The sequence below is a fragment of the Bifidobacterium hapali genome (assembly GCF_002259755.1).
GTDB classification, from domain to species: Bacteria; Actinomycetota; Actinomycetes; order Actinomycetales; family Bifidobacteriaceae; genus Bifidobacterium; species Bifidobacterium hapali.
Genome location: NZ_MWWY01000015.1, coordinates 1 through 57,671, shown reverse-complemented (window position 1 = coordinate 57,671; position 57,671 = coordinate 1). Strand labels below are relative to the sequence as shown.

Genomic DNA, 57,671 nt, shown 5'->3' with positions numbered 1-57,671 from the left:
GTAGCCGTATCGCGTGAATCGTTGACAAACCGTGATGCAGCGATTAACGCAGCCGGACCAATGAACGCGTCACCACCTGCAAACACCGGGCAGCTGCCTTCGCACACGCCGCACGCAATGCAATTTGACAGCGTCTCATATCGAGCAAGCTGTTGCGGATGTTGAAGATATTCAAACACATCCACCTTGCCATCATGCGTGGTTGCCAATACCCCGTCAGCTTGCAGATATGGCTTGAGTTTACGAATCTGATCAAGCATCGGATCAATATCAGCGATAAGATCACGCTGAACAGGAAAACCGGGTAGGGGAGCGAGTTCGATCACGCCAAGCGTATCGCCAGCGTCATCAGCAGTGTCGCTTGTCTCGCTATCGATATCCGTGCTGCTATCTCGTTCGCCAGTGTGACGGAATCCTTCTTCGTCCGTTGCTGCTAATGCGTTCGGCTGTTTTGCCCACTGAGCAACTGTTGCGGTACACAACAGTGTCGGTGTACCGTTAATCGCAACCGCGTCCGAACCGCACATGCCATGACCGCAAGAATAGCGAAACGCTAGCGTCGGATCGATAGTACGTTTGATGGTGAGCAAACAATCAAGTACGGTATCTGAGCGGCGTACTTGCAACGTATAATCCTGTGTCCACTGCTTGCCGCGAGGACGACGGTTACGCGATTCAGTACTGCTGCCAAATGGAGAACTGCTCTTTTTTGCGAACGGGCTACCGCCGCGTGCACCACGATCACGTTCAGGACGTGGAGTGAACCGGTTCACGCGTAGCGTCACTGTAACAGGAGCATCGTCCATGCCGCTCATACTTCCAGCCTCCTCAAACACCAAGAAACGACATTATATTGTGCCATAAGCCGTGGCCGTCAGTAGGCGCGTGCCTTCGGCGGGAAATCGTCAATATGCACCGGTTGCCAAGAAATCTCATACTCAGCATGAGTTGACATCATGGTTTCGCCACTGTCTACTGTATCGATCATCGAATGAGTGAGGAAATGCTCATCATCGCGTTGCGGGAAATCGAGACGGCGTAATGAACCGCGCGATTCGTGGCGTGCATCAGATGCTGTGAGTACTGCTTGAGCAAGCATACTCAGATGCTGAGCCTCCCAGATTGCAGTGATTTCCTGATTAAATGTTGGCGTATTGCTGTGTGCGTGTAATGCTGCTGCACGAGGCATCAGTTCGTGGCGAAGTGTATTGAGGGCTTCCCTGATAGTGTCAGCACTGCATCGAACCGCTACCGCCTGCTCCATAATCCGGCCGAGATCGGCAAGTAGCTGATATGGATTGTCGTCGGTAGCAGCATCTTCAGATGCTGAGAGCACATCAGCAAGGTTACTCTTACGCGCTGTGGCGGCAGCATCAACTAAAGCTGACATATCGTCATCGGTAGTGTCTGTTTCGTCTGCCATTGGGTTGTCTACTGGACGTTCAGCAATACGCGTAGCCATTGTTTCGCCTGCGCGATTGCCAAACAGACATGCATCAAGTAAGGAGTTGCCTCCCAAACGATTGGCACCGTGTACTGAAACGCATGAGCATTCGCCAGCAGCGAACAGTCCAGAAACAACACGACGGGTAGATTCATGGGAAGATTCACTTATCCAACGATACACTTCACCATCTGTCGTAATTGGGATACCACCCATCGTGTAGTGCGCCGTCGGTTTGACTGGAACATAATCAACGGATGGATCAATATTGGCATACATGCGAATAGTTTCAACCACTTGAGGCAGTACGGCCTGCATATGATCTGGATCAATACCCGTCATATCCAACCACACACAATCCTTCGGACCATTCGGATCTTTCGGATCGGCTACGCCACGACCGGCATCAATCTCCGCCATAATCGAACGGCTAACCACATCACGCGCTGCTAAATCACGATGTTGCGGCGCGTAACGTTCCATGAACGCTTCACCATTCGCATTGCGCAACACACCACCTTCAGCGCGTGCGGCCTCCGACAACAGAATACCTGTATGCGCAAGTCCAGTTGGATGGAACTGTACAAACTCAATATCTTCCAATTGCAGACCCGCGGCTAAGGCGAGCGCCATGCCGTCACCGGTCAAATCCCACGAATTCGACGTGGTATGAAACAGTCGTCCGGCTCCACCAGTCGCTAACAGCACATTGTGCGCATGAATAGCATGCACAGCACCAGTGTGCGTATCGTAAGCGACTACACCAGCTACTCGCGTGTGATCATCATTGACAACGAGATCCGTCACATACCATTCTTCAGCAAATACGACACCTGCTGCCACGCACTGCTGCCACAACGTGTGCAAAATCTGATGTCCTACGCGATCAGCTGCATAAGCAGCACGACGCACCGGTTCCTTACCAAAATCTTTCGTATGACCGCCGAAACGACGCTGCGCAATATGCCCATCATCGGTACGCGAAAACGCCACACCGTCACGTTCCAGATTAATCACGGTTTGCGGCGCATATTGGGCGAGCAGTTTCGCCGCATCCTGATCGACAAGCCAGTCACCACCTTTGACTGTATCGTAGTAATGCCAATGCCAATCGTCATCTTCCACATTGCCAAGACTCGCGGCAATACCGCCTTCAGCTGAGCCAGTGTGCGAGCGCAACGGCTGTAGTTTCGATATCACCAAAATTTTCGGGTCAATACCTGATTCGCGCAACTCGCGGATCGCATTGGAGCGCAAAACACCGAGTGCTGCTGATAGGCCGGCAGCTCCCGCGCCTACAATAACCGCATCATACATGTCTTCAATCTGCTTCGGACTCATACCCATGATTGTCGGGAGACGTCGGGACGAACGCGTGATAATAGAGTCATGACGGGAACGTTCAATCAGCGAGTATATGACGTGGTGCGCGCAATTCCTGCCGGTAAAGTGGCAACATACGGGCAGATTGCTGCGCTAGCTGGACGGCCGCGTAATGCACGGTTTGTAGGATTTGCGTTGCATGCGAATCCTGAACCGGGTGTCATCCCATGCCATCGCGTGGTGTTTCGCGATGGCTCGTTAGCACCCGGTTTCGCGTTCGGCGGGCCAGATGCGCAACGCGCGTTGCTTGAAGCGGAAGGCGTACGATTTATTCCTCCGCGGCCGGGCGCTGACAATGCAGGCGATAATGGGTGGCGTGTCGATTTATCACAGTGTCAGTGGGATGCTTGAGTAACACTTAGACTCTGTTAAACCCACTTTGGTATATGCTTGCGGACTACCCCTCAGTCAGCTTCGCTGACAGCTCCCCTGACAAGGGGAGCCAAGAAAAGGATTAATGTCAATTTTGGTTTAGCAGAACCAAAGCTTATTGTGACTTTTCTGGTAGGGGAAGCCGGGAATCTGAAACAGATGACGAAGTCACATGCTGTGGATTAGTGAGACTAATCACGCCGCCGTTGATCGCAATCAATCCTTCAAGCTCTAGCCGACCGAGCAATGCGAATACGTCTGACATGGACGGAGCTCCATCCATGCATGATGTGACTGTTTCGATGTCAGCTCGCAACCGCTGTGCACGACATCGTCGTATTGCTGTAGCGAGCGTACGATAACCGTCATCTTCGGTTGTCACCAGTGCTTGCTGTGGCGATGAGATTGCAGATATGTCCTCTTGCGACTGTGCATTTTGCGATTGCTGACAGTTTTCAGTATCGTTGCCTGTTGCGGTTACCGGATGATGTGCTTGATGACAAATTTCACGCGTATCGTCGGCAGACATTAACAAAATCGCTTGATGATCGCGAATAAGTTTGTTACATCCAGCATTATGTGGCGTTCCAGCATCACCTGGAGCAGCGTACACTTCACGACCGAGTTCTGCAGCCCAACCGGCAGTATTGAGCGCGCCTGATCGCAACCGTGCTTGTGTAACGATCACCTGAGCACCCAATGCTGCGATGATTCTATTGCGTAAAAGAAACCGTCGAGCTTCTGGAATTGTATTGGGGCACAGTTCACTGATTAGCGCACCACGTAAAGCGACAATACGGTCAAATAATAACTGGTTACATTGCGGCCCGACGTGATTGAGCCCGCCAGCAAATACGGCTACAGTGCGTCCAACAACGTTAGGATCAGCAGCTGATTCCATAGCAGCCAATGCGCCCCAATGCGCTGCTGCGTCAGCGCCCATTGCTCCTCCTGACACCACGAGATGACCGTCAGCAGCAGCGCGCTCGCCAATATGTCGAGCTAATACGCGGCCGTATTCGTTAACACCTCGCGAGCCGACTACCGCTATGGGTGCAGGGCAGCTTACGAGTGCTCCCGGGTCGCCAATGCCCCATAAACACAGTGGAGCTGCCCAATCTCGACGAATAGATAAATCATCAAGCTGATGAGGCCAGTATGGACTATTTGGGCCGATAATCCATTGTGTGCCTTCGACAGTTAGCCATTCGGTTAATGATTCGATGTGTAATGAGGGCAGTTGTTCAAGTCGGCGATGCCATCCGGCCAGCGTAGTGCGGAATGCGTCCATCGAACGAGCGTTGGGCTGACGTCCCCATCGAATTAATCCATCAATAAAACCGCGCTCTAATGTTTTGCTCGCGGCTGTAGCGGCTGCCTCGCTTGCTTGCGGTCTTGATGCAATAATCCGTTGCAGTACGTCACTTGCACTGCCGATGCCTTTAATAGTTGCGTACATGATGGCGTCGGCTCCGTCAATACAACAGGTGAGTGCCGCACGTGCCAACGTATCGCTATCGATAGTGACATTCATCGGATTAGTATTGTTCGTAGCAGTCATGAGACCCTCGTTCGCAATGTAATACCTTGACTCATCTCATCACATCCAGGCGAAACATGTCCTGCTAAATCAGCGAGCGTCCAAGCGAGTCGCAATGCTCGGTCTGCGCCGCGCAAACTGAGCCGATGTGATTCCAATGCACGATTGACTAACGTGAGTGCTTTGTCAGACGTATGCTTATGCAGCCACTCGCCAGACGCTTGCGCATTACATGACCAGCCAAATCGTGCGAATCGTTCACGTGCTGTGGTTCGTGCGAGAATCACAGCACGACGCATATCACGACTTGATTCAACCGGTTCATTACACTGTGTAGCGATACGATCAACCGGTGGTACTTCAACTTGAATGTCAATACGGTCAAGGATTGGTCCAGATAAATGTGAAAAATACTTGATACGATCTCTCTCCCTGCACGTACACCGTTCCCCAGTACCGTATGCAAACCCACATGGGCACGGGTTAGCAGCCATAACAAGCTGAAAACGCGCCGGGTAAAAAGCAGTGCCCTTTGATCGAGAAATGGCAACATAACCGGATTCCAATGGTTCACGTAGCGTTTGCAATGTGCGAGTTGCAAACTCGGGGGCTTCATCCATAAACAGAATGCCATGATGCGCGCGTGTGATTGCGCCCGGTCGAGCAGTTCCACTACCGCCACCTACAAGAGCTGCAGTGGACGAAGTGTGATGTGGTGCTTCAAAAGGAGGCACGTCAGTAATGCCATAGTTAGGCAACGTGCCACACAGAGAACGAATCGAAGCGACTTCCAGCTGCTCTGATGGTGTTAGCGGACACATAATGCCGGGCATACGCGATGCAAGCATGGTCTTACCAGAGCCAGGAGGACCAGTCATCAGTAGATGATGGCCGCCTGCTGCAGCCACTTGCAACGCCCATTTCGTAGTTCGCTGGCCAACAACTTCAGACATATCGCCCAATGCGGGCGGCGTAAACCCTGCAGTATCGTCCGTGGTATGGATCATCTCAGGACCATCTGTCGGTGCGGTATATCGAGCATTACCTCCCAGAAGCTCGATTAATTCACCGACGTGGCGAACACATAAGACTTCTAGTCCGTCAATGAGTTTGGCTTCATCCTGATTAGCTGCCGGCACAACTATACGTTGCATACCATGATCACGTGCATGCAACATGATCGGTAGCAAACCGTGGATTGGCAATACTGTGCCGTCAAGGTTTACTTCGCCGAGCACAATCGATGAGATGAGCTGATCAGGTGGAATCATGCCGGCAGCACTTAACACGCTTGCTGCGATTGCTAAATCGTGTGACGAGCCTCGTTTCGGCATTGAAGCGGGGGAGAGGTTGACGGTAACTCGCGTGTCTGGCCATCGAAAACCGCTCGCTTGACAAGCTGATTTCACGCGCTCGCGAGCTTCGCTCAATGAAGCGTCTGGCAACCCGATAATCGAAAAATGGGGTAGACCGGGTGAAATAAACGCTTGAATTTGAACAAGAAATGCTTTTAACCCGAGTAAGCCTACTGATAATGCACTGCCGATAGTCATTAGAACGCTCCTTCGATATGGTTAACAGTTGGTTCCATGCCGATTGGGGCAAGAATGGCGATTACGTCGAAGCGTGTACCGATGTGAGGTATGCGATGTTCGGGTTCCATGAACCAATATGCGACAGTGCGTTTGAGATTGGCTTGTTTTCTTGCGGTAACTGATTCTTGTGGGATGCCGAATCGTGTGGAACGTCGCGTTTTGACTTCAACGAATATGAGTCGTCGATCAGCATTCATCACAACGAGATCAAGCTCACCGAAACGAGAATGCCAGTTACGTGAGATAACAGTGTAGCCGTGTTCTTCAAGCCATCGAGCTGCAATGTGCTCGCCGAGCACGCCTAGCATGGCAGGCGGGAGCGTATAGTCTGCGATTGCGTCGTACAGTTCCTGCAACGTCAGCTGATCTGGCGGTACGTCGTTCATCGTCGATGATGTGGTTACAGTATTCATACCACCAGTGCAACAGATGATGTTCGATGCGCGCAAGCTCAACCGGGGTATGTGGACGCAGACTCAACTTGTCGGCGTGTTGTGGATAAGTCACTGTGGACAAATTCGCTGGAAGTTTCCTGAATGTGGATAAGTTGGTTTGTTAGATAGCGTGCAATTGCCGCGAATACGGTCACAGACCAGCTTCAGCGAGCGTAATATATCCCGGGTCGATAAGTGCGGCCTTGAGATTGTACGCACTTACTGCCAGTAGATCTTCACTAATCGTAGACGTATCTTTACCGTTGACTTTACTCGAAGACAGGGCGCTAAGCGTAGACGAAGTTAACGCGGTGCCTGCATTGAGCAGACGGCATGCTTGTGCAGTATCTTTCGCTAGTGAGGCGCGATCTTCTGTTGCAGTCATCCACTGTTGTCCAGCAACAATCTGCGGCATCACATCAACATACGCACCATACCCAGTAACGATCGGCCAACGTGCATTAGTCTGCTCGACAGTACTATCCGCATCACTATTGTCTGTCGAGCTATCCTTGGATGTTTCAGTATCTGTTTCAGGTGCTTTGATCGGATCAGGAACTTTACTACGCTGGAGATCTTTCTTACCAGTAATGTTCTCAACAATGCCAGAAATCGTAATAGACGGGTTAATATCAGCCGCCGAACCGGTATAACCAAGATCAGCGAGCTCCTTAACTACGCCGGCAGCGGTATAGTCATTCATCGCGATAATGCCGTCAATACGTGTATGTGTATCATCACGAGAAGTCATAGCAAGCCGTTTACGTAACGCGACACCAGCATCCTCTTGCTTAGTGCACGCGAACGCAACACTATGCCAATCGTCAGCTGTCGTATCAGCAGTCAGCAAACCGGATGAACTGACCGCCTTACCTGACTTGAAATATGGCTGAAGTACTGACCATGCGCCAGCGAATACTTCTTGCGCAAACTGGGCACCTTCCTCAGTTGGCTCGGCTGACTCATCGTCGTCATCAGCAGATGGCAAACCAAGCACTGCACCCACACCGCTGTTTGCGCTGGATTGTGGCGTATACGGCACAAGTACTTCAATGTTCTTAGGATTATCCTTGCTCACTGTATCAAGAGCAAGCTTGTTGACAAGTTTCAATGCTTGAATAGTGCCGATCATTTCTGCGGTAGACATACGCACATAAGCATTAGGCTGGAAACCTGTTATAGTGCTCGCCAACATGATGACGTGCATGCCATTTTCTTGAGCGAGTGTCAGCGCTGAAGTGAGCCGTTCTAACGCTTGATGCTCATCAGAGGTTGCATCATCGCTGGAAGTACTATTGTTGGCTGTGTCCGATGTTGCTGTAGTAATCGTGGCACTCACGTAATCGCCGTATTGGCGCGTAGTATCGTCAGCGGAAGTGACAGGTGCGACAATAAGCGTGACATCGTCTGCACTATTTGCTGCAGTACCGTCCGTACTAGAAGAGTTTGCTGCAGACACATGATTGACCACGTAATCTTGGATATCACGACTTTGCTTGTCTAAGCTGTCAGCGCTCGACGTTGTAATGTGTTTTTTGGCGAAACCTTCCTCGCGCAGTGCATCGGTTAGTGCTGGAACAAACTTCGTCCACTTGTTTAACGGAGTATTACCAGAGATTGTCACACCATCTGACGGTGTGAACACGGCGACAGAGCCAACGGTCTGATTCGAGGATGATTCCGTGCCACTCGACTGCTTATCTGTTCCCTCGTCTGATGTGCAAGCCGATAACGACAATGTCATGGCGGTGCAAGCTATCAGCGTGATTAGTCTCAAGACGACCATCCGCAACGTGGTCGCTCGTGATGCGTCCGTGATGCTTCGCAGGGTCATCATCCATCCTTTATAGGTCGCGTCTGGTTTCATCTGGGCATGATTCTAGTCACACAACCATGAAAAAGCTCTCAGCCGCACGGATGATGCACGCTGAGAGCTTTTTCTCTTAACTACCTAGAAAGGGCTCCCCTGACAGGACAGCACCTACAAACAGCAGAGCTGTTTGTAGGTGCTGTGCGAGCCGACAGGCGAGCCAGTAAGTTGCGCGCATCGCGTGTCCATAATTGCAGGACGAGCCATGAGCGGCTCGTCGTGATTCAGTTCTCTGAATGCAACGCTTTGGCAAGGTTGTCATCCAGCGCGTTCATGAATCCTTCCGTGTCGAGCCACGGCTGATCAGGACCAATCAACATGGCAAGATCTTTCGTCATCTGGCCACCCTCAACCGTGTCAACGATCACCTTTTCCAGTGTCTCAGCGAAATGCCGCACCTCAGGCGTTTCATCAAGATCAGCACGATGCTTCAGACCACCAGTCCACGCAAAGATCGACGCAATCGGGTTAGTAGATGTCTTCTCACCCTTTTGCCAGCGGCGATAGTGACGTGTAACCGTACCATGTGCAGCCTCTGCTTCAACAGTTTGACCGTCAGGGGTCATCAGCACCGAAGTCATCAAACCGAGCGAACCAAATCCTTGGGCGACCGAATCAGACTGCACGTCACCGTCATAGTTCTTGCACGCCCAAATATAGCCACCATGCCATTTCAGTGAGCTAGCAACCATATCATCAATTAGTCGATGCTCATACGTCAGTCCTGCGGCTTCAAAACGATCCTTGTATTCGGTCTCAAATACTTGCGCAAAAATATCCTTAAACTGACCATCGTACGCTTTGAGAATCGTATTCTTCGTGGACAAGTACACCGGATAATGGCGCATCAGACCATAGTTAAAGCAAGCGCGAGCAAAGCCACGAATTGAATCGTTCACGTTGTACTGCACCTGAGCTACGCCACCGTCTTCACCATAATTGTAGACGACATGCTCAATCGGTGCGGAACCATCAGCTGGAGTGAACGTAACCGTCAAACGACCCGCTCCCGGCACCTTGAAATCAGTTGCCTTATACTGATCGCCAAACGCATGACGAGCGACAACAATCGGCTTCGTCCAACCCGGCACCAGACGAGGCACGTTACTCATCACAATTGGCTCGCGGAAAATAGTGCCACCGAGAATGTTACGGATAGTACCGTTCGGCGACTTCCACATTTTCTTCAAACCGAACTCTTGAACACGAGCCTCATCCGGCGTGATCGTCGCACACTTGACACCGACATGCTCACGTTGAATAGCGTGCGCTGCATCAATAGTCACCTGATCGTCAGTAGCGTCGCGGTTTTCAATACCCAAATCGTAGTAATCAAGATTCACATCAAGATAAGGCAGGATCAGACGGTCCTTGATATCTTTCCATATGACGCGCGTCATTTCATCGCCATCAAGCTCGACGACGGTACCTTTGACCTTGATCTTGGCCATATTCCCTCCTTGGCGGGGATTCGTGCGAATGCGAATACGAACTAAAGTCATAACGCATGTTTGTAACGTCCAACGCACAACTTCCACAACGTGGGACCGCACTGTGGTTACGTGCGTGCAATGTCGCGAATACTGTCACGAGTCGGCATTAGCCTTGAAGCCATGTCTCAGGAAATTGAAATCGGATTGGGTAAAAAGGGCCGTTTGGCCTACTCACTCGACGACGTTGCCATCGTCCCTTCACGTCGCACTCGCGACCCCGAAGACGTGTCTACCAGCTGGCAAGTAGACGCTTACGAATTTGATGTGCCGGTTATCGGTGCCCCTATGGATTCGGTTACCAGCCCGGCTACTGCTATTGCGATGGGTCGTCTCGGTGCGCTCGGCGTGCTGGACCTTGAGGGACTGTGGACTCGGTATGAAGACCCGGAACCTCTGCTAGCGGAGATTGCGGATCTGCCAGCAGATCAGGCTACTGAACGTATCCAGCAGATTTATGCTGAGCCAGTCAAACCCGAACTGATTACTGAACGTTTGCATGAGATTCGCGACGCAGGCGTGACTGTAGCTGGAGCACTGTCGCCGCAGCGCACGCAACAGTTTTATTCGACCGTACTTGAAGCAGGCGTTGATCTGTTTGTTATTCGTGGCACTGTGGTATCTGCTGAACATGTCAGCCAAGATCATGAACCGCTGAACCTCAAGAAGTTCATTTACGATCTTGACGTGCCGGTAATCGTCGGCGGCGCAGCGAATTACACGGCTGCTCTTCACCTGATGCGCACAGGAGCTGCAGGTGTGCTCGTCGGATTTGGCGGTGGTGCTGTTGCTGCTACTCGCAAGACGATTGGTGTGCATGCTCCGATGGCTACTGCTATCGCTGATGTAGCTGAAGCACGTCGCGATTACATGGACGAGTCCGGTGGTCGCTATGTGCAGGTGATCGCTGATGGTGGCATGGGCGATTCTGGTAGCTTCGTCAAGGCGCTCGCAATGGGTGCGGATGCAGTGATGTTGGGTGCGCCTCTTGCGCGCGCTACTGAAGCGCCTGGGCATGGCAAGCATTGGGGTGCTGAAGCTCGTCATCAGACGTTGCCGCGTGGCTATCGCACGGATGTGGGTACTGTGGGCGCATTGAAGCAGATTCTGTTCGGACCGAGCCATCAGGCCGACGGGCAGGTAAATTATATTGGAGCGTTGCGTCGTGCTATGGCGTCTACTGGTTATGTGGATGTGAAGAACTTCCAGCGTTGCAACGTGGTGGTCACTCCATACGGGCGCTGATTGATGTAGCTCATTGAATCTGTCTGACTTGCTGATTTGCTGTTTTGATCGTGCCAGACAGGCAGCACAGAGCTAAAAAGTTATCCACATATCCACAATCGGGGCTCCTGCCATTTGACAGGAGCCCCCTTCATATGCTGTTGTAGATGACTATGCCCCCGATGGCGGAGGCTAGCTCGGCGATGAAGCCGGGGACACCCTTACGAAGAGAAAGAGTCACTACGATGAGCGACGAGTATGTATTCCATTCGTGGCGATGGAATCGCATTCCTTCCAATGATGGATACCTGTACCTTGAAATGTCTCAAAATCCAGTGCCATATCATATTGCACGATGTTTTGAGGGAGAGATTGACGATCACACGTGCCAAGCGTTGGCACTGTCATCATGTCGTATTTCCTGCATGGCAACTGATGTGGTCCGTGGCAGAATGCCTTCGAGTAAATTACAGCGCACGGCTACCGGTCAATGTCTGAAACGACTAGACACAATGTGCATTATTCTTGAGAGAGAAAGCCGCAAAAATCCTGAACGAGGACATCCGATGGGAATATTGCCGGTGGTTCCACAATCGATAAACGGTATGCTGGTCAGTCCAACACGTCTTGAAACCACTGCACACTTAACGATTGGATTCGTTCATCACTGGGTGAACATAGTGCTCCAATGCAATGGCAGCCGTTGGATGTGCGTATTAGCCGATGTGGGCTAGTGTCCTGCGTTATTAATTCGTTTACTAGACCCGCGGCAAGCCGTGTTCGGTCGCGGGCAAGTGAAGTTATATAGTATTCGTATGTTGCGTGAATATTCCGTGGATACGATTCGGCCCACAACCGAGAAAGACACTATCTACTCGCTGCTTGCTCACCGTGTTGAGCGCGATCCGGATGATCTGATCGCGCAGTGGCAGGATGATGAAACCCGCCAGTGGCATGATGTGACAGCTGGACAGATGGGTGAACGTGTTCGTCAAGTCGCCAAGGGCCTTATGGGCCTTGGCGTCAAGGCGGGCAGTATGGTGCTCATTTATTCGGCTACTTGCTATGAGTGGGGAGTGGTCGACTTCGCTTGTGCGGCAATCGGTGCGGTTAGCGTACCGGTATATGAGACTGATTCAGCCAAGCAGGCTACGAACATTGTTGAAGATGTTAACCCAGTTATTGCATTTGCTGGTGATTATGCTCACGCGCAGGTGCTCGATCAGATTCGCGCTGGTCGTGAGAGCCTTCGTTATGTGTTCAACTTCAAAGCAGCTGGCTTAGACGCCGTTGCTGATTTTGGCGAATCAGTTTCGGACGAAGAATTGAACCGGGCTATTGACCGGGTCAAGGCAGACGACATGGCTACCATCGTGTACACGTCGGGTTCCACGGGCAAGCCCAAGGGCGCAATGCTGTCTCATCGTAACTTTACGCACACTGTGCTTAACGGTTATGAAGTACTCAACGACATGCTGTATCAGCCAAGTCGGCTGCTGCTGTTCTTGCCGCTGGCACACTGCTTCGCACGGTATATTCAGTATGTAGCAATTGGATCGCATGGTGTAGTGGGTTACATTCCTGGTGCGAAACATTTGCTTGCTGATTTGCGCGGGTTTAAGCCGACATATCTGCTGGGCGTGCCGCGTGTATTCGAAAAAGTGTATAACGCAGCTTCGCAGAAAGCTGGCAATGGTATTCAAGGCCGTATTTTTGCTAAGGCTGTAACTCATTTCGTGCAGTGGTCGAAGGATGAACAGGAAACTGGACGTCACTCGCTGAAAGCGCGCGTTGAGCACGCGTTCTTTATGAAAACTGTTGGTGCGTCTATTCGTTCAGCACTCGGACCAAACCTCAAGTACCTTGCTTGCGGTGGCGCGCCACTCAATGTTGATCTTGCTCATTTCTTTAACGGACTTGACGGCATCACGTTCATTCAGGGCTATGGTATGACCGAAACCGCGGCTCCTTGCATGGTGAACTTCCAAGATTCTAACCGTGTTGGTTCGGTCGGTCATCCTGGCTGTGCTGAAGTCAAGCTCGCGGATGATGACGAACTGCTTATTCGCGGCGAAAGCGTATTCCTCGGCTACTATCGTCAGCCTGAGCTGACTCGTGAAGTACTCCAGCCTGACGGATGGTTGCACACTGGAGATCTTGCGACTATTGATGACGACGGATTTATCTACATCACTGGCCGTAAGAAAGATATCATCATCACTGCGGGCGGTAAGAATATCAGCCCCGCACCGATGGAGGATATTATCGGTACCTGTCCGATTGTTTCGCATGCGGTTGTCGTCGGTGACGGCAAGCCGTTTGTTGCTGCTCTTATCGAGCTTGATCCGGAGATGACTCATTCGTGGCTTGAATCTCAAGGTCTTGACCCTGACATGCCCATGAGTGAAGTCGCTGACAGTGACGCAGTACGCGCGTTTATCCAGCAGTATGTTGATCAGGCGAACAGCAATGTGTCCCGTGCAGAATCCGTTCGTAAGTTTGCGATTCTTGAAGATACGTTTAGTCAAGATAAAGGTACGTTGACTGCCAGTATGAAAGTGGTACGTCCCAAGGTATTGCAGCGGTATGCTGATGTCATTGACAATGTGATTTACACGCCGAAGACTACAGCTAAGCCACTGCCTAAGACTGTGCAAATTCTCGACCGTACTACTGAGACAGTTAAGCAGGCTTCAGAAAGTGTGAAGCAGGCATCGGAAAATGTAACACCGATGGTTCGTCAAGCATTTGATACGATGCAGGATCGTATCAAGCGACAGTCTGAATCTGCTCAAGAACATGAGCCGGAATCGCAAGAACATGAGGCTTCCTCAGATTCCAACTCAGACGAGCATGATGCACCTTCAACCCACGACGATAATCAGGAGAAGTAGTAAGTGGCCATCAGAACAATACGAGTCGTTCCTGACCCTGTCCTTCGCACCCCTTGCGATGAAATCACAACCATCACGCCGGCAGTACGTCGACTAGTCGACGATCTTCTTGACACGGTTAACGATCCCGGTCGTGCAGGACTATCTGCCAACCAGATTGGTGTGAGCCTACGTGCGTTCTCCTACAATATTGAAGGACGCATCGGTTATATTCTCAATCCGGTTATGGAAGACAAGCGCGGCGAACAGTACGGTGATGAAGGCTGTTTGTCGGTGCCCGGGCTGTGGTATAAGACACGTCGTGCTGACTATGCTCGTGTACGCGGCATTGACCTCGATGGTAAAGAGATTGTGCTAGAAGGCAGTGGTCTTATGGGTCGTATGTTGCAGCACGAATGTGATCATCTCGATGGTCACGTGTATCTCGATCGACTAGAGAAAGAAGAACGTCGCGAGGCAATGCGCTATATGCGCAATCATGGTAAGTGATCCATGATGAATCTTTTCTAGTATTCTTTGGTAACAATGTTTGTGGCTCCCCTCGTCAGGGGGAGCCACAAACATTGTTAATGAATTAATGAAGCAGGAAACGTATTCATACGAACGTGTCTGGTCTCAATGTGCAGGAATGGACACATTTTTGTATGTATCCGGTGCTATCGTTGCAATTTGTGTGCCATCTGGCAAAGAATGCAGTCGTAGGTGTTCTTAAGTCAACCCAATATCGTCAACCGGCACACGCGATATCGCGCCATGTCCGCGACGGCCTGGGTCGGTCGGCTGAATGCCTCATGTGAGGCAAGATGCTGCACGCAGGTTCGCATGGCCAGGCAATAACCGACAGAAAGGTACGTGCATTATGGCACAGATCACGATGAGCGATATGCTCAAGGCTGGCCTCCACTTTGGCCATCAGACTCGCCGCTGGAACCCGAAGATGAAGCAGTTCATCCTCACCCAGCGTAACGGCATCCACATCATCAACCTGTTCAAGTCGCTCGAAATGATCGACAAGGCCTACGATTTCATCAAGACCACGGTTGCTCACAATGGTACCGTGCTGTTCGTCGGCACCAAGAAGCAGGCTCAGGAAGCCGTGTCTGCTCAAGCAACTCGCGTGAACATGCCCTATGTCTCCGAGCGTTGGCTCGGCGGCATGCTGACTAACTTCCAGACCGTTTCCAAGCGTGTGAACCGTCTCAAGGAACTCGAGGAGATGGATTTCTCCGACGTGCACGGTTCCGGTCTGACCAAGAAGGAACTGCTGCTGCTCGAGCGCGAAAAGGACAAGCTCTCCAAGCAGCTGGGCGGTATCCGCAACATGACCCGTACGCCTTCCGCGATGTTCGTGGTTGACATCAACAAGGAAGCGCTGGCCGTTGAAGAAGCTCACAAGCTGGGTATCCCGGTCGTAGCTCTCGTCGACACCAACGCTGATCCGGAAGCTGTTGAATACCCGATTCCGGCTAACGACGACGCTATCCGCGGCATTGAACTGCTCACCAGCCTCATGGCTGATGCAGTTGCCGAGGGTCTGCTGGAGCGTTCCGGCAAGGCTGCTAAGGCCGAAGGCGACGACGCACAGCCGATGGCTGCGTGGGAAAAGGAGCTGTTGACCGAGGGTGGCGCTGCACAGGCAGCACCGGCTGAGGCTGCTCCGGCCGCTGCACAAGCTGAAGGCGAAACGCAGGAGTGAGTATCCGTTATGATGGGAGATGGAAACATCTCCCATTCATATATGGGAACACATCGATTAGAGGAGACAAAACCAATGGCAGCAATCACTGCAGCTTTGATTAAGCAGGTGCGCGAAGATACTGGCGCTGGCATGCTCGACGTTAAGAAGGCCTTGACTGAGGCTGACGGCGACGTCGCTCGCGCTAAGGAAATCATTCGTGCTAAGGGCATTCAGGCCGCTGGCAAGCGTGAAGGTCGTAAGGCTCAGGAAGGTACCATCGCATCCAAGGTTGTTGAGACCGCAAACGGCGAAACCGGTTACGCCGTCGAGCTGAACTCTGAGACTGATTTCGTGGCTAAGACCCCGAAGTTTGTTGAGTTCGCTGATACCGTGCTTGGCTACGCTGTGGCCGCTGACGCCAACAGTGCTGATGAATTGCTCGAGGCTAAGGCTGAGGGCGAGGAAACCGTCAAGGTCGCCGTCGAAGAGGCTGCGGCTCTGTTCGGTGAGCACGTCAAGGTCGGTCAGTTCGCTAAGATCTCCGGCGAGCACGTCGAAATTTACGCGCACAAGAAGTCCGCTGAGATGCCGCCGAGCATCGTTGCTATGATCGCCACCGATAAGGCTGGCGCTGCTGTGGCACACGAAGCTGCGCTGCAGATCTCCGCAATGGGCGCCAAGTGGCTCACCCGTGAAGATGTGCCGGCTGATGTAGTCGAATCTGAGCGTCGCGTGGCTACTGAGAAGTCTCTTGCTGAAGGCAAGCCGGAAAAGATCGTTCCGAAGATCGTCGAAGGTCGTCTCAACGCTTTCTTCAAGGAAGTTGTTCTGCTCGAGCAGCCGTTCGTTAAGGACCCGTCCAAGACTGTCGGCAAGCTGTTCGACGAAGTCGGCGGTAAGGCATTGTCCTTTGCACGTGTCGAAGTCGGCAAGGGTGAAGAATCTGCCGAGTGAGCAGCCTAATGTATGCATGTTCTTCCTGCAATAAGCAGGAACTACGAGCATAGTGATACAGCGGGTCGCGTGTCATGTACACGCGACCCGCTGTTGTATATTTCAGCGTATGTGTGTCCGTGTGTGCCTATAGTAGTGAGCAGTTTCTTTGTAGTAGCGCATATTCGACATATCTTGTCAAGAGGGGAAGCAATACGATGATTGAAACAACAATGGGACAAGGCGGCGTCACACCTACCTGCGTGAGGCGTCCGTGGCGTAAAAATCGTGTGTCAGTTGCTACAGCAGACAAACGCGTACTGCTCATGCCCGGTACTGGTTATAATTGCGATCGTCCGCTACTGTATTATGCAGCAATGGCGTTAATCGAAGACGGTTGGTATGTTGATCGGCTTGATGTCAACGCTGATTTATCACTGACTGCTGCTTCTCGTATTTTTGCCATGCTGTCTGATGCGGTTGATCAATGGCTTGATGATGTGCGTGCAGATGCTGCAGACGGTATCCAGCCGCATACGCTGATCATTGGTAAATCGTTGTCAACATTTATTTATCCGCATGTTGCGCAACTCGGCTTGCCAATGGCGTTATTGACACCTGTATTTTCACCTGCTGATTTTGATCCCGCGCATTCTGTTATCCCTGTTCCGGGTGATGATGATTGGCATCCGAGTAACGCTCCCGAGCCGTTAATGTGTGCCGGTACTGCCGATCCGTTGTACAACAGTGAACGTGCACATCGCTTAGGAGGATTGATTCACGAATATCCTGGTGCGAATCATTCCATTGAGGTTCCCGGTGACTGGCGTACATCGATACGGTATCTCGATGATGTGACTGGTAACGTTGTTGCATACGCACAGCAAATCGTACACTGACTGATATATCTGACTTTATGTAATTATTTGCGCGCAACTTATCGAAATGATTTCCGCTCTGTCGTTGTTTACGGATAGTCTGAGAAACGGTAATTTTTGCGGTTCGCGGGATTGTTTCATGAACGCGACACCGAGGCAGAAAGGCTGTGTATGACTGGAGAGAACAAACCTCGACGAGTGCTACTCAAGCTATCTGGCGAGGCATTTGGAGGCGGCAAAGTCGGTATCGACACGCACGTGGTACGTCGCATTGCAGAAGAGATTGTTCCGGCAGTGCGTCAAGGCGTTCAGGTTGCTATCGTGACTGGTGGTGGTAATTTCTTCCGTGGTGCCGAATTACAGCAGGCTGGTATTGATCGTTCTCGTGGCGATTATATGGGCATGCTCGGCACCGTGATGAACTGCCTTGCATTGCAGGACTTCCTTGAACAAGAAGGTCAAGCGACGCGTGTGCAGACAGCTATCACTATGGGTCAGGTTGCTGAACCGTACATTCCTCTCAAGGCTATTCGTCACCTTGAGAAGGGCCGTGTCGTGATCTTCGGCGCAGGTGCTGGCATGCCGTACTTCTCCACGGATACGGTTTCGATTCAGCGTTCGCTTGAAATCCATTGCGATGAAGTTCTGATGGGTAAGAACGGTGTGGACGGTGTGTATACTGCCGATCCGCGCAAGCATGCTGATGCGAAGCGTTTCGCAACGCTTGACTATAATCGCGCGTTGGTTGATAACCTTGCCGTCATGGATGCTTCGGCATTGTCGATGGCTCGCGACAATTCGCAGTGCATCCGCGTGTTCGGCCTTGAAGGTATTGGCAATGTGACTCGTGCATTGCTCGGCGAAAACATCGGTACGCTCGTCTCTGACGCCGAATCGACACTCGCTGACTGAGACTGCACTGCCAATCGTCCACATTCAACGAAGAATCTACAATCATCATCAACCAATTATCAAAGGAGTAATTATTATGGCTAATCTTGTTGACCAAGCCAAGGAGCAGATGAAGAAGACCGTCGAAAACACGAAGGAAAACTTCTCTGGAATCCGTACTGGCCGTGCGAATCCGGCCCTGCTCAACGGTATCACTGTTGAGTCGTATGGCATGACCATGCCGTTGAAGTCCGTAGCAACTATTGGCGTTCCTGAGCCGCGTACCTTGTCTGTTTCTCCGTTCGATCCTTCACAAGCGAACGCAATCGAGAAGGCTCTGCGTGATTCTGATCTGGGTGCTTCTCCGCGTCGTGATGGCAATGTAATTCGTCTGACCATGCCGGAACTTACCGAAGAGCGTCGCAAAGAATACGTTAAGCTCGCCAAGACCAAGTCTGAAGAAGGCAAGGTCGCTGTGCGCAATATTCGCCGTAAGACCAAGGAAACCATTGACAAGTCTGTCAAGGACGGCGAAATGGGCGAGGATGAAGGCGATCGTCTGCTTAAAGATCTCGATAAAGTGACCAAGCAGGTTACTGACGAGCTTGATGCACTGCTTGAGACCAAGCAGAAGGAGATCATGGAAGTCTGAGTGACTTTCATACGTCTGTGTGATCTGTGATTGACAAAGACCGGGCTGGGCCGCATAGGCGTACGCCCGGTCTTGTTGAGTGTAAACTTAGGTGCGATGGCCATAAACATCGCGTTCTTGCTGGCCTTGTGGCCATGCCGTCGGTAGGAGGACATGATGCAGACACATGCGCAACGTGAGCGGGAAGCTGAAGAAGCGATTGATGCGATCAACAAGAAAACTGGTCATAACATGCCTCAGGCGATTGGCACTGCGGTACTACTTATTGCAATCATTGTGGCGTGTCTGCTGATCAACATCAACTTGTTCGTCGCGTTGATTGTTGTATTTATGGTGCTCGCATTGTGGGAGCTTCGTGTTGACTTCGCAACTGCTGGCCTGCATATTCCTGTGGCGATGCTGTGGATTTGTTCGACAGTGACGCTAGTGTCGGCTTACTATTCGCCGTATCACATTGTTGCGATGGCTATGTGCGCAATAGTATCTGCCGTACTCGTATCGCTGGCTGCGAGTGCCAAACTCAGTATAAGTACGCGACTGTCGACTGCTGTCGCTGCCAAGCTGGCTCATACTGATGCTGGTGCGCGTCTTGAATCATCGTTCAACCATGAGGGTGGTGAGCAGCATCATAGTCGACTCAGCCATGTGGCTGTTTCTCTGTTCACACTGCTGTATATTCCAGTATTGGGTTCATGTCTTGTTATCCCGCTTACGTTTAACGGTCATCCGATTGCCCACGCCATTATGCTGGTATTTTTGCCTGCGTTAAGTGATACTGGTGGTTTGTTTGCTGGCGCATGGTTCGGCAGGCATAAGTTGTCCCCTCGAATTTCTCCAAAGAAGTCTGTTGAGGGCCTGATCGGCTCTATGTTGTTTGCTATGGCTGGCGCGTTTGCTGTGTTTGCTTTCACGTATGATGCGTCACTGTGGGCGACGCGTTGGTGGGTGCCTGTAATTGATGGCATCATGATCGGTATTGTTGGTACCTTCGGTGATTTGTGCGCATCTATGCTTAAGCGTGATATCGGTATTAAGGATATGGGCCATTTGCTGAAAGGTCATGGCGGTGTGATGGATCGCATCGATTCTATTCTGATGTCCGCTCCGTTTACATGCATATTACTGTGGATAACTGGTCTGTGATCGGATGCTCGATCATATGAGTTGAGTATGAATCGAGCGCGAGATAAGACTGCGGAGAAGCAAGTCATGGCGGATGAGGGGAGAGGTAACGTAACAATGACTGTCACGAATGAGCATCATGACGCACCGGAAACCGGTATTACGCCGGGCGGCACTACCGGCGCATTTCGCGATGTGTTGTCTAAAGATCATGCACGTCGTGGTAAACCGCCACTGCATTTCGTTGATATGACACCTGAGCAGCGAATTGAACATGCCACCGCCCTCGGTTTGCCGAAATTCCGTGTCAAGCAGCTCGCAAACCATTATTATGGTCATTTCGATGTGAATGCTAGCGAATTCACTGATTTTCCTGCCGCGAGGCGTTCTGAAGCTGCTGAAACGTTTTTCCCTGAACTCATTCATGAAGTGACTCGACAAGTTGCTGACAACGGCACCACCATTAAAACACTGTGGCGTCTGTTTGACGGTTCACATATTGAATCAGTGTTGATGCGTTATCCGACACGTACGACACTATGTATTTCCAGCCAGGTTGGTTGCGGTATGGGATGCCCATTTTGCGCTACTGGTCAGCTTGGTCTTACGCGCAACATGTCAGCCGGTGAGATTCTTGAGCAAGTGCGTATTGCTGCTCGCATGATGCGCGACGGTGAAGTTGCTGGTGGTGAAGGCCGACTGAGCAATATTGTGTTTATGGGCATGGGCGAGCCGATGGGTAATTACAACTCGGTTTTGTCAGCGGTTCGACAGATCAGTGCGATGCCTCCCGAAGGCTTCGGTATCTCCGCCCGTAATATTACGGTGTCTACTGTCGGTGTTGTTCCGGGTATTAAAAAACTTACAGCTGAAGGCATTCCCGTTCGTCTCGCTGTTTCCCTTCATGCACCCAGCGATGAGTTGCGCGATGAGCTTGTGCCGATGAATCGTCGATTTAATACGACGCAAGTACTCGATGCAGCACATGATTATTATCTCGCCACCAAACGTCGAGTGAGTATCGAATATGCGCTCATGCGCGGTATTAATGATCAAGCCGAGCACGCGCGTTTACTGGCTAAACGACTCAACCATTACGGTGATGATTGGGTGCATGTGAACCCGATTCCGCTCAATCCGATTGAAGGCTCACGTTGGACTGCTTCTAAACCGGAGGATGAGCAACAATTCCTTGACATTCTCCACGCCGCAGGTATTACCGCCACATTGCGCGATACACGTGGACAGGATATTGACGGCGCTTGCGGACAGCTTGCAGCTAAAACTCGAGAGTCATTCGCTGGTCAGCAGGCAGCGCAATGAGTTCAGGGAGCAGCATCGCACGTTTCGTGCGTCTGTCTAACTGTTGATCACAACTATTGATCACAGATGTATTACGAATATAAATAACGGGTTCTGATCATAAGAACCAGAACCCGTTATTTATATTTCGTATTAAGCAATGGAGTATTCACATTGCTTAATACTCCATTGTCTCAGGCGTTCACGCGGTCAATGCCAGACTGCACGTCAGCGAGGACGGAATCCCAAGACTTGATGAAGGCAGCGACACCGTCGGCCTCCAGCTTGTCGGTGACATCCTTGAGGTTGATGCCCAGCTCAGCCAGCTTGTTGATGATGGCGTGGGACTCTTCGTAGGTGCCTTCGATGGACGGAGCGCCGTTGCCGTGATCGGCCAGAGCGTTCAGGGTCTTCTCCGGCATGGTGTTGACGATGTGCGGAGCCACGAGCTCGTCAACGTACTTGCAATCGGAGTAAGCCGGGTTCTTGGTGCCGGTGGAAGCCCACAGCGGACGCTGAACCTTAGCACCCTTAGCAGCAAGCTCAGCCCAACGCGGATCCTCAGCGAACTTCTTCTCGAACAGCTCGTAAGCGAGGCGAGCGTTAGCAACAGCAGCCTTGCCTTCGAGAGCCTTGGCTTCGTCGGAGCCGTTAGCTTCCAGCAGCTTGTCAACTGCGGTATCCACACGGGAGACGAAGAAGGAAGCGACAGAGCCGATGTGCTTGAGGTCGTGGCCGTTAGCAGCAGCCTGAGCGATGCCCTCGATGTAAGCGTCGATGACCTGCTCGTAGCGCTCGAGCGAGAAGATCAGGGTGACGTTGACGGAGATGCCCTTGGCCAGCGTAGCGGTGATGGCCGGCAGACCTTCGAGGGTTGCCGGGATCTTGATCATCGCGTTCGGACGGTTGACCTTCTCCCACAACTCAACAGCCTGCTTCTCAGTGGCTTCAGTCTCGTGAGCCAGACGCGGGTCCACCTCGATGGAGACGCGACCGTCAACGAAGTCGGTCTTCTCAGCGATCTCACGGAAGATATCGGTGGCGTTACGCACATCGGTGGTGGTGAGCTCGCGCACAGCGGTCTCGACGTCAACCTTGCCGAGCTCCTTGAGCTGTGCATCGTACGGGCCGACCTGGCTCAGAGCCTTCTGGAAGATGGACGGGTTGGTGGTCACACCGACAACGTTCTTATTGGCGATGAGGTCCTGCAGGGAGCCGGACTCGATGCGGGAGCGGGACAGATCGTCCAGCCAGATGGACACGCCGTTATCGGACGTACGCTGAGTTGCTTCAGTCATATTATTTTCTCCTTGATACCTTATTGGATCAAAATTTTGAGCTTGGGGGAGGAGCAATCCTTTGTCGGGATAATGCTCCTCCCCACGTGCACTGATAAATCAGGCGTTGGCTTCGGCGATGGATGCCTCAGCAGCTTCAACCACGTGTTCGGCAGTGATGCCGAGGTCGATCATGTTCTGCGCACCGTTGCCCTGCAGACCGAACTGCTCGATGGACACCGGCTTGCCGTAGGAGCCGAGGTACTTGTACCAAGGCATTGCCACGCCAGCTTCGACGGAGACACGAGCCTTGACGGAAGCCGGAAGCACGGCCTCCTTGTATTCGGCGTCCTGCTCCTCAAACCATTCCATCGACGGGAAGGAAACCACGCGAGCCTTGACACCCTTATCTGCGAGGGTCTTGGCAGCAGCCACAGCCCACTGAACTTCAGAACCAGAAGCCATGATGATGACGTCCGGAGTGCCTTCGGTGTCAACGAGCACGTAAGCACCCTTCTTGACGCCTTCCTTAGCCTTGGCAGCAGTTTCAGCCAGCGTCGGCACGCCCTGACGAGTCAGGACCATAGCGCCCGGCAGGGTGTTCTTCTTCTCGAAGAAGTAACGGTATGCTTCAGCGGTTTCGAAGGCATCGGCCGGGCGAATAACCTCGAGCTGCGGGATCGCACGGAAGGAAGCGAGGTGCTCAATCGGCTGGTGGGTTGGGCCATCTTCGCCAACAGCGACGGAGTCGTGGGACCAGATGTACAGGTTCGGGATCTCCATAAGAGCAGCCAGACGCACAGCGGAGCGCTCGTAGTCGGAGAACATGAAGAAGGTGCCGCCGAACGGACGAGTGTGGGAGCCCAGCAGGATGCCGTTGGTGATGCAGCCCATCGTGAACTCACGCACGCCGAAGTGCAGCTGACGACCGAACTCGTTGCAGTTCGGCCACTGGACGGTTGCGCACTCAGCCGGAGCGAAGGTCGCAGCGCCCTTGAGATCGGTCTTGTTGGAACCACCGAGGTCGGCGGAGCCGCCCCACAGTTCCGGCATAACAGCAGCGATAGCGTTGAGGACAGAGCCAGAAGCGCCACGGGTAGCAACACCCTTGCCAACCTCGAAGGTAGCTTCGAGATCGTCGATGGCCTTGTCGAAGCCCTCAGGCAGCTTGCCTTCCTTCAGACGGTCGTACAGGGCAGCCTTGTCCGGGTTGGCCTTACGCCATGCTTCGTACTTCTCATCCCAAGCCTTGTGAGCTTCGAGACCGCGCTCAGCAACCTTGCGAGCGTGAGCAAGAGCCTCTTCATCAACGTGGAAGGACTCTTCAGGATCGTAACCGACCAGCTTCTTGAGGCCGGCAACGGCTTCTGCACCCAGCTTGGAACCGTGCGAAGACGGATCGTTGGTCTTGCCCGGGGTCGGCCATGCGATCAGGGAGTGAACCTTGATGAGCTTCGGCTGGTCCGGAGCGGCAGCCTCGGCCTTGGCGATGACCTCAGCCAAGCCTTCGATATCCTCCTTGTAGGAGCCATCAGGCTGAATGAAGCTGAACTCGTCGGTGTACCAGCCGTAAGCCTGGAAGCGCTTGAGCACATCCTCAGCCAGCACCAAGTTGGTGTCGCCTTCGATCTGGATGCGGTTAGCGTCGAAGATCACGGTCAGGTTGCCGAGCTTCTGGTTAGCAGCCAGAGAAGCAGCTTCGCCAGAGATACCCTCTTCGATATCGCCTTCGCCGCAGATCGCCCAGATCTTGTGGTAGAACGGGGATTCTTCCTTCGGGGTGTCCGGGTCGAGCAGACCGCGCTGGAAACGCTCACCATAAGCGAAGCCGATTGCAGAGGCAAAGCCCTGACCCAGCGGGCCAGTGGTCATTTCGATGCCCGGGGTCAGACCATACTCCGGGTGACCCGGGGTACGAGTGTCTGCGCCGCCACGGAAGTGCTTAAGATCGTCAAGAGTGACGCCGTAGCCGGAGAAGTACAGCTGAACGTACTGGGTGAGGGAGGCGTGGCCACCAGAAAGGATGAAACGATCGCGGCCTTCCCAGTTGGGGTCGTTCGGATCGTGCTTGATGAAATGCTGGTACAGCGTGTAGGCGACAGGCGCCAGGGAGATGGGGGAGCCGGGGTGGCCAGAGCCCGCCTTCTCAACCGCGTCAGCCGAAAGGACCTTGGCCATAGTGATGGCGCGCTTGTCCAGTTCGGTTTCCTTGAATTCGGTCATGTCTGTAATTTTCCTTCCAATACTTCGGGCACCACGCGTTCGGCTTGTGTCGAGCCATGCATACCCTCACATTGCTCTTACATACTAACTGCGTGAACAGACTTCATGGTGCGATTTTGGCGTGTTTTTGTGAAGTTGTGTTCTGTTAACGTTCACAGTTACGACAAAAAGTACGTTACGTAAACGCACGGTAACGCGGAAACATCTTGCTGATGTGATTGCTCGCTTGTTGGCTCAGCTATTCTCAAGATACTCTCAGAACGAACGGATTAGCACTCGACACATTAGAGTGCTAATACAATATGCATACGCACATGATCGTCGCTTGGTGTAAGTCAGGCGGATGATACATGAAGATTGAAGCTGTGTATAAGGAGGCGCGTATGACACAATCCCGGCGCATGCTGGTGCTGCGCGCCGTTGTGGAAGACTATATTCGTTCTCAAGAGCCAGTTGGATCATCATCGCTGACGAAAGCGCATGATTTAGGCGTGAGCTCAGCCACGATTCGCAACGACATGGCGGCACTTGAAGACGAAGGCTATCTCATTCAGCCGCACACATCAGCAGGACGTATACCAACCGAAAAAGGATATCGGTATTTTGTAGATCGTCTCGCGACGGTGATGCCGTTGTCACAAGCACAGCGTAACGGTATTGCCACGTTTTTATCTGGATCAGTGAGTTTGCAAGATACACTGCAGCGTGCGGCACGGCTACTGTCACAAATCACTGGACAGATCGCTGTTGTCACGTCGCCTTCGCTATCGAAAGCCACATTGCGGCATGTTGAAATCGTACCGGTTGGTGTAGCAACGTTACTTGCGGTCATCATCACTGATACTGGTCGTGTTGCACAACATACGATACCTGTACTGCATATGCCATCCGCAGCTGAACTTGCGCGTTGGTGTGAACTGGTGAACCGTCAGTGTGAATCACTGTCGTTTGCGAAAGCAGCAGAACAAGTGCGCTCGCTGTCGATTGTGGGTATCTCTGAACAGATCACTGCACTTGCGGAATCGTTAGCTGGAGTGTTTGAGAGTATGGCTGACGACGAGCGTGCGAATGAGCTGTATATGGCTGGGGCTTCCAATATGGCGCATCGTCATGCGGCTGCAGATCTGGCACCATTGTTCGACGCACTTGAAGAACAAGTGGTGATTATGCGGCTCATGAGTACCGTCGGTGAAGAGTCTGATCGTGACGGTGTCGGTGTAGCAATTGGTTCTGAAACACATACACCCGGTTTAATGAACGTATCAGTGGTAACGAGTGGATATGGTCGTTCACATAACGATGACACCACAGATCAGCAAGATCACCGTGATCATACTGGTTCATTCACAGATACATCTGGTAGCGCAGACAGTACGCCAGTTGCGTTCGTTGGTTCGATTGGTCCTACTCATATGGACTACGAGACGACGATCGCTGCAGTGCGTGCTGTAGCCCGCTATTTGACGGCTTCGCTCGCTCATACTGGCGTGCGAGATACCGACTGACCCTGCCTTATGGCACAATAACTCGCGATAAAACACGGATAAAGGATAGACATTGGCAGATTACTACGAGGTGCTTGGCATCGAACGCACGGCCAGCGAGGATGAGATTAAAAAAGCGTATCGCAAGATGAGCCGTAAATATCATCCTGATATTGCTGGTCCTGAATTTGAAGATAAGTTCAAGGAAGTTAATAGCGCGTATGAAGTGCTGAGCGACCCTGACAAACGTCGCATGTATGATGCTGGCGTCGATCCCAACGCACCGGGTGGTGGTGCTGGCGCAGGATTCGACGGATTCACCAACATGGGTGACATGGGTGACATTTTTGGCCAGTTCTTCGGTGGATTCTCTGGCGGTTCTGGCCCGACTCCGCGCACTCAGCCCGGTCGTGATGCACTGGCATCAGTCACCATTGACTTGAAGACTGCAGTATTCGGCGGCACTGTGCAGACAAAGATCAGTACGTTTGGTCTGTGCCAGCAGTGTGGTGGTTCAGGTGCAGAAGGCGACTCGAAACCGGTTACCTGCCCACAATGTAAAGGCCAAGGTTTTATACAACGCCGCGTGCAGACGTTGCTTGGGCAAATGGTTACTTCAGCGCCGTGTGATCGTTGCGAAGGTCACGGCACGATTATTGAACATCCGTGCCCGTCCTGCCTCGGTCACGGCCGTGTGCGCACTCAGCGTACAGTCGGCGTGAATGTGGCCGCAGGTATCACCGATAATTCGCGTCTCCGCTTGGCGAATCAAGGTGAAGTTGGTGAGGGCGGCGGTGTTGCCGGCGACCTTTATATTGATGTGCATGTGCGCGCTGATAAGCAGTTCACCCGCGACGGCGATGATCTACACTGCTGGATTCAAGTGCCAATGAGTTGGGCTGTGCTCGGCCACGATCTTGAGATTGATACGTTTGATGGTCCACGTACGGTAAGTGTTCCAGCTGGATGCCAGCAGGAAGACACGATTACCCTCAAGGGTTTGGGTGTAACTCATTTACGCCAACCTAGTGAGCGTGGCGATCTTATCGCTCATGTTGCAGTACGTATTCCGACCAAGCTCAACGAACGTGAACGTGCACTGATCGAAGAGTTCGCTGACTTGCATGATGGCGATGCTTCGCATGTGTCGCAAGGTTCGCGGCCGACTACAAATAGCAGCCGTAAAGGCGGATTCTTCTCCAAATTGAAGGATGCGTTGAGCTGACGTTTTGATTGATCTTGACGCAAACATCTTCGATTTGTTAAAGCCGAGGACTGGGATGGGCTCCTCTTGTCAGGGGAGCTGTCCGCGTAGCTGACTGAGGGGTAGCAACACTTTCGGAATGTTCCAAGGGTGCGACTACCCCTCAGTCGACTTTGTTGACAGCTCCCCTGACAAGAAGAGCCATACGATAGCTATGGGTGATTGTTATCGAACTGCACTGGATTCGCGCGTTATGAGGTGGAATGGCACTGTCTCATGAGCAACCGGAGAAGCTGGTTCGTTATGGTTTCGACTCTCAATCATAGCGACCATGCGCTTGATCACGCTGTGCGCCATCGCTGGCACATCCATCTCTACCGTGGTCAGTGGTGGATTCGAGAATCCTGTAGTGAGCAGGCCATCACAACCGGTGATTTTCACGGTATCCGGCACTGTTACACCACGCTCAGATAGCATGCGTAATGCACCGAGCGCGATCGTATCCGACAGACAAATCACGCCGGGTGTAGAGCCTGCATCGAGATCATCCTGCCATGCTGGCTCATCTAGCATACGACCGGCGGCCTCATAACCGCCTTCTAATGTCCATTCACCGCCGATATACTGTGCACTCGTCATCGTGATACCGTGACCGGCTAGCGCTTGTTCAATCGCAGCTACGCGTCGAGGACCGAATCCTTTACCCGTATCGTGATGTTCCGATTGGCCTGACGGTCGCGGTGCGCCAAGCACACGGAATGTACGACATCCTTGTTGCCATAAATGCTCTACCATCGCAGCAACTCCATCAGTGCATGCGGTATCCATTGAGTCAACTCGCTTAAACGATGCACAATCGCCAATAACCAAAACTGGTCTGCCTTGCACATGGCCAATCACTTGATCTTCAGTAATATTTGGCGCGTCAAGGATAATACCGTCACACACCAGACCGGGATTCGGTTTAATCGCGCGAATTTCTTCGCGTTCAGAACTTGACGACTGTCGTACAAGCGTTTGATAACCGAATTTCGTGGCTTCTTGTGTCAGATACTTTGCAATACGTGCGTGGAATGGTACTTCAAAATCGTCGACAACCACCTGAATAATGCCACTGCGCTTGTTGCGAAGCATCATAGCTGCCACGTTTGCCTGATATCCCATCGCTTGCGCAGCTGCGCGGATTTTCTCACGATTAGCAGTACTGACATTTGGCTTGCCGCGTAACGCATTCGACACGGTCATCGTGGAAAAACCAGTCGCTTGAGCAATATCGGCCAACGTGACTGGCTCAGATGACTGTTTTTCCATGTCGTGCATGGGTTCGGTGACTGCAGCGCGTTGTTCATTCATACGGTTCATCATACGTTTATTTTGGATGATGAACCGTATGAATGATGGATTATCGAGGAAACTGTTTAGAGACGAGTGAATGTCAGCAAAGAAACTGCGTGCGTCGGCATGGCAAACTGTAGTGTTATGCCAGATTGAGCAGACGTATCGGTGCTGGCAGTGTTTGATGATGGTACAACAATGGCTTGCGCTGGTACAAAATCATGTAGCGTGCTAGCTTGCTTAATTGCCTCATACTGGTCGCCGGTCGGATATTTCGGGCTACCCTCGATCAACCAACGAGTATGCGCATTTGAATAATCATGATCGATACGCTGATGCGTGAGTTGATAGCGTCCCGGTTGCAAACCATTTATCTGCACATCAATATCATGTGTTTCATGCAGATCAATGTCATCGCAGTGTGAGTACAGCAATATATGCACTGCGTCGTTAGTTTCCGTATCTCGCGTCGCAAGACCAGCAATCACTGTTTGCGCGCCCTCGCCAGTGTATCGAGTTGGCGCAGCCTCATCGAAATCAGCGATTAATGCGCGGTCAATCGACGGATCTGCTTCAGCGTCACCGTTCAGCGTAACTGCTGTATCATCCAGCTGAGCGAACATGCGGAACAGATTCATCACCGGTTTATCAATGCCTTGCGTTGAGAACGTGCGCGTACCTGAGAAACATTCTTCTTGAGGGAACATGAATGCCCATGCAAGCGGGCGCACGGTCACGCCGCGGCTCACACACAACTCGTGCAACCGTGTGTATGTCGCTGCCACGTACGATGCATAATATTCCGTGTTACGGAACCGCATGTTCGGATTATCCGCAATACCACCTGCTGCCCACCCGTCTGGGTCTGCTTCAGAAATAACGACTTCGCGGTCTGCGAATCCTTCTTCCTTGATGACATCCAATGCAAGTTCCGTTTGATGAACAAGACTGCCTACACTCGGCACAGATTTCGCTGCTGTATCGTTACCGGGAAGCCACGATCCTTTTGCATGGAACGTAATAAAGTCGAGTCGCGTTCCCGTATTATTCGTGCAGAAATTATGACCGTCTCGGCAGTGAGCGAGGAATGTTTTCATCAGCGTGCGTGAACCGTTGTGCAGGAAGATGCCAGTGCACGCCGGGCCTGACAATCGAGCACTAGGTAGCGCTTCATGCAGTGCGTGCTCAGTGTAATCGAACAGCATGCAGTACTCGTCATCGGTGCCATGCCAGTAGAAAATATCCGGCTCATTCCACAATTCGAAATACCATGTTGCGATCTCAGCGCTACCGTAACGATCAGCTAGGTGACGAGCGACAGTACCAATAAAATCGTGCCACTTTGCGTAATCTGCCGGCGGATATGTCCAACCGACCTCACGGTAACGGTTTACTCCGCCGAGTTCAGGCTGCTCTTTGTATTTCGGATCGACGAGCGGTTCAGGCATGAACCCAAGTTCAACAAATGGCTTGTTGCCCGTTGCAAGAATCGTATCGAGAATAAGATCGTAATATGTGAAATCGTAGATCGCGTTCCCATCGGCATTTTCGCGATAGATGTTCGATGACCCGAATTTTTGTGTGCCGTGGCAGCTGCCGTTGCAAAACATGAAATGTGTGCGCACATAATATGGTGCATCAGGCAAAGCGCCGAACTTAGCGAGCAGTTCCTTGCCCTCAGGCGTATATGTGTAATTGCATTCGTCATAGCCGATATAACGCCATGCATGGTCGAGCGCACCGGTTGTGTGCGCGGCGTCAACGGTGATGTGACATGTGGCAGTCATGGGATCTCCTTCCGACCATAAGCATCGAACAGAATGGATTCGCATTTGCCAGAGGTGTCAGTACTTGTGCGAGTATTGCAGGAATCGGCAAATTGAACAAAACAACGAGCGTCATGATCATATACATGTCGAACGGTCCTGATTTCAAGAATCCGAGTGCAATCGCTTTGAGCCGTGCTCTGCGAGCAAGACGACGTCCTTCGATGGTAGCGGGCTTCGTATAGGGGAGTGTTGGTGCGTTTCCGGCACGCTGTTCGGTGATTGGTCGGCTGGGGTCAACGTGCAAAAGCGATGTGGTCATAACGTTGCTACCTGCGGTAGTCATCACCGCATTGCCGATGTCGAACATTGCTCCTGTCACAATTGCTGATGAACCGTAAAATGCTTGTAATAGCGGGAAACAAAAGTTGCCAATGTTATATCCAGACGTGTTCAGCATAAGAAACGCGCGTTCAGCGACTGGTCGTCGTCGCGTGGCAAGAAAGACGAATGGTACTGGAATAAACGCGGCCAAAAAGCCAAACAGGGTAACCCACAGTAGGGAAGCGCTGTGCGGATTTGTGGCGAACGATACGAGAATAGACGCCGGCAGTGTCACATCGAACACTACCACCTGCATAATGCAGTAATCACGTTGGCCAAATAAACCGCATCGTTTGAGTATGTAGCCAATCAAGATGATCAGTAGGAATGTCAGTGGTTTCATCAACTGGCTCACAGCTGTCTCCTTTGCGTGCTGCTACCGCGATGTTGTACGTTTTACTAGCGATGGTTTTACGTTAAACTAACGGTGGTGAAATGTCAAGCCGACGTGTGGTAGCGATATGTAATCGCTTACCTTAATGAGTGTCAACTGTGATGAATATGCGGTGTGAGCAGTTCTGTAATCGGCGTTTCTGTGATTTGCATTACATCTCGATGCTGTGTATAGTGATAGCTAATGGAAAGCGCTTACCGAAAGTTTGTGATATAGCACAGTATTTCAGACTGCTGGTCCAGCGTGGAATAACCAACCGTGACTGCAAAGCCGCAATCAGTGAAAGGACTGAACATCATGGCAGACAAGACCATCGGAGTAATCCTCAACGGTGCTACTGGACGTATGGGATACCGTCAACACTTGTGCCGGTCCATCTTGCCTATCATTGAGCAAGGAGGTGTAGAACTTTCGGACGGCTCACATGTCCAGCTCGACCCGATTCTTGCCGGCCGTCACGAATCCAAACTCAAGGAAGCATCCGAAAAGCATGGTGGGCTCAAGTACACTACCGACCTTGACTCGGTTCTCGCGGACCCAGCCTACCCACTGTATGCTGATTTTCTCGTCACCTCTGCTCGCCCTGATGCTATCAAGAAAGCTATCGCGGCTGGCAAAGATATCTATACAGAAAAGCCGATCGCAGAAACATACGAAGATGCGCGCGAACTCGTACAATTGGCTGAAGCTCAAGGCGTGAAAACTGGCGTGGTACATGACAAACTCTTCCTGCCGGGCCTACTCAAATTGCGTCGACTGATCAACTCTGGTTTCTTCGGTCGTATTCTGTCCGTGCATGGTGAATTCGGTTATTGGGTGTTTGAAGGCGACTGGCGTCAATCGCAGCGTCCGAGCTGGAACTATAAGAAAGAGCTTGGCGGTGGCATTATCTCCGACATGTTCCCGCACTGGAACTACGTGATTGAAGGACTGTTCGGTCATATCAAGTCCGTGTACGCGCAAGCAAAAACAGAAATTCCCGAACGCTGGGATGAACAGGGCAATAAGTACGAGGCTACTGCTGAGGACGCAGCCTATGCGATTTTCGAGCTTGACAATGGCATCACTGTGCAGATGAATTCCTCGTGGAATACGCGCGTATACCGCAACGAATTGCTTGAATTCCAGATTGACGGTACGCATGGCTCAGCGGTAGTTGGATTGTTTGGCGCTGAGATTCAAGTACGCGACGTGACTCCGAAAGCATTCTGGAATCCAGATGTACCGGACCCACATGATTACATGGCCGGATGGCAGGAAATCAACACTGACGAAACCTTTGAGAACGGTTTCAAGGTTCAGTGGGAAGAGTTTATCCGTTCACTGGCTGAAGGTACGGATTACCCGTACGACTTTGCTTCTGGAGCTCGCGGTGTGCGTCTGGCTGAACTCGGCTATGAGTCTGCATCTCAAGGTGCGAAAGTACTGGTGCCAGACGGTCGTTACTGAAATCAGCAAGCCTGCAGCTGGGATGCTTGATACGTGATGGTTGAAAGGAAATAACTATGACTCAATTCACGGTGATTGACGACAATGGCGCAACAAGAACAATCGAAGCGAGACCAGCGCCGGCATTTGTAAAGCCTACGCATCCATTGACGTCGCGTGTCGCGTATGCGGCCGCGCATGTTGTACCGTTGGCATGGGCGAACAATACGCCCGGCCAGCCCGCACAAGTTGATTGGGATGCGACCATCGGTTTTCGCCGTATGATCTGGTCGTGGGGATTGGGTGTAGCAGACTGCATGGATACTGCACAGCGCAATCTTGGTATGGATTGGGCTGCTACTGCTGAACTTATGCAGCGTTCAGGAGCGGCAGCACGAGAATACGCGGAGCATGAAGGCTGGGGACGGTCGGTAGCTGATCTCGTGTCGGTTGGCGTGAACACTGATCAACTTGAGCCAGACGGTGACTATACACTTGCGCAGATTGTTGATGCGTATCTTGAACAGCTTGACGTATGCGAGCAGGCTGGTGATGGTCCCGTTATCATGTGTTCGCGTCACCTCTGCCGTACCGCCCGTAGCGCTGCAGATTACGTCAAAGTATATGACGAGGTGATCGGTGCAGCCAAGCAGCCGGCTATCTTGCACTGGCTCGGCGAAGTCTTCGACGCACAACTGCACGGCTATTTTGGTTCTCCTGACTGGCATGAAGCATCCAAGACAGTGCTTGACATCATCGAACATAATCCAGGCAAAGTACGCGGCGTGAAAATGTCACTGCTCGATGCTGATTCCGAACGCTACATGCGTGCCATGCTGCCGGAAGGCACAATGATGCTCACCGGCGACGACTTCCACTATGTTGACCTCATCAAAGACAGTGAACAAGATGATCCCAAACATGGTGGTCAAGCTGTTATGCACTCCAATGCGTTACTTGGTGCATTCTCAGTACTTGCACCGCACGCATCTGCGGCAATTCAAGCACTTGACCGAGGTGACGAAGCGGAATACTTGCGTATTCTCGAACCCACGCAAGCACTCGCTCAGCAGGTGTTCGTGCATCCCACCGAGTTCTACAAGACCTCTGTAGCTTTTATGAGCTGGCTTAACGGTCACCAACCAGCCTTCCAAATGGTTGGTGGACTGCAATCAGCGCGTAGTCTGCCGAATCTGAGCCGTGTCGTAGAGCTCGCAAATGATTGCGGTGCATTTGAACAACCTGAACTCGCTGCGCAACGTTGGAATGCGCTACTCGCTATTAACGGCATTAAGTAGACCAGATTCCTCATCCGCACGTTGAGTAGTTCATAAACGCACATTTTTAGTGCACGTTTTTCAATACAAGGAAGCGATACGTTATGACCAATCCGATTCTGTCTATGAATCAGGCGACGATCAAATATGCCGATCTTCGCCAAACACTTGATACTCTCACGAAAGCCGGTTATCAGAGCGTCGGTTTGTGGCGTGAGCCTGTTGAAGCAGTCGGACTCGATACGGCGGTAAAGATGGTTGCTGACTCCGGTCTGCGTGTATCGACCATGTGCCGTGGCGGTTTCTTCACTATGCCAGAAGGTCCTGCTCGCCGCGCATCCATTGACGATAATCGCAAACTTATCGAAGAAACTGCCGCGTTTGGCTGCAAGGTATTAGTACTCGTTGTCGGCGGACTGCCAGAAGGTTCCAAGGATCTTATTGGCGCGCGTGCTCGCGTAGCAGATGCGCTCGCTGAACTCGAATCAGATGCGCTCGCGGCTGATGTTACACTCGCTATCGAACCGTTGCATCCAATGTACTGCACTGACCGTGCTTGCGTTTCGACGCTCGGGCAGGCGCTCGATCTTGCCGCACCGTTCAATCCGAAAGCGGTGGGTGTAACTGTCGATACGTTCCACATTTTCTGGGACCCACAAGTGCTTGACTCAATCGCTCGCGCTGGTCGGGAAGGACGTATCGCAACCTATCAGGTGTGCGATTATCGTACTCCGTTTGAAAAGGATGTACTACTGTCACGTCACTACATGGGCGAAGGAGTAATCGACTTTATGTCACTGACGCAAGCGGTTGCGGCTACTGGCTGGCGTGGTGATATCGAATGTGAAATTTTCAACCAAGCTGTCTGGGATACGCCGTTCGATCAAGTAGCTACAAAAGTTGCCGACTCGTTCGATAAGGAAGTGGCACCATACTGGCCATTGTAAATCGCTACAAACGGTCAACGGCCTGTATTGAATAACTCTGTATTGGATAACATGGCGGTACATGAGAGCATACGGATGAGATCCTTCAATATGTCATGTGTACCGCCGAGCCGTTGCCAATGCTGACGAATACTCTATGCCGTTTGGATATCAACTTCATAGCGGGCATAGGGTATGGTGGCAGACATGCCGATTTCCGCTGAAGTACTGGCCAATGTGAAGGCCGAACGCATCCGCCGCGTATCTGATCTTGCCAACCGTAGAACTCGTGAACGCGTTGGTCGTTTTCTTATTGAAGGACCGCAGTCTGTACGCGAAGTTGTTGCATGGCGTCCCGAAGTAGTGCGTGATCTGTATGTTGAGGCGTCCGGTAGTGAACCGGATGCGCCGATCGCAGGGCCTGTTATCGCAACCATTGCCAGCCGCGCGTTGGCAGCAGGTATTTACGTGCATAAAGTTACTCGCGATGTTATGGCAAAAATCAGCGCAGATGCGCAAGGTATTGTCGCAGTCGGTGATATAGATGCGATGGTACAGACTATGCGGTTCGACAACGCGCAGACGAATGATACCAGTAGCAAACCGAACGCTGATGATCACGATGCGAATGATGTTGCCGGTCGCATTGCGGGTGATACTGGTGATACAACCGTCACTGATTGTGCAAACGTTGCCGCATTCTGGCAAGTGCGCGATCCCGGCAATGCTGGTACTGTGATTCGTGCAGCTGATGCGGCAGGCTGCGCAGCTGTCATATTTGTTGACGATTGCGTGGACGTGTTCAATCCCAAGGTGATTCGTTCTACTGCCGGCTCACTATTCCACTTACCGGTTATCGCAATGCGTACCGACGAATTCTTTGACTGGGCATCCGAACATCACATGCGAATCATCGCTGCTGACGTATATGGTACTGAAACGCATACGCCAGACAGTCTTCCAGACGTGCTCGCTGAACGAGTCGGACGTGCCTATGCGTCTAATGGAGAAGCGATTTTGTTCGGTAACGAGGCACGTGGTTTACCAGAAGCGATTCTTGACAACAGTGACCGTATCGTATCCATTCCAATCTATGGCAAAGCTGAATCACTGAATCTTGCCACCAGTGCGGCGGTCATGCTGATGAGCCTCGCAATGACACGACAGTGACACAGTGACTTGCCAAAAACCAATGTTATCAATGTTATCAATGACCAATAATGAAGCCTCATGACTGTCCTATGTCGAGTCATATAAGGACAATGGGAAGTTGGTTTAACGCTTGAACATGCATGTTGTTGCGACATGCACAGCACAGTCAAGGAAAGGGTGCTCGTGGCAGAAGCGCAATTCGATGCCCAGGCCGTGACCGACGCGGTCACCAACGGCATAGCGAAAATCGAGAATGCCTCCAGCTCGGAGGAACTCAAAGCTATTAAAAGCGAAGTCATCGGCGTATTGACGTTGGCGAGTAAAGCCATCGGCTCACTGCCCGTTGATCAGAAGAAAGACGCCGGTAAGCTCATGGGCAAGCTGCGTGCCGATTTCGGTCGTGCTTTCGGCGCCAAGGAAGCGCAGGTTAAGGCCGATGAAGAAGCCAAAGCACTTGCCGCAGAAACCGTCGACATGACTCTGCCGGTGAACCGTAAGCCGCTCGGTGCACGTCATCCAATTTCGCGTATTATGGAAGATTTCGAGGACTTCTTCACCTCAATGGGCTGGCAGATTTCCGCTGGTCCTGAGGTGGAAAGCGAATGGTACAACTTCGATGCGCTCAACTTCGGACCTGACCATCCGGCCCGTCAGATGCAGGACACATTCTACGTCAAGGGTAATCAGGCGAAGGATGCTGCTGGTTTTGTCGGCTCTAACATGGTCGTGCGCACGCAGACCTCAGCTGATCAGGTACGCGCACTCATTACTCGCGGTGTTCCGCTGTACATTGCAAGCCCGGGCCGTGTGTTCCGTACTGATGAGCTTGATGCTACGCATACCCCAGTGTTCCACCAGTGTGAAGCGCTCGCTGTTGACAAGCATCTGACAATGGCTGATTTGAAGGGTGTTCTGGACAAGCTCGCGGTTGCGATGTTTGGCCCGGAAGCTAAGACGCGTTTGCGCCCGAGCTATTTCCCGTTCACGGAGCCGAGTGCTGAACTTGATCTGTGGTTCCCGGATAAGAAGGGTGGTGCCGGCTGGCTCGAATGGGGTGGCTGTGGCATGGTTAATCCGAACGTGCTCAAGTCTGCTGGTATTGACCCGGATGTGTACACCGGTTTCGCGTTCGGCGTTGGCGTAGAGCGTACGCTGCTGCTGCGCCATGACATCAATGACATGCACGACCTTGTTGAAGGCGACGTGCGATTCAGTGAACAGTTTGTGATGGGGGAGTGATAGCCCATGCCCATGATTGACATTGATTGGCTTAAGGACCATGTCGAAGTTCCGGAAGGGTTGACCTACGAGCAGCTTGCTAAGGACCTTGTCAAGGTTGGTCTTGAGGAGGAAGAGATTCACTCTTCTCAGGTTACGGGTCCGATTGTTGTTGGCTATGTCGTTGACGCTACGCCTGAACCGCAGAAGAATGGCAAGATTATCAACTGGTGCCATGTTGACTGCGGTGACGAGTGGAACGAGACTGATGAGAACGGTAACAAAGTACCGCGTGGCATTATCTGTGGCGCGCCAAATATGGCTGCCGGAGAGAAGGTTGTCGTAACCTTGCCGGGTGCCGTGTTGCCGGGTGATTTCAAGATCGAACCGCGCAAAACCTATGGTCATATTTCCAATGGCATGTGCGCTTCTGAACGTGAGCTTGGTTTGGGTGACAGCCATGATGGCATCATCTTATTGCGCAACTATGGTTTCACACCTGCGGAATATGAGGCGTTGAAGCCCGGTGATGATGCTATGCATCTGCTGCATCTCGATCAGCCGTTGCTGGAGATTAACATTACGCCGGATCGCGGTTATGCATTCTCCTACCGTGGCGTCGCCCGCGAATATCATCATTCGACTGGTGCTGCCTATACGGACCCAGCAGTTGAGCTGAATGAGAAAGCTCCGGCTGTATCGGGCGATCCGAACGTCACTTCTGATATTGAAGTGTCTATCGAGGATAGCAATCCGATTCATGGTGTGCCTGGTTGCGACCGGTATTACGCGCGAGCTGTGCGAGGATTCAACCCGAACGCGCATACGCCAAACTGGATGCGTCGTCGTCTAGTACGTGCTGGCATGCGTTCGATTTCGCTGGCTGTAGATGTCACTAATTACGTGATGCTTGATCTTGGCCAGCCGATGCATGCGTACGATATGGACAAAATTGAAGGTCCAATCGTAGTACGTCGTGCTCACGAAGGCGAACATCTCACTACGCTCGACGGCAAGGATCATGAGCTGAGTACTGAAGATCTACTTATTACGGATTCACCGAATGGTGAGCGTGGGTCGCGTATCCTTGGCTTGGCTGGCGTAATGGGTGGCCTATATGGTGAAGTTACTGCTGAAACTAAGAACATCTTGCTTGAAGCGGCACACTTTGATCAGGTGACGATCGCGCGTTCTGCTCGTCGTCACAAGATTCCGTCTGAAGCTTCTCGCCGTTTCGAGCGTGGTGTTGACTCACAGTTGCAGCCAGCCGCAGCGCAGATGGCTGCTGAGCTGCTATCTCGTTATGGTAATGGCGAGCCGAGCGATCATCCGACCGATGTTAATAACGTGGTATTCCGTCGTCCTATTCATTTCAAGGCGAGCGAAGTGTCCCGCGTTGCTGGTTTGGACTTGGATGTCAACCGTATCAGCGACATTCTTACTGATATTGGATGCCGCGTGGCCGGTGGTGGTAACGGTGAATTCTCGGTAACTGCACCGAGCTGGCGGCCTGACCTCAATGAGGCATGTGATCTGGTTGAGGAAGTGGCTCGACTCGTTGGCTATGATGAGATTCCAGTTACTGTTCCTGCGGCTCCGGTTTCGGGCGCGGTCGGTTTGACTGCTGAGCAGCGTCATCGTCGTGAGATTGCTAACGAACTAGCCGAATACGGCATGGTTGAGACGCTGACGTATCCGTTTGTCGGCGACGAGGATTTCAAGGCGTTCTCTTACGATCCTGAGACGATTAAGCCGATCAGCGTGGAAATTACGAATCCACTTGCTGGCAACCGACCATATTTGCGCCGTGAGATTCTACCGACGCTGGCTGGTACGGTACAGCTCAATCTGCGTCGTGGTCTTGAAAACATTGCGTTGTACGAGATCGGCCATGTGTACTTGTGGGACCCGAATGCACCGGCTATTCCTGCATTGCCGGGCGGTATGAAGCCGACTGACGAGCAGTTGGCTGCGCTTGATGCTGGCCTGCCTGATCAGCCGTTGCATGTAGCTGGTATATTGACTGGTTTGGCTGAGAATTCTGGTTGGCTGGGCGGCAAGCGTGCTGTTGACTGGAGCGACGCGGTTGAAGCAGTTCGTCGTATTAGTGACCGACTGGGAGCAGATATTCAGTTCGATCAGCCAGCTGTGGATGATGTACCAGTACAGTGGCATCCCGGTCGAGCTGCTCGTGTGATGGCTGGTACCACGTTTGTTGGATTGGTTGGCGAACTGCATCCTCATGTCAATGAGGCTTTGGGCTTGCCAGCACATTCTGCTGCGTTTGAACTGAACCTTGATGCCTTGTTCGCGACGCTCGATGGTAAGCCGGTACAAGCGAAGCCAATTTCGACTTTCCCGCCGGTTAAGCAGGATCTTGCGTTCACGGTGCCATCTTCAGTGAGTGCTGCTCAGCTTGAGACGGTTATTCGTCAGGCTGCAGGTGACACACTTGAGTCGATTGAACTCTTCGACGTGTTCACCGGTGACCAGATTGGTGAAGGCTTGAAGTCGCTCGCCTTTGCTGTGGTATTCCGCGCTCCTGACCGCACGCTGACTGCTGAGGATAGCGAAGTGATTCGTAAGGCGATTGTCGACAAGGCTGGAGAACTTGGCGCACAACTGCGCGCCTAGGATAGGTTGTAAGGTCCGCTGTTTCAAGTATTGGCAGCGGGCCTTTATATAGCTTTATTAGTGCTACTCAAAGGAAGACCATGACCGATTCCCAAACCAACAACGGTGATCAGACGAACGATTCGCCGCAGTATGGACAGTACCGGCAACCGGAATATGGTGCGATGGCCAATCAGTATCCGGCCGGATATAATCCATATCTGTATGGTGCGCCTGAACGTCCTTCAGGGGAGCAATCAGGAACTCAGCAGTCAGGAACGTCTGTGCAGCAGCCGGTTGCCGCACAGACGTCAGCTTCGGCTCAGTCGTCACAGCCGACTCAACCGCAGCCGCAGTACCCGTCAGCGTGGCAGACTCCGTATGGACAGCCGGGGATGCAAGGGCAAGGAACGCAGCGCAATATGCAGCCTGTTCCTCCTCACACGCCGCGTATCGTCAACGGTATTGACTTAGATGACCCGAATCAAAATCCGTTGTATGGGCGTTGGGACCCACTTTCCATCGTTTCACTCGTGTGCGCATTGGTATTGCCGATGCCTGCGCTGCCTGCCATTATGGGTGCTATCTCGATGCGCCGCACGCGCATGTTCCATATGAAAGGTTTTTGGCTCGGATTTGCTGCGGTATTCATCAATGTGTTTTACACGATTATGGTGGTGTGGCTCGCAATTCATGGGCTGAGCATGTTTGACTACTATCAGCAAATGCTCAATCTTATGGGCGGAGATACGAGCGGTGGCACGGGCGGTACTATTAGCGCATAATGTGTGTAATAGGCAGTGCTGTTACAAGTAAATTCCTTCTGGAAACAGGAGGAATTTTTGCTATATGGACATTCTCGCGCCAACATGAGTGCATAATTATGCAATGTACTGCATAAAGTGTATAGTGAACACATGTTGTTAAACGTCAAGGAAAAGAGCAACGACATGGCGAAATATACCGTGGCCGTCGCGGGAGCAACGGGATATGCCGGTGGTGAGGCACTGCGCATCCTTGCCACACATCCTAATTTCGAGGTGACCTGTGTAGCAGGTCACTCGTCGGTGGGGGACCGGCTGGGTACACATATGCCGCATATTCCTCAACTCGCTGATTTAGTGGTTGAAGACACTACTCCTGAAGTGTTGAATGGTCATGATGTCATTATTCTCGCATTACCGCATGGTGCATCGGGTGCCTTAGCGGCGCAACTTGATCCTGAAGCTGTAGTGGTTGATCTTGGGGCAGACCATCGTCTTGAGAATAAGACTGCATGGGACGCATATTATGGCGGCAATTTTTATGAGCATTGGACTTATGGCATGCCGGAACTCATTATCGGCAAGGACAAGTCCGGTGTATATCAGCGCCAGCGAGTGAATCTGCCCGGGGTAAAGCGTATTGCAGGGCCGGGTTGCAACGTTACTGCCACTACGCTAGCTATGCAGCCCGGCGTAGCTGAGGGGTTGATTGATCGTAAAGGACTCGTAGCTGATCTCGCTGTTGGATATTCAGGTGCTGGTAAAAATTTGAAGCGCACCAATTTGTTAGCTGCTGAGGCTTTCGGCTCGGCGGTGCCATACGGTGTAGGTGGCACGCACCGTCATATTCCTGAAATCGTGCAGAATTTTGCGCATGCAGCTGGACTTGATGCATCTGCAGCAAATGAATTCGCGCTCGGGTTTACACCAATTCTCGTTCCGATGGCACGAGGCATTCTTGCCGTTGTATCCGCGCCGTTAAGCGATAAAGCTACAGCAATGAGCGACGACGATATTCGTGCAGTGTGGACTCATGCCTATGAGGGGCAGGATTTCATCAGCGTTCTACCACAAGGCACACTGCCGGCTACGGCTAATATCGTCGGTTCAAACGCCGCTCATATTCAAGTCGTCACTGACCGCAAAGCCGGTCGTCTGATCGCTTTTGCTGCCATTGACAATCTCAACCGTGGCACCGCTGGGCAAGCGGTGCAGTCATTGAATATTGCACTTGGCCTGCCAGAAGACGCGGGTCTTACTAAGATCGGAGTAGCACCGTGAGCGTTACATATGCACAAGGTTTTTCAGCTGCAGGCGTGACTGCAGGCATTTCTGCTATCAAAGGCAAGAAAGATTTAGCACTCGTCGTAAACAACGGACCGTTAGATGCAGCTGCTGGTGTGTTCACGTCTAACCGTTTTTGCGCTGCTCCTGTGCAATGGTCTCGCAAAGCTGTAGCAAATGGTCATATCAAGGCAGTAATCCTCAACTCTGGTGGAGCAAATGCGTGCACTGGTGAAGCTGGCTATCGTCAGTCTGAAACTACCGCAGCAACAGTGGCATCACTTGTTGGTGTTGAACCATCTGATATTGCAGTATGTTCCACTGGTTTAATCGGTGAGCTGTTACCGCTTGACAAGGTGCTTGACGGTGCTAAGGCTGCATGCGCTGCGCTGGCTGATACCAGTGAAGCTGGTGCAGACGCGTCTCATGCCATAATGACTACTGATACGAAACCGAAGACAGTCACTCTTGATGGCACTGGATACCGTATCGGCGGCATGGTCAAAGGCTCCGGCATGATTGCCCCTCAGTTGGCCACTATGCTATGCGTAATTACTACGGATGCTGTGGTTTCTGCAGGTCAGTTGCAGGCTGCACTAAGCGCTGGAGTAAATACATCGTTTAACCGTATTGACGTGGACGGTTGCATGTCCACCAACGACACTGTTTTGCTGCTTGCTTCCGGTGCGTCCGGCATCGAGCCAGACCCAGACGAATTCAACGATCTTGTTGCGGCTGCATGCGCGTCGCTCGCTCGTCAAATCATCGGCGATGGTGAAGGTGCAAGCCATGATATTCGTATCGCAGTCACCGGAGCTACAAGCGAAGAAGCAGCATTGGCATGCGCTCGTGCTGTTGCTGCATCGAACTTACTTAAGTGCGCAATCAGCGGCAACGATCCGAACTGGGGTCGTATTGTGTCCTCTCTCGGCACCGTACCGTCTGATATTGCACCGTACGATCCTACGAAGGTGACGGTTGATGTCAACGGTGTGCGTATTTGCGAACATGGTGGAGCTGGACGCGACCGTAGTGAAGTCGACATGACACCGCGTGAAGTGCATATTGATATCGACCTCAACGCTGGCGATGCTGAAGCGACAGTATGGACCGACGATTTGACTCACGAGTACGTTCATATCAACGCTGATTACGAAAGCTGACAATCACAATTATGGCTGATATCAAAGGACCAGGATTCCATTTCGACGTACATACCGATTTGCGCGCCGACCAAAAAGCGGAAGTGCTCATCGAAGCATTACCGTGGCTTGAAGAGTTCGCTGGGCAACGTATCGTCGTTAAATACGGCGGTAACGCAATGGTTGACGATCATCTCAAAGCATGCTTTGCAGAAGATATGGTATTCCTGCGCCAAGTAGGACTTCATCCGGTTGTTGTACATGGTGGCGGACCGCAAATTTCACAGATGCTTAAAGCCCTCGGTATTAAATCTGAGTTCAAAGGCGGATTGCGTGTCACCACGCCAGAGGCAATGGATGTTGTGCGTATGGTATTAACTGGCAAGGTTTCGCGTGAACTTGTTGGTTTGATCAACGCGCATGGACCGTTTGCTGTCGGTCTATCTGGTGAAGACGGTGGCTTGTTCTCTGCCATGCAGCGCAAGCCAGTGATTGACGGCACGCCGACTGATGTTGGTTTGGTCGGTGATGTAGTGAGTGTCGATGCATCAGCTGTAGAAGACCTTATTGCAGCTGGACGTATCCCGGTAGTCTCATCGGTTGCTCCGAATGAAGACGATACTACGCAAGTGCTGAACGTGAACGCAGACTCTGCAGCGGCTGCGCTCGCAGCAGCATTGGGTGCACGTAAACTCGTTGTCCTCACTGATGTGGATGGTTTATACGCTGACTGGCCAGACCGCAATTCACTGATTGGGCGTATCGGTGTAGAAAATCTGCGTGATATGTTACCTGATCTTGAAAGTGGTATGCGGCCGAAGATGGAAGCCTGCGTGCGTGCGATCGACGGAGGCGTGCCTCAGGCACACATTATTGACGGGCGTAAACCGCATTCCATTCTCAATGAGATTTTTACTAGTGCTGGTATTGGCACTATGGTCGTACCCGAAGACGGTGTTGAAATGAGGAGTTCTTATGGCTACTGACAAGGAGACGTTGGGATCTGAAGATTCCAAATGGCTGGGAGAGTACTCTCAAGTACATATGAACGTGTTCGGCACACCGTTGCGTGTGCTTGACCACGGACAGGGCGCACATGTGTGGGATGTTGATGGTAATGAATACCTCGATTTTCTCGCAGGTATCGCAGTCAACTCAATCGGATACGCGCATCCTGCATGGGTGAAAGCGGTCAGTGAACAAGCAGCTAAGGTTGCGCACACCAGTAACTATTTTGCTACTGAACCACAGATTCGTCTCGCTGCTAAGCTGGTTAAACTTGCTGGAGCTCCTGAAGGCTCTCATGTGTACTTTGGTAACTCAGGTGCAGAAGGTAACGAAGCGGCTCTTAAACTGGCTAAACTTTACGGTCGTACGCTACCGGGCGCTTTGCCGTCAATTGGTGGTAAACCAGCTCGTATTATTGCACTTACTCATGGGTTCCACGGTCGTACGCTTGGTGCATTATCTGCGACATGGAAGCCAGCAATCCGTACTCCATTTGAACCGCTGGTACCGAATATTGAATTCGTTGAAGCAGGCGATCAGGTAGCTTTATACGAAGCGTTTGCCCAGACCGGACCGGGTAAATATGGCAAAGGGCCGGTTGCTGCGGTCATTATGGAACTCATTCAAGGTGAGGCGGGTGTTCGTCCGCTTGGCGCTGACTATGTAAAAGCAGCTCGCCAAATGTGCGATGTAAACCATGCTTTGCTCATCATTGATGAGGTGCAGACTGGCATGGGACGTACCGGTTCATGGTTCGCGTTCCAACGAGAAGATCTCTCCGGTGGTATCACGCCTGATATGGTCACGTTTGCCAAGGGTGTAGCTGGTGGCTTCCCGATGGGTGGCATGATCGCTTTCGGCAGTAAATTGTCCAGTTTGTTCACGCCTGGTTCGCACGGTTCAACGTTCGCTGGCAATCCTCTTGGCGCGGCTGCAGCACTCGCCACGATTGGCGTAATCGAGGATGAGGATCTTGTTGCCAACGCTGAGGCTCGCGGTGAACAATTGCGCAACGGTATTGTAGCAACCGGTAATCCGCTGTTTACTTCGGTGCGTGGTCGTGGTCTGCTTGATGCGATTCAGCTTGCACATCCGTGCGCCCATGCGGCGATGAATTGGGCGCTTGAACACGGTCTTATCGTCAATGCTGTCGCGCCTGATGCGTTGCGTTTGGCGCCGCCGTTAATAGTCACAGCTCAAGATATTGATCAAGCGGTGTCTATTCTTGCTCAGATCCCGGAAGATCTTCCTAACGACTGAATTTGCACTGGTCTTGACATTGTCAAGACCAGTTTTATCCAATCTTGTACTATAAGGAGTGCCAAATGACCGGTCAGCTTCGCCACATGTTGCGCGATGACGATCTTAACCATGCTGAACAGCTACAAGTTCTCGAACTCGGTATGAAATTTCGCGAGAATCGTTTCTACCGTCAGCCGTTTGCTGGTCCGCAAGCTGTTGCTGTTCTTTTTGATAAGCCGTCTACGCGTACCCGTTCCAGCTTTTCTATTGGTGTCGCTGAACTTGGCGGATATCCGCTGGTTATCGACAAGTCCGGCTCACAGCTTGGCCGCGGTGAACCGGTTGCGGATACTGCTCGCGTGCTCACGCGCATGGCATATGGCATTGTTTGGCGTACGTTTGGTCAGGATCGTGTTGAAGCAATGGCGAAATATGCAACATGTCCTGTAGTCAACGCGTTGACCGATGATTTCCATCCTTGCCAAGTACTGGCTGATTTCCTCACTATCGCACAGTTCCGTGGTGGGGTGAAAGCTCTTGCCGGCAAGACTATTGCATACGTGGGTGATGCTGCGAATAATATGGCGAACTCTTACCTGCTGGCGGGAGCAGTTGCTGGTATGCATGTGCGTGTTGCCGGACCGTACGGTTATCTGCCGCGCAAAGATATCGTAGATGACGCTGAGCGTCTGGCTGCAGAAAATGGTGGTTCTATTCTAGTTACCACTGACCCGCGCGAAGCTGTTGCTGGTGCAGATTGCGTGTTCACTGACACATGGGTTTCTATGGGTGAAGAAGCTGAATATGCGATTCGCTCCAAGCCGTTCTGGGATTATCAGGTGAACGACGATCTGATGGCATTAGCTCAGCCGGATGCGCTGTTCCAACACTGCTTGCCAGCATATCGCGGTAAAGAAGTCACTACTTCGGTGATTGACGGACCGCAATCTGTGGTGTGGGATGAAGCAGAAAACCGTTTGCACGCGCAGAAGGCATTGTTGACATGGCTGGTCGGTCAGCAGCGTGGCGATGAGAGTCTGCTGGCATGAGTGAGGCCGGTACGCCGATGCAGCGTCCGGCCACGCGCGCTGCACGGTTGAGTGTGATTGAGCAAATCTTGCTCAGTCATATTATTACGTCACAATCGCAGCTTTCTGGCATCCTCTCTGATGAAGGTATTGATGTTACGCAAGCCACGTTGAGTCGTGATCTTGATGAGATTAATGCGATGAAGACGCGGCTTGCTGATGGCAGGATTGCATATACAGTAGGGGATCGAGCTGTTCATCTGTCTGCTGGTATTGGAGACAAAGCTGAACAACAGATGGCTAAAGTGCTTGGTGGCTTGGTTACTTCTGTGGCATCGGCTCGTAACCTCATTGTTGTTCATACTCCGTCAGGTGCTGCGCAATATGTGGCCAGCGTGATTGATAAACAGCCGATAGACGGCGTATTAGGTACTATTGCTGGAGACGACACAGTGATGGTGATCTGTTCGGATGACGATATAGCATCTGACCGTTCTCAGTGGTTATTATCTATTGCGTCCAAAAGTTGAGCAGCGACGCACCGAGAGTGCATACTTATACATACTTATGCATATACTTACATCATCTGACTTCAAAGAAAGGCAATTATGAGCGACAATAAGCGCATTGTACTCGCATATTCAGGCGGTCTGGACACGTCCGTCGCTATTTCTTATCTCAAGGAGCGCACCGGCAAAGACGTCGTGGCGGTTTCCCTTGATGTCGGTCAGGGCGGTGAGAGCCTTGATACTATTAAGCAGCGCGCTCTCGCTTGCGGTGCAGTCGAATCGTATGTGGTTGACGCGCGCGATGAGTTCGCAAACGAATACTGCATGATGGCACTTAAGGCTAACGCCATGTATGAAGGCGTGTATCCGTTGGTTTCTGCTATTTCTCGTCCGCTTATCTCTAAGCATCTTGTGCGTGCTGCTCACCAGTTCGGTGCTGATACGATTTCGCACGGTTGCACGGGTAAGGGTAATGATCAGGTTCGTTTTGAGGTGTCTATTGCCTCGATTGACCCGACACTGAAGGCGATCAGCCCGATTCGTGATCTGTCACTCACTCGTGACGTAGAAATCGCGTTCGCTAAGGAACACAAGCTGCCGATTACGCAGACGGAAAAGTCGCCGTACTCCATTGATCAAAATGTGTGGGGTCGCGCTATTGAAACTGGCTTCCTTGAGGACCCGTGGAATGGTCCGACCAAGGATTGCTATGCATACACTGATGATCCAGCATTCCCGCCGATCGAGGATGAAGTAGTCATCGAGTTCAAGCAAGGCATCCCGGTGAAGATTGATGGACGTGACGTGACTCCGTTGCAGGCTATTGAGGAACTCAACCGTCGTGCTGGTGCACAGGGCATCGGCCGTATCGATCTGATTGAAGATCGTCTGGTTGGTATCAAGTCTCGCGAGCTGTACGAGGCACCAGGCGCTGTGGCATTGATCACTGCTCATCAGGAACTTGAAAATTGCTGCCTTGAACGCGAACAGCATCGTATCAAGCGCGATATTGACAAGCGTTGGGCTGAATTGGTTTACGATGCGCAGTGGTTCTCTCCGGCTGTTCGTTCGCTCAATGCGTTTATTGAAGAAACTCAGCGGTATGTTTCTGGTGAAATTCGTATGACGTTGCACGGTGGTCGTGCAGTGGTTACTGGTCGTCGTTCTGACTCGTCGCTGTATGATTACAAGCTCGCGACCTATGATTCCGGTGATACGTTCGACCAGAAGTCATCTAATGGCTTCATTGACATTTACGGATTACCATCGCGTGTCGCTGCTGCTCGTGACGTGCGTTTCGGCAACGGCATTGAAGTGCCGGATAACGCCGTGGAGTAAACAGCAGCGCTGTTTGTAGGCAAGGTGCTTGTCGAATCCTTATCTCGGCTCCCCTTGCTAGGGGAGCCATTTTAGCTAAGGACCTGCTACTTTTTCTACGGATATTTCCACTATGTTCGACATGTCGTAATAGATGCGGGATGGTGATGTTGTATTCTCGTTGCTGGCAAAGCGGAAGCGATAAGCAATGAGGGGAGCGACGCATGGAAGTAGCGTTGGAGAGCAATGCGTTTTTCATGGGCGTCGAATATCTGGCAATCTTCTGCAGCGGTCTCATGGGCGGACTGTGTGCAGTGAAGAAGAATTATGACTTATTTGCCATGATGATCACCGCATGGCTTACCGCACTTGGTGGCGGCATTATTCGTGACGTAATGCTTGCCTCCCTACCTCCAGTTGGCATTGCTGATAAAGGCTTTGTTATTACTGCGCTTGTATCCGGATTGGCAGTGGCCGTTATTCATCCTGAGGTTGATAAACTCAAATGGTCCATGCTGACTATTGACGCGCTGTCAGTCGGATTGTTTGCGGTCAACGGTACTTCCAAAGCTATGCTTATGGGCACATCGGGTATGACCGCCGCGTTTATGGGTATGTTTACTGCACTTGGCGGCGGTCTTGTACGTGATATGCTCCTCAACGATGTGCCGATGGTCATTCGCGACAAGCACTGGTATGCGGTGCCATCTGCTATCGGTTGTATTCTCACTGTGCTGGTGATGAAAGGCACTCGAATTGGATTGATTGACTTCACTGGTGAAGTCGTACTCGACAGTGCGATTGTTGTGTTGGTGGTTGTGCTACGCCTACTCTCAGTCAAGTTCAACATCGTACTGCCAGGCGCATTAGAACGGCATGAAGTATTTCTTCCCGGAGAATCTCGATATCTTAAGCGTCCCGTTATTCACCCCGATGCAAAGCGCAACGAGAGTGAAGACAACGTATCGTAGCGTATATGTGGAGTGGCAGAAATCTCTCACTGAGCGACGCTCAGTGAGAGATTTCTGCCACTCCACATATGATATGAGTAATCCCCGTAAACCATATTGGTTTACGGGGATTACTCATATCATGCCCGAAAGGGCGATGATCACATCGCGTTGATCGCGACAGCCAGACCGGACTTGCGGTTGGCAGCCTGATTCTTGTGAATCACGCCAGCGCCGGCAGCCTTGTCGAGCTTCTGGGCAGCGACCTTGTAGGCAGCTTCCGCAGCAGCCTTGTCACCGGAGGCAATGGCCTCACGAGTGGCGCGGACGGCGGTCTTCAGAGCCGACTTAACGGCCACATTGCGGATGTGCGCCTTTTCGTTGGTCAGCACGCGCTTCTTCTGCGACTTAATGTTTGCCACATTTACTCCAAACGATGGTTGCTATAAGGACATACAAACGGTCATGATAACACGCCATACGGATAATATACAGGCTGAATTGGGAGTGTCGTGAGAAAATGCCGATGGTCATCGGTAGACTAGTGTATTTGGCGAAGAGGACCGGGCGCATGAGTTACCAACGTATGGCATTGCGTCGCCGGTCGCATATCACAACAATCGTAAGGAGACGGATTAGGTGATCGAACCGAAGAATAAGCCTGGATATACCGACCAGTCGCTGATCCGCAACTTCTGCATTATCGCGCACATTGATCACGGCAAATCCACTGTCGCTGACCGTATTCTTCAGCTATCCGGCATTGTGCCTGAACGCGAAATGCGTGACCGATTCCTCGACCGTATGGATATTGAACAGGAACGCGGCATTACTATCAAATCGCAGGCTGTGCGCGTGCCGTGGACGTTTGATGGTACTGAATATACGCTTGGCATGATCGACACGCCTGGCCACGTTGATTTTACGTACGAAGTGTCGCGTGCGCTCGCTGCGTGCGAGGGAGCGGTGCTGCTCGTTGATGCGACACAGGGTATTGAAGCACAGACGTTGTCGAATTTGTACATGGCGATCGACCACGATTTAACGATTATTCCTGTACTAAATAAGATCGATCTGCCGAGTGCTGAGCCTGATCGTCATGCTGAGGAAATTGCTGGTCTGATTGGCTGCGAACCGAGCGATGTGCTGCGCGTGTCTGGTAAGACTGGCGAGGGTGTAGCTGATCTGCTGGACCGTATTGTTATGGAGATTCCTGCTCCACACGGCGACCCGAAAGCACCTGCTCGTGCGTTGATCTTCGATTCTGTGTATGACTCATATCGTGGCATTGTCACTTACATTCGTATGGAAGATGGCGAACTACACGATCGTGAAAAAGTGCACATGATGGGTATCGGCATGACGCATGATCCGATTGAGATCGGTGTGATCAGCCCTGACATGATGCCTACGAAGGCGCTGGGTGCCGGCGAAGTTGGTTATATCATCACTGGTGCGAAAGATGTGAGTCAGTCGAAGGTTGGCGATACGTTGACCTCTGCCGTACGTCCTGCGACGGAACCGTTGCCCGGCTATCGCGACCCGCAGCCGATGGTCTACGCCGGTTTGTTCCCCATTGATAACGCTCAGTTCCCGGAATTGCGTGATGCGCTTGACAAGCTCAAGCTCAACGATGCAGCGCTTATCTATGAACCGGAAACGTCTGTCGCGTTGGGGTTCGGCTTCCGTTGCGGTTTCCTCGGATTGCTGCATATGGAAATTGTTTCTGAACGGCTCGATCGTGAGTTTGGACTGGATCTGATTTCCACTGCGCCGAACGTTCCGTACGATGTTACTGCTGAAGATGGCACGGTACATCATGTGACCAACCCAAGTGAGTTTCCGGACGGCAAGATCAAGCAGATCGTCGAGCCGATGGTCGCGGCCGATATCATCACACCGAAGGAATTCATCGGTGCGGTGATGGACTTGTGCCAGGATCACCGTGGCATCATGGGTACGATGGAATACATTTCAACCGACCGTGTTGAAATGCATTACCGTATTCCGCTTGCCGAAATCGTGTTCGATTTCTTCGACCAATTAAAGAGTCGTACCAAGGGTTATGCTTCGCTCGATTATCATGAGGATGGCGAGCAGGCGGCTGATCTCGTCAAGGTCGATATTCTCATCCAAGGCGAGAAGGTCGATGCGTTCAGCGCGATTGTGCACCGCGACAAGGCGTACAGTTACGGTGTGATGATGACGAAGAAGCTACGTGAACTGATTCCTCGCCAACAGTTCGAGATTCCGATTCAGGCGGCAATCGGTTCTCGTATTATCGCTCGTGAGAACATTCGCGCGTTGCGTAAGGATGTGCTCGCTAAGTGCTATGGCGGTGATATTTCGCGTAAGCGCAAGCTGCTCGAAAAGCAGAAGGCTGGTAAGAAGCGTATGAAGATGCTCGGCCATGTTGAAGTGCCGCAAGAAGCGTTCATCGCCGCGCTATCCACTGGTGACGCAGGCAATGATCGTGACACGAAGGACAAGATTCGTGCCGCACAAAAGACCGAGAACTGATTGATGTTCGAAGTCTATATACATGTCCCGTTTTGCATGCGGCGCTGTGGCTATTGTGATTTCAACACATATACAGCGCTCGATCTTGGAGCGGGTGCATCTCGCGGTAACTATGCCAACATGGTCATCCGCGAGATGCAATTGATACGTGACTGGCAGCGTAAACATGGAATCGAAGAGCCGCCGGTTTCCACGGTGTTTTTCGGCGGCGGCACGCCGACGATTCTGTCGGCGGATGATCTTGTTGCCATGTTAGATGCGATTCGCAAAACGTGGGGGATTGATCCAGACGCTGAAATCACGACGGAAGCTAATCCTGACACGGTGAACGAGTATTATCTCGGTAAGCTCGCGGACGGTGGATTTACGCGTATTTCGTTCGGTATGCAATCGGCGGTACCGCACGTATTGCGAACGCTCGACCGTACGCATACGCCGGCGAATGTGGAGTCCGGTGTGCAAGCTGCGAACAAGTTCGGTTTGCGTTCCAGCGTTGATCTGATCTATGGTGCGCCGGGGGAGAGCCTTGATGATTGGCGTACGTCAGTACGTACGGCCATCGATCTGGGTGTGAACCATATTTCCGCATATGCGCTCACGGTTGAACCTACGACAAAAATGGGTCGTCAGATCGCAGCTGGGACATTGCCTAAGCCAGACGATGACGACGAGGCTACGAAATACGAGATCGCTGATGATCTGTTTACTGCTGCTGGGCTGCAGTGGTATGAGGTTTCCAATTGGGCCAGGCCCGGCTACGAGAGTCGACACAATCTCGGTTATTGGCGTAATGTTGACTGGGCTGGACTTGGCCCTGGAGCGCATTCGCACTACGGTCACGCGATCGACGACGATACGCCGTCAGACGCGCAACACGGCCTGCGCAGCTGGGATATCGCTCACCCTCGCTTGTGGGGCATGGCCATTAACGAGCATCGCGTGCCGTGGGAGGGCAACGAAACCATCACGCCCGGGGAAAACCTCGAGGAGTTGATCATGCTCGGCTTGCGTCTGCGTGAAGGACTCGATGTGGACGGACTCAATCATGCGATCGACCGGTGTCAAACGGCATCTGGACATCTACGTTCGATCACGCCGTCCGATCTGTCCGCAATGGCTGATGACGGTCTGATTGAAATGCCTATGATCATGGATCGTGTCGTGCCGACCCGTCGGGGACGGCTGCTCAACGACGCATTAATTGAACGATTCTTTGATTTGATTGGTGTGTAGACAGACTAATTCTGCGGCGAAACCGGTTGACAGGCGTCCAAACTCGATCTTCGTCATACGTTTGCTACTTATCGGGAGCCGAATTGGTTTATGACTTCGTGCGAGATCGCGGACGTCGTCCAAACACGCGTCGCTGATTGGCATGCGGATATGGTAACGATCGCGGGTCAATCGCGCGGGTTGTCCACGCAGCCAGTGCCGAATTCGGCTGCGGTAGTAACCCCGCGATGCATAAGCGCGGTCATGATGTCCGCCAGTTCGTCGTCCGGTGCATCCATATCGTCACGCACCCACTGTTCGAGCACTGCGCAGATCGCCCCGGCCCAGAACCGGCTTGCGTAATGTGGTCCGATGTCATGCGATAGTGGACCACGATTCATGTTGCGCTGTATCGCGTCGACGATGCGCTCGCCGTATCCGGCCTCCAGCAGCAGCCGGTATTGCTGGGCGATGTGGCGGACTTCGCCGAGCAGTGCGTCCCATGCCTAACGGGTCTGCGCAAGCGGATCGTAGGCGGTCACTGCCATTGCCGGGAGGTGATCCGATGGGATTGCTCATGCGACATGATCACCCGCTCGCCTCCCGGACGACGGTCACCGCAAAAGACCTCAAGGATGTGCCGCTAATTATGCCGAAAGGAGTGCTCGGCCGAGGCGACCTGTCCGGTTGGCTCGGACGGTACGCCAAGCGCATCAATGTGGTTGGCACCATGAATCTGATGTACAACGCCAGCTGCTTCGTGCGGGAGGGTTTCGCCTGCGCCGTGGGGCCACAGGATATGGTCGATACCTCATCGGACAGTGGACTATGCTTCAGACCATTCGAGCCAGCAGTATCCACGCGTCTCGCAATCGCATGGAAGAACGGTCAGCCACTGCCTCCCGCTGCCGGAGCGTTTCTCGATGCTTTGCAAGACATACTGAAACTGAGACAAATGTGCGCATCCATATCATCACGGCATCGAGCTGGTTCAATCTGCCAGAGGTCGGCACAAACGAGACGACTGAACCGGCAGTGACAGACGCTCCGTATGTCGTAGAATCGGACATCAGCGGCCATGAGGCCGGGCACACGCGCATACGAACGGTCGATGAGAAATAGTCGATGAACGACCATTGACCGGTTACGACAAGGGGAGTATAACCAGCCATGAACGAGCCAAACAAGGAACGGAACATGCAATCTACTTCGCCGAAGAATCCGATGGAAACCGCGAAGAGGCCGAACTTGGCCGGTGCGACGGCTCTGGTCCCAAAGCTGAACATCAACGCGCTCACCCCGGCGGAAACCGAAGAGGTGGTCGAGAATGCCGGTGTCGCCAAAACGCGGCTTACCGACGGGCGTGCCTTCGTCTCGGCTATGCTAGCCGGCGCGTTCATCGGTTTTGGTGCCTTGTTCTTCCTGATCGTCACTTCGGACCCGGCGATGACATGGGGACCGAAACGATTCGTTGGTGGCCTTGCCTTCTGCATGGGACTCGTGCTCGTGTTGTGCTGCGGCGCGGAACTATTCACCGGCAACTCGCTGATGGTCTCCGACCTCGCCGCACGCAAGGTCACGCTGCGCCAGATGCTGCGCAATTGGATTATCGTCTGGTTCGGCAATCTCGCCGGTGCGCTGCTGCTTGTACTCTTGGTCGCGCTCGCCGGCACGATGGGACTGGCCGACGGTGCGGTGGGCGATCTTGCGGTGGCCACGGCCGCTGCAAAGGTCACGCCCGACTGGGGCACGTTGTTCGTGCGCGGCATTCTGTGCAACGTGCTGGTGTGTCTGGCTGTGCGCATCGGATTCGCCGCACGGTCGGTGTCTGACAAGGTGTTGGGCATCCTGTTACCGATCTCAGGCTTCGTGGCTATGGGCTTCGAGCACTGTGTGGCGAACATGTTCTTTCTGCCGATGGGTTTGACTGCGAAACTGCTCGGTTTCGGTGCTGAAGTTGCGGGTGCGGGGTCGTTGGACGTGCTTGCCATCGCCTACAATCTGTCCGCCGCCACCTTGGGTAACATTCTCGGCGGCTCGCTGTTCGTGGCATTGGCCTACTGGTATCTCAACGCTAAACGTTCTTCCAAGCAGGCGTAGCGTAAGGCCCTCGCATATGCGGATGCCAGACCGGCGCCTATTTGTTGGTGAGCGCCTCCTGTGTGGGCGTGTAACGGGCGCCTTTAGGGGCTGCGGCGGCCGCCGCGTTCATTGAATTTCTTGCGCGCGATATCGGTGAACGTTTGTAAATTCCTGAGCGCGAGACGTGCAATCGCAGTTACCACAGAATATCCGCCGGTGCGGTGGTTTTGTTGCGCTCGATGATGAGGCAGATTTCTTCGGGGGATTCTTTGCATCCTCGTCGAATCCACAGCCAGACAATCGCGGCGACGGCAGAAACGAGAATTTCCATCGCATAGTCGGCGGGAATCCCGTTGTACATGGTTTGCGGTGCAGCGCTGCGGTGTTTCGCTTGCGTCATGATAAGTCGCTTGAGTACGTCTTTGAAATGCTCGTACAGGGACATGTCATTGCCGGATTGTGATATTGCATCGAAGAATGCGTAGTCGTCTTTCATATATTGTAATGCCTTAGCGATGGATCGGGATTGAAATGCATCACAGACCGATTCGCTGGCTCGCCTCGTTGTTGGCCTGCTTGGGTTGGTTTGTTCGACGAGAATGCGTGTCAGATCGTCGATGGTGTCGTCGATGAGTTGTTGACGTAGGTCGAACTTATCGACATAGTGCATGTAGAACGTGCCGCGATTGATGCCTGCAGCGCGTGCAATATCGCTGACGGTCATTGTTTCGAAGCCTTTCGTCTTGACCAGTGTGGTGAACGCAGACTTGATCTTGGCTTCGGTTTTGGTGTTGCGTTTGCTGGCTGCGGGTGCCATGGGAACCTCCTTAAGCATGGGTTGAATCGTGTGGTTGGCTATTGCTGAAGTGGAATGATCTCCAGCATATTCTATCAACACGTTGTCTGTTTAATGACATAATGAACAGTTTTCGTAAGATTGTTCAATTTGAACAGAATGCTAGAAATCGTTCATTGACATGGTCTTTGCGCTGTTTTTATCATCATGACAATAAATCAACATGTTGTTCATTCAAGAGAAAGCGGCGTCAATGTCCTACATAGAAATGATTCACAGTTTCAAGCGTTACCACATGGGCGACACCACCATCGTCGCCAACAACGACGTGAACTTCAGCATCGAAAAAGGCGAGCTGGCGATCATCCTCGGCTCTTCCGGCGCCGGTAAGTCAACGGTGCTCAACATTCTTGGCGGCATGGATACCAATTCCGAAGGCAACGTGATCGTCGACGGCAAGGATATTTCGAACTACACAGCGCACCAGCTCACCGACTATCGACGTACCGACATCGGATTCGTATTCCAGTTCTACAATCTCGTTGCCAACCTTACCGCCAAGGAGAACGTCGAACTCGCCTCCGAGATCGTCAAGGAGGCGCAAGATCCCGTGCAAACGCTTATCGATGTCGGATTAAAAGATCGCATCAACAGCTTTCCTGCTCAACTGTCCGGCGGCGAACAGCAGCGTGTCGCTATAGCACGCGCAGTGGCCAAGAATCCCAAGATCCTATTATGCGACGAGCCGACCGGTGCACTCGACTACAACACCGGTAAACAAGTACTGCAGATACTGCAGAATCAGAGCCGCATCAAAGGTGAAACCGTGGTGATCGTCACCCACAATTCGGCCATTGCTCCTATCGCCGACCGAGTCATCCACATGCACGATGCTCGAGTTTCTTCAATCGAAGTCAACGAACATCGGTAGTGCCCGGATTCTTGCGCACTTTGGTCTTCGCCCGGCTCTGCGACGATGATCAGTTCGCTACTGGTACGCTCTCACCGAGCCGGGACATGTCGAGGTAACGGCGCGTCGACCACTCGTTCGAGGTCACGTAGCGGACGCGCGCGCAGACGAGCATCAACGCGCTCCGCCCGTCCGGAAACGAGCCGACCACGCGCGTGCGTCGCCTGATCTCGCGGTTCAATCGTTCGATCATGTTGTTCGTACGGATGCGCCGGCGATGTTCCCTCGGATAGTCGTCGAGCAGGTAGGTCGTCGTCTCGCTAATGCCTTCGCGCAGGCATTTGGCAGCCTCTCTGAGCTTCCTTGTCTCCAGTTCCTTGGCGACGGATTCCGCCTTCTCCAACGCCTTGTCGCGTGATTCCATAGCAAACACGGCCTTAAGCGCGTCCGCAGCCCACTCCCGGTTTCTGGGGTTGACCTTGGCGAGGATATTGCGTTCGAAATGCACCATGCACCGCTGATAA

General features: G+C 52.3%; 49 protein-coding genes (1 of these 49 running past the window's edge). 33 read left to right on the top strand and 16 right to left on the bottom strand.

Annotated features, from left to right (window positions below; all coding sequences use genetic code 11):
- Both BHAP_RS03755 and BHAP_RS03750 read right to left on the bottom strand, forming a co-directional pair.
- On the bottom strand, positions 1-815 hold the 5' portion of the coding sequence (locus BHAP_RS03755; protein WP_094729421.1) for a succinate dehydrogenase/fumarate reductase iron-sulfur subunit. Its footprint begins 142 nt before the window's first position; 815 of the gene's 957 nt are visible here — the first part of the coding sequence; its start codon is at positions 813-815; its stop codon lies beyond the left edge, outside the window.
- 59 nt (positions 816-874) lie between these two features.
- The gene (locus tag BHAP_RS03750; protein WP_158216417.1) at positions 875-2,785 is read right to left on the bottom strand and encodes an FAD-binding protein; all 1,911 of its coding nucleotides are present in this window, start codon (positions 2,783-2,785) and stop codon (positions 875-877) included.
- 48 nt (positions 2,786-2,833) lie between these two features.
- Between BHAP_RS03750 and BHAP_RS03745 the strand changes: the two genes are divergently transcribed.
- Positions 2,834-3,178 carry an MGMT family protein gene (locus BHAP_RS03745; protein WP_094729420.1) on the top strand — a complete coding sequence of 115 codons (345 nt, stop codon included), beginning with the start codon at positions 2,834-2,836 and terminating at the stop codon, positions 3,176-3,178.
- 136 nt (positions 3,179-3,314) lie between these two features.
- Here BHAP_RS03745 and BHAP_RS03740 read toward each other — a convergent pair whose 3' ends face one another.
- The 5 genes from BHAP_RS03740 to BHAP_RS03720 all read right to left on the bottom strand — a co-directional run bounded on the left by BHAP_RS03740 (position 3,315) and on the right by BHAP_RS03720 (position 10,089).
- Positions 3,315-4,760: a DNA-processing protein DprA gene (locus BHAP_RS03740; RefSeq protein WP_211279680.1), complete on the bottom strand. Its 1,446-nt coding sequence runs from the start codon at positions 4,758-4,760 to the stop codon at positions 3,315-3,317.
- Positions 4,757-6,292: a YifB family Mg chelatase-like AAA ATPase gene (locus BHAP_RS03735; RefSeq protein WP_094729419.1), complete on the bottom strand. Its 1,536-nt coding sequence runs from the start codon at positions 6,290-6,292 to the stop codon at positions 4,757-4,759. The genes BHAP_RS03740 and BHAP_RS03735 overlap by 4 nt, the downstream gene beginning before the upstream one ends.
- Entirely contained in the window at positions 6,292-6,747 is a 456-nt protein-coding gene (locus BHAP_RS03730) for a YraN family protein (protein WP_244569282.1), read from the bottom strand. Before BHAP_RS03730 ends, BHAP_RS03735 begins: the two co-directional genes overlap by 1 nt.
- Before the next feature lie 172 nt (positions 6,748-6,919).
- Positions 6,920-8,554, bottom strand: coding sequence for a type 1 periplasmic-binding domain-containing protein (locus tag BHAP_RS03725; RefSeq protein ID WP_094729428.1), 1,635 nt, complete (start codon positions 8,552-8,554; stop codon positions 6,920-6,922).
- A 308-nt stretch (positions 8,555-8,862) separates the two neighbouring features.
- The gene (locus BHAP_RS03720) at positions 8,863-10,089 is read right to left on the bottom strand and encodes an NADP-dependent isocitrate dehydrogenase (protein WP_094729418.1); all 1,227 of its coding nucleotides are present in this window, start codon (positions 10,087-10,089) and stop codon (positions 8,863-8,865) included.
- A 162-nt stretch (positions 10,090-10,251) separates the two neighbouring features.
- Between BHAP_RS03720 and BHAP_RS03715 the strand changes: the two genes are divergently transcribed.
- From BHAP_RS03715 to rlmN, 10 genes are all read left to right on the top strand, one after another.
- Positions 10,252-11,373, top strand: coding sequence for a GuaB3 family IMP dehydrogenase-related protein (locus BHAP_RS03715; RefSeq protein ID WP_094729417.1), 1,122 nt, complete (start codon positions 10,252-10,254; stop codon positions 11,371-11,373).
- Positions 11,374-12,167: 794 nt separating this feature from the next.
- On the top strand, positions 12,168-14,246 hold the full coding sequence (locus BHAP_RS03710; RefSeq protein ID WP_094729416.1) for an AMP-dependent synthetase/ligase: 2,079 nt from the start codon (positions 12,168-12,170) through the stop codon (positions 14,244-14,246).
- A gap of 3 nt (positions 14,247-14,249) precedes the next feature.
- The gene (gene def / locus BHAP_RS03705) at positions 14,250-14,735 is read left to right on the top strand and encodes a peptide deformylase (RefSeq protein WP_094729415.1); all 486 of its coding nucleotides are present in this window, start codon (positions 14,250-14,252) and stop codon (positions 14,733-14,735) included.
- A gap of 370 nt (positions 14,736-15,105) precedes the next feature.
- Positions 15,106-15,942 (top strand): 30S ribosomal protein S2, encoded by an 837-nt coding sequence (gene rpsB, locus BHAP_RS03700; protein WP_094729414.1) that lies wholly within the window; start codon positions 15,106-15,108, stop codon positions 15,940-15,942.
- A gap of 75 nt (positions 15,943-16,017) precedes the next feature.
- Positions 16,018-16,878, top strand: coding sequence for a translation elongation factor Ts (tsf, locus tag BHAP_RS03695; RefSeq protein WP_094729413.1), 861 nt, complete (start codon positions 16,018-16,020; stop codon positions 16,876-16,878).
- Positions 16,879-17,075: 197 nt separating this feature from the next.
- Positions 17,076-17,756, top strand: coding sequence for a hypothetical protein (locus tag BHAP_RS03690; RefSeq protein WP_211279679.1), 681 nt, complete (start codon positions 17,076-17,078; stop codon positions 17,754-17,756).
- A gap of 150 nt (positions 17,757-17,906) precedes the next feature.
- Positions 17,907-18,647, top strand: a complete 741-nt coding sequence (gene pyrH, locus BHAP_RS03685; protein ID WP_094729412.1) for a UMP kinase — start codon at positions 17,907-17,909, stop codon at positions 18,645-18,647.
- 76 nt (positions 18,648-18,723) lie between these two features.
- Positions 18,724-19,278: a ribosome recycling factor gene (gene frr, locus BHAP_RS03680; protein ID WP_094729411.1), complete on the top strand. Its 555-nt coding sequence runs from the start codon at positions 18,724-18,726 to the stop codon at positions 19,276-19,278.
- A 153-nt stretch (positions 19,279-19,431) separates the two neighbouring features.
- Positions 19,432-20,421, top strand: coding sequence for a phosphatidate cytidylyltransferase (locus BHAP_RS03675; protein WP_420807706.1), 990 nt, complete (start codon positions 19,432-19,434; stop codon positions 20,419-20,421).
- A gap of 96 nt (positions 20,422-20,517) precedes the next feature.
- The gene (gene rlmN, locus BHAP_RS03670) at positions 20,518-21,723 is read left to right on the top strand and encodes a dual-specificity RNA methyltransferase RlmN (RefSeq protein WP_094729409.1); all 1,206 of its coding nucleotides are present in this window, start codon (positions 20,518-20,520) and stop codon (positions 21,721-21,723) included.
- Positions 21,724-21,896: 173 nt separating this feature from the next.
- Here the strand turns inward: rlmN and tal are convergent, their stop codons facing one another.
- Together tal and tkt are read right to left on the bottom strand one after the other, a co-directional pair.
- On the bottom strand, positions 21,897-23,000 hold the full coding sequence (gene tal / locus BHAP_RS03665) for a transaldolase (RefSeq protein ID WP_094729408.1): 1,104 nt from the start codon (positions 22,998-23,000) through the stop codon (positions 21,897-21,899).
- A 99-nt stretch (positions 23,001-23,099) separates the two neighbouring features.
- Complete coding sequence (tkt, locus tag BHAP_RS03660; RefSeq protein WP_094729407.1) at positions 23,100-25,202, bottom strand: transketolase; 2,103 nt, start codon at positions 25,200-25,202, stop codon at positions 23,100-23,102.
- 383 nt (positions 25,203-25,585) lie between these two features.
- Between tkt and hrcA the strand changes: the two genes are divergently transcribed.
- On the top strand, positions 25,586-26,707 hold the full coding sequence (gene hrcA, locus BHAP_RS03655; RefSeq protein ID WP_094729406.1) for a heat-inducible transcriptional repressor HrcA: 1,122 nt from the start codon (positions 25,586-25,588) through the stop codon (positions 26,705-26,707).
- A 52-nt stretch (positions 26,708-26,759) separates the two neighbouring features.
- Positions 26,760-27,911 (top strand): molecular chaperone DnaJ, encoded by a 1,152-nt coding sequence (gene dnaJ / locus BHAP_RS03650; protein ID WP_094729405.1) that lies wholly within the window; start codon positions 26,760-26,762, stop codon positions 27,909-27,911.
- A gap of 204 nt (positions 27,912-28,115) precedes the next feature.
- On the opposite strand, the gene BHAP_RS03645 is transcribed toward dnaJ, so the two are convergent.
- The 3 genes from BHAP_RS03645 to BHAP_RS03635 all read right to left on the bottom strand — a co-directional run bounded on the left by BHAP_RS03645 (position 28,116) and on the right by BHAP_RS03635 (position 31,730).
- Entirely contained in the window at positions 28,116-29,243 is a 1,128-nt protein-coding gene (locus BHAP_RS03645; RefSeq protein ID WP_158216416.1) for a LacI family DNA-binding transcriptional regulator, read from the bottom strand.
- A gap of 65 nt (positions 29,244-29,308) precedes the next feature.
- The gene (locus tag BHAP_RS03640; protein ID WP_158216415.1) at positions 29,309-31,012 is read right to left on the bottom strand and encodes a GH39 family glycosyl hydrolase; all 1,704 of its coding nucleotides are present in this window, start codon (positions 31,010-31,012) and stop codon (positions 29,309-29,311) included.
- Complete coding sequence (locus BHAP_RS03635) at positions 30,984-31,730, bottom strand: AEC family transporter (protein ID WP_094729402.1); 747 nt, start codon at positions 31,728-31,730, stop codon at positions 30,984-30,986. The genes BHAP_RS03640 and BHAP_RS03635 overlap by 29 nt, the downstream gene beginning before the upstream one ends.
- Positions 31,731-32,066: 336 nt before the next feature.
- On the opposite strand from BHAP_RS03635, the gene BHAP_RS03630 reads away from it, so the two are divergent.
- From BHAP_RS03630 to BHAP_RS03560, 15 genes are all read left to right on the top strand, one after another.
- Entirely contained in the window at positions 32,067-33,218 is a 1,152-nt protein-coding gene (locus BHAP_RS03630; RefSeq protein WP_094729401.1) for a Gfo/Idh/MocA family protein, read from the top strand.
- Positions 33,219-33,274: 56 nt separating this feature from the next.
- A complete protein-coding gene (locus BHAP_RS03625; RefSeq protein ID WP_094729400.1) occupies positions 33,275-34,495 on the top strand; it encodes a DUF993 family protein in 1,221 nt (406 codons plus the stop codon).
- Between the two features lie 83 nt (positions 34,496-34,578).
- Positions 34,579-35,421, top strand: a complete 843-nt coding sequence (locus BHAP_RS03620; RefSeq protein WP_094729399.1) for a sugar phosphate isomerase/epimerase family protein — start codon at positions 34,579-34,581, stop codon at positions 35,419-35,421.
- A gap of 186 nt (positions 35,422-35,607) precedes the next feature.
- Positions 35,608-36,570 (top strand): TrmH family RNA methyltransferase, encoded by a 963-nt coding sequence (locus BHAP_RS03615; RefSeq protein ID WP_094729398.1) that lies wholly within the window; start codon positions 35,608-35,610, stop codon positions 36,568-36,570.
- Between the two features lie 135 nt (positions 36,571-36,705).
- Positions 36,706-37,791 (top strand): phenylalanine--tRNA ligase subunit alpha, encoded by a 1,086-nt coding sequence (pheS, locus tag BHAP_RS03610; RefSeq protein ID WP_094729397.1) that lies wholly within the window; start codon positions 36,706-36,708, stop codon positions 37,789-37,791.
- 6 nt (positions 37,792-37,797) lie between these two features.
- On the top strand, positions 37,798-40,404 hold the full coding sequence (gene pheT / locus BHAP_RS03605) for a phenylalanine--tRNA ligase subunit beta (RefSeq protein ID WP_094729396.1): 2,607 nt from the start codon (positions 37,798-37,800) through the stop codon (positions 40,402-40,404).
- A gap of 80 nt (positions 40,405-40,484) precedes the next feature.
- Positions 40,485-41,168: a hypothetical protein gene (locus BHAP_RS03600; RefSeq protein WP_094729395.1), complete on the top strand. Its 684-nt coding sequence runs from the start codon at positions 40,485-40,487 to the stop codon at positions 41,166-41,168.
- A gap of 165 nt (positions 41,169-41,333) precedes the next feature.
- A complete protein-coding gene (argC, locus tag BHAP_RS03595) occupies positions 41,334-42,428 on the top strand; it encodes an N-acetyl-gamma-glutamyl-phosphate reductase (protein ID WP_094729394.1) in 1,095 nt (364 codons plus the stop codon).
- Positions 42,425-43,594, top strand: coding sequence for a bifunctional glutamate N-acetyltransferase/amino-acid acetyltransferase ArgJ (gene argJ, locus BHAP_RS03590; RefSeq protein ID WP_094729393.1), 1,170 nt, complete (start codon positions 42,425-42,427; stop codon positions 43,592-43,594). The genes argC and argJ overlap by 4 nt, the downstream gene beginning before the upstream one ends.
- Before the next feature lie 11 nt (positions 43,595-43,605).
- Positions 43,606-44,559, top strand: coding sequence for an acetylglutamate kinase (gene argB / locus BHAP_RS03585; protein WP_420807705.1), 954 nt, complete (start codon positions 43,606-43,608; stop codon positions 44,557-44,559).
- Complete coding sequence (locus BHAP_RS03580) at positions 44,549-45,841, top strand: acetylornithine transaminase (protein WP_094729391.1); 1,293 nt, start codon at positions 44,549-44,551, stop codon at positions 45,839-45,841. Before argB ends, BHAP_RS03580 begins: the two co-directional genes overlap by 11 nt.
- A gap of 65 nt (positions 45,842-45,906) precedes the next feature.
- Positions 45,907-46,872: an ornithine carbamoyltransferase gene (gene argF / locus BHAP_RS03575; protein ID WP_094729390.1), complete on the top strand. Its 966-nt coding sequence runs from the start codon at positions 45,907-45,909 to the stop codon at positions 46,870-46,872.
- Entirely contained in the window at positions 46,869-47,381 is a 513-nt protein-coding gene (argR, locus tag BHAP_RS03570; RefSeq protein ID WP_094729389.1) for an arginine repressor, read from the top strand. Before argF ends, argR begins: the two co-directional genes overlap by 4 nt.
- A gap of 78 nt (positions 47,382-47,459) precedes the next feature.
- Positions 47,460-48,698, top strand: a complete 1,239-nt coding sequence (locus BHAP_RS03565; protein WP_094729388.1) for an argininosuccinate synthase — start codon at positions 47,460-47,462, stop codon at positions 48,696-48,698.
- A 203-nt stretch (positions 48,699-48,901) separates the two neighbouring features.
- Positions 48,902-49,648 carry a trimeric intracellular cation channel family protein gene (locus BHAP_RS03560; RefSeq protein ID WP_169713159.1) on the top strand — a complete coding sequence of 249 codons (747 nt, stop codon included), beginning with the start codon at positions 48,902-48,904 and terminating at the stop codon, positions 49,646-49,648.
- A gap of 140 nt (positions 49,649-49,788) precedes the next feature.
- Here the strand turns inward: BHAP_RS03560 and rpsT are convergent, their stop codons facing one another.
- Positions 49,789-50,049, bottom strand: a complete 261-nt coding sequence (gene rpsT, locus BHAP_RS03555; protein ID WP_094729387.1) for a 30S ribosomal protein S20 — start codon at positions 50,047-50,049, stop codon at positions 49,789-49,791.
- A 217-nt stretch (positions 50,050-50,266) separates the two neighbouring features.
- On the opposite strand from rpsT, the gene lepA reads away from it, so the two are divergent.
- The gene (lepA, locus tag BHAP_RS03550; RefSeq protein WP_094729386.1) at positions 50,267-52,147 is read left to right on the top strand and encodes a translation elongation factor 4; all 1,881 of its coding nucleotides are present in this window, start codon (positions 50,267-50,269) and stop codon (positions 52,145-52,147) included.
- A gap of 3 nt (positions 52,148-52,150) precedes the next feature.
- Positions 52,151-53,380 carry a radical SAM family heme chaperone HemW gene (hemW, locus tag BHAP_RS03545; protein WP_094729385.1) on the top strand — a complete coding sequence of 410 codons (1,230 nt, stop codon included), beginning with the start codon at positions 52,151-52,153 and terminating at the stop codon, positions 53,378-53,380.
- Positions 53,381-53,547: 167 nt separating this feature from the next.
- Here hemW and BHAP_RS03540 read toward each other — a convergent pair whose 3' ends face one another.
- Positions 53,548-53,760 carry a TetR-like C-terminal domain-containing protein gene (locus BHAP_RS03540; protein WP_094729384.1) on the bottom strand — a complete coding sequence of 71 codons (213 nt, stop codon included), beginning with the start codon at positions 53,758-53,760 and terminating at the stop codon, positions 53,548-53,550.
- A gap of 101 nt (positions 53,761-53,861) precedes the next feature.
- Between BHAP_RS03540 and BHAP_RS03535 the strand changes: the two genes are divergently transcribed.
- Both BHAP_RS03535 and BHAP_RS03530 read left to right on the top strand, forming a co-directional pair.
- Positions 53,862-54,398, top strand: a complete 537-nt coding sequence (locus BHAP_RS03535) for a LysR family transcriptional regulator substrate-binding protein (protein WP_094729383.1) — start codon at positions 53,862-53,864, stop codon at positions 54,396-54,398.
- A gap of 158 nt (positions 54,399-54,556) precedes the next feature.
- Positions 54,557-55,459: a formate/nitrite transporter family protein gene (locus BHAP_RS03530; protein WP_211279678.1), complete on the top strand. Its 903-nt coding sequence runs from the start codon at positions 54,557-54,559 to the stop codon at positions 55,457-55,459.
- Positions 55,460-55,637: 178 nt separating this feature from the next.
- Here BHAP_RS03530 and BHAP_RS03525 read toward each other — a convergent pair whose 3' ends face one another.
- Positions 55,638-56,258, bottom strand: coding sequence for a TetR/AcrR family transcriptional regulator (locus tag BHAP_RS03525; protein ID WP_094729382.1), 621 nt, complete (start codon positions 56,256-56,258; stop codon positions 55,638-55,640).
- 232 nt (positions 56,259-56,490) lie between these two features.
- Here BHAP_RS03525 and BHAP_RS03520 point away from each other — a divergent pair, with 232 nt between their 5' ends.
- A complete protein-coding gene (locus BHAP_RS03520; protein ID WP_094729381.1) occupies positions 56,491-57,168 on the top strand; it encodes an ABC transporter ATP-binding protein in 678 nt (225 codons plus the stop codon).
- A 49-nt stretch (positions 57,169-57,217) separates the two neighbouring features.
- Here the strand turns inward: BHAP_RS03520 and BHAP_RS03515 are convergent.
- The coding region (locus tag BHAP_RS03515; RefSeq protein WP_211279677.1) for a transposase at positions 57,218-57,671 on the bottom strand (454 nt) is incomplete at its 5' end.

Excerpts from the sequence above, each read along its gene's own strand:
- BHAP_RS03750 (WP_158216417.1), bottom strand. The coding sequence starts at position 2,785 with ATGAGTCCGAAGCAGATTGAAGACATGTATGATGCGGTTATTGTAGGC.
- BHAP_RS03745 (WP_094729420.1), top strand. The coding sequence starts at position 2,834 with ATGACGGGAACGTTCAATCAGCGAGTATATGACGTGGTGCGCGCAATT.
- BHAP_RS03740 (WP_211279680.1), bottom strand. The coding sequence starts at position 4,760 with ATGACTGCTACGAACAATACTAATCCGATGAATGTCACTATCGATAGC.
- BHAP_RS03735 (WP_094729419.1), bottom strand. The coding sequence starts at position 6,292 with ATGACTATCGGCAGTGCATTATCAGTAGGCTTACTCGGGTTAAAAGCA.
- BHAP_RS03730 (WP_244569282.1), bottom strand. The coding sequence starts at position 6,747 with ATGAATACTGTAACCACATCATCGACGATGAACGACGTACCGCCAGAT.
- BHAP_RS03725 (WP_094729428.1), bottom strand. The coding sequence starts at position 8,554 with ATGGTCGTCTTGAGACTAATCACGCTGATAGCTTGCACCGCCATGACA.
- BHAP_RS03720 (WP_094729418.1), bottom strand. The coding sequence starts at position 10,089 with ATGGCCAAGATCAAGGTCAAAGGTACCGTCGTCGAGCTTGATGGCGAT.
- BHAP_RS03715 (WP_094729417.1), top strand. The coding sequence starts at position 10,252 with ATGTCTCAGGAAATTGAAATCGGATTGGGTAAAAAGGGCCGTTTGGCC.
- BHAP_RS03710 (WP_094729416.1), top strand. The coding sequence starts at position 12,168 with ATGTTGCGTGAATATTCCGTGGATACGATTCGGCCCACAACCGAGAAA.
- rpsB (WP_094729414.1), top strand. The coding sequence starts at position 15,106 with ATGGCACAGATCACGATGAGCGATATGCTCAAGGCTGGCCTCCACTTT.
- tsf (WP_094729413.1), top strand. The coding sequence starts at position 16,018 with ATGGCAGCAATCACTGCAGCTTTGATTAAGCAGGTGCGCGAAGATACT.
- BHAP_RS03690 (WP_211279679.1), top strand. The coding sequence starts at position 17,076 with ATGATTGAAACAACAATGGGACAAGGCGGCGTCACACCTACCTGCGTG.
- pyrH (WP_094729412.1), top strand. The coding sequence starts at position 17,907 with ATGACTGGAGAGAACAAACCTCGACGAGTGCTACTCAAGCTATCTGGC.
- frr (WP_094729411.1), top strand. The coding sequence starts at position 18,724 with ATGGCTAATCTTGTTGACCAAGCCAAGGAGCAGATGAAGAAGACCGTC.
- BHAP_RS03675 (WP_420807706.1), top strand. The coding sequence starts at position 19,432 with ATGATGCAGACACATGCGCAACGTGAGCGGGAAGCTGAAGAAGCGATT.
- rlmN (WP_094729409.1), top strand. The coding sequence starts at position 20,518 with ATGACTGTCACGAATGAGCATCATGACGCACCGGAAACCGGTATTACG.
- tal (WP_094729408.1), bottom strand. The coding sequence starts at position 23,000 with ATGACTGAAGCAACTCAGCGTACGTCCGATAACGGCGTGTCCATCTGG.
- tkt (WP_094729407.1), bottom strand. The coding sequence starts at position 25,202 with ATGACCGAATTCAAGGAAACCGAACTGGACAAGCGCGCCATCACTATG.
- hrcA (WP_094729406.1), top strand. The coding sequence starts at position 25,586 with ATGACACAATCCCGGCGCATGCTGGTGCTGCGCGCCGTTGTGGAAGAC.
- BHAP_RS03645 (WP_158216416.1), bottom strand. The coding sequence starts at position 29,243 with ATGAATGAACAACGCGCTGCAGTCACCGAACCCATGCACGACATGGAA.
- BHAP_RS03640 (WP_158216415.1), bottom strand. The coding sequence starts at position 31,012 with ATGACTGCCACATGTCACATCACCGTTGACGCCGCGCACACAACCGGT.
- BHAP_RS03630 (WP_094729401.1), top strand. The coding sequence starts at position 32,067 with ATGGCAGACAAGACCATCGGAGTAATCCTCAACGGTGCTACTGGACGT.
- BHAP_RS03625 (WP_094729400.1), top strand. The coding sequence starts at position 33,275 with ATGACTCAATTCACGGTGATTGACGACAATGGCGCAACAAGAACAATC.
- BHAP_RS03620 (WP_094729399.1), top strand. The coding sequence starts at position 34,579 with ATGACCAATCCGATTCTGTCTATGAATCAGGCGACGATCAAATATGCC.
- BHAP_RS03615 (WP_094729398.1), top strand. The coding sequence starts at position 35,608 with ATGCCGATTTCCGCTGAAGTACTGGCCAATGTGAAGGCCGAACGCATC.
- pheS (WP_094729397.1), top strand. The coding sequence starts at position 36,706 with ATGCACAGCACAGTCAAGGAAAGGGTGCTCGTGGCAGAAGCGCAATTC.
- pheT (WP_094729396.1), top strand. The coding sequence starts at position 37,798 with ATGCCCATGATTGACATTGATTGGCTTAAGGACCATGTCGAAGTTCCG.
- BHAP_RS03600 (WP_094729395.1), top strand. The coding sequence starts at position 40,485 with ATGACCGATTCCCAAACCAACAACGGTGATCAGACGAACGATTCGCCG.
- argC (WP_094729394.1), top strand. The coding sequence starts at position 41,334 with ATGGCGAAATATACCGTGGCCGTCGCGGGAGCAACGGGATATGCCGGT.
- argB (WP_420807705.1), top strand. The coding sequence starts at position 43,606 with ATGGCTGATATCAAAGGACCAGGATTCCATTTCGACGTACATACCGAT.
- BHAP_RS03580 (WP_094729391.1), top strand. The coding sequence starts at position 44,549 with ATGGCTACTGACAAGGAGACGTTGGGATCTGAAGATTCCAAATGGCTG.
- argF (WP_094729390.1), top strand. The coding sequence starts at position 45,907 with ATGACCGGTCAGCTTCGCCACATGTTGCGCGATGACGATCTTAACCAT.
- argR (WP_094729389.1), top strand. The coding sequence starts at position 46,869 with ATGAGTGAGGCCGGTACGCCGATGCAGCGTCCGGCCACGCGCGCTGCA.
- BHAP_RS03565 (WP_094729388.1), top strand. The coding sequence starts at position 47,460 with ATGAGCGACAATAAGCGCATTGTACTCGCATATTCAGGCGGTCTGGAC.
- BHAP_RS03560 (WP_169713159.1), top strand. The coding sequence starts at position 48,902 with ATGGAAGTAGCGTTGGAGAGCAATGCGTTTTTCATGGGCGTCGAATAT.
- hemW (WP_094729385.1), top strand. The coding sequence starts at position 52,151 with ATGTTCGAAGTCTATATACATGTCCCGTTTTGCATGCGGCGCTGTGGC.
- BHAP_RS03540 (WP_094729384.1), bottom strand. The coding sequence starts at position 53,760 with ATGAATCGTGGTCCACTATCGCATGACATCGGACCACATTACGCAAGC.
- BHAP_RS03535 (WP_094729383.1), top strand. The coding sequence starts at position 53,862 with ATGCCTAACGGGTCTGCGCAAGCGGATCGTAGGCGGTCACTGCCATTG.
- BHAP_RS03530 (WP_211279678.1), top strand. The coding sequence starts at position 54,557 with ATGCAATCTACTTCGCCGAAGAATCCGATGGAAACCGCGAAGAGGCCG.
- BHAP_RS03525 (WP_094729382.1), bottom strand. The coding sequence starts at position 56,258 with ATGGCACCCGCAGCCAGCAAACGCAACACCAAAACCGAAGCCAAGATC.
- BHAP_RS03520 (WP_094729381.1), top strand. The coding sequence starts at position 56,491 with ATGTCCTACATAGAAATGATTCACAGTTTCAAGCGTTACCACATGGGC.